The organism is Actinocrinis sp., assembly GCF_035605935.1.
GTDB lineage: Bacteria > Actinomycetota > Actinomycetes > Streptomycetales > Catenulisporaceae > Actinocrinis.
Window position 1 is genome coordinate 1 of record NZ_DATNGK010000024.1, and the last position, 48,318, is coordinate 48,318.

The following is a 48,318-nucleotide window of genomic DNA, read 5'->3' on the forward strand; positions in this document are numbered from 1 at the left end:
CCATCGAGATCGCGGTACCCACGATGGTGATGCCGAAGGTGACTTCCAGCGCTCGGGTCACTGTGCTGTTCTCGAACACTTGCCGGTACGCGTCGAAGGTCAGCCCATGCGGTACCAGCACCAGGCCGCCGGCCCTGTTGATCGCACCCTGCGTCGACAGACTCGTGAGTACGACGCAGTACAGCGGGACGATAACCACCGCCAGCACGACGGCGATCACGGTGCCCTTGCCGAACTGCCCGGCCTTTGTGGGCGGCTCCTCCCACACCGGACGGCCCTTGGCCCGCCTGCGCGGTGGCGCAGTGGCCAATCCCCTGGGGGCGAGTGCGCCTTCGAAACCCAACTCGGTCATTTGCGGTACAACCCATCCTCACCGAAGGCGTGCGCGAGCCGGTTCGCTCCATAGATGAGCACCAGCGAGATCACGCTCTTGAACAGGCCGGCCGCGGCGCCGTAACCGTAGTTGTTGGTGCCGATGCCGTAGTAGAAGGCGAAGGTGTCCAGCACGTCGGCGGACTCGTGGCCGACCGCGTCGCGTTGGATCAGCATCTGCTCGAAGCCGACGGTGAGCGCGTTGCCGAGACGCAGCACCAGCATCAGGATGATGACGCCCTTCATCCCGGGCAGGGTGATATGCCACATCCGCCGCCAGCGGCCGGCGCCGTCCGCCGCGGCCGCCTCGTACAGCGTCGGGTCGATCGCGGCCAACGCGGCCAGGAACACGATCAGGCCCCAGCCGGCTTCCTTCCACACCGCCTGCGAGGTCACCAGCAGCTTGAAGGTGCTCGGATCGGTCATCACGTTCCACGGCGTGATGTGGTGGTGGATCAGGAAGGTGTTGAGCAGGCCCGCGCCGCCGAGCATCTGCAGGAAGATCGAGACCACCAGCACCCAGGAGAAGAAGTGCGGCAGGTAGACCACGGCGGAGACGAAAGCCCGGACCTTGTTGCTGACGACCGTGTTCAGCAGCAGCGCGAGCACAATCGGGATGGGGAAGTAGAGGATCAGCTGTACGGCGCTGATCTCCAGGGTGTTGACGACGGCCTTCCAGAACAGCGGGTCGCCGAACAGCTGACGGAAGTTGTCCAGGCCGATGAACTGGCTATGCAGCACGCCGACCAGCGGATCGTAGAACTCGAACGAGGTGATCACGCCGAACATCGGCAGGTAGTTGAAGATGATGACCAGGACGATCGCCGGCAGCGTCATCAGCAGCAGCGTCTTGTCCCGGCGCAACCGGACGCGCCAGGTCATCCGGCGGCGTGGGGCTGGCCGGAACCCGCTTTCCTGCGCTGCGCCGGGACTGAGGTCGACGCCGGGCGGCGCGGACGGGTCGGCCGTCAGCCCGCCGGTGTGGCCGGAGCCGGAGGCGAGCGCGTTCGCCCGCTCCGGTCCGGCCCCGCCTGTCGTGATCGCCGCCACCGGCTGACTCCTCTACTTGTGCCGTCCGCTGATGCCCGTCCGGCGTTCCCGCTGGAGCCGGTTCCGTGCCGAGTGCGCCGTACACGGCACGGAACCGGAGCTTACAAAGGGTTTGCTACATAGCTGAATGCCGCGCAGGTAAAGACGGCACGCTTACTGCATCGAGCCGTACTTGTCGTACACGTTGGTCTGGTACCAGTTGATCACTTCGGTACCGCCGTTCTTCTTCCAGGTGGTGACGGCGTCCTGGAAGGCGGAGACCGGCTTGAGGCCGTGGTAGACCTCCTTGACCGTGTCTTCGACGGCCTGGGCGGTGTCGGCGGCAGCCAGCCGCGCCGGCACCTGGATGTTCGAGTTGGCGAAGACCGGCTTGTACGCGTGCTTGACCGCATCCGCTTGCCAGGCGCAGACATCCTTGGTCAGCTGGTCCATGCCCGGGTTCGAGACGCTGGCCGGCGGGGCGGCGAGGAACTGGTAGGTGTCCTGGTTAGCCTCGGTCTTGCCCTTGTCCGTGTACGTCGGGCCGGCGGGGGTCATGGTGTAGTCCACGCCCTCGACGCCGAAGTTGATCAGCGTGTACTCCTTGGAGCCGAACGGCGCCGCCATGTAGTTCGCCAGCGCCAAGCACTCCTTGATCTGCGCCGGAGTCAGGTTCTTGTTCAGGTAGCTCATGATGCTCGCGCCGGCGGTGGTGAAGATGGTCGGCGTCGTGGTGCCGTCCGCGGAGAAGACCTTGAAAGCCTGCCGGTTGTACTTCGGGTTGGCCGCCAGTCCGGACTGCGCGTCGGACAGGTTCCAGGCACCGGTACCGCCCGCGGCGAGGATGCACTTGCCGGCGTAGAAGCGGTTGCCGGCGTTGCTGGTGTCGCCCGCGAGCGCGTCGGGGTGGATGTAGCCGGCCTTGGCGACCTTGTAGTTCCAGTTGAGCGCTTCGAGGTACTGCGGCGTGTCGTACAGGTGCACCAGCTTGCCGTTCTGCACCTCGAACTTCTCGGGCACGCCGAAGACCTGGTAGGTGTACGGCCACAGGTCGTCGGAGGCGCCGATGCCGCCGTTGGCCTGCTTGCACTCCTTCATCAGCGCCTCGAAGTCGGCGATCGACTTCACGTCCGCGCTCAGGCCCAGCTTGTCGACCAGGAGGTCCTTGCGGTAGAAGAACGTGCCTGCGAAGCCCGCGCCGGTGGCGAAGGACGGGATGCCGTAGAGCTTGTTGTTCCAGACGCCGCCGGTCCAGGCCGCGGTGGGGATGGCGGCCAGGTTCGGGTACTGCAGGATCTTGTCCCCGGCCAGGTATGGGGTCAGATCGGCCAACTGGGTCGCGGTCAGCTCTCCCACGGTGAAGGCCGAGTTCCACCAGGTCGGCATCTGGATCCAGTCCGGCAGCTTCTTCCCGGCGATCAGCGCGGTGACCGAGGTGTTGTACGTGTTGCCGTTGGCCGGGTGCATGTTGATCGTCGCGCCGAGCGCCTTGTTCACCGCGGCGTAGTACGGGTTGTTAGCAGCCGGGATCGAGCCCCACAGCGGCGTGATGGCGTTGTAGGTACCGCCGGAGCCGGGAGTGCCGCTAACCGTCGCAACCGGGTTGGACGGGTAGGTCAGGTATCCGGCGTCGGAGACCGCTCCGCCGGAGCCCTGAACGACGGGGATGTCCGGGCTGACCGCGGAGTTGGCCTTGTAAGTAGGCAGCGCCGCGGAGAGGCCAGTCTTGGTGTTGGTACTGCCCTTCGCGGTGGAAGCGCCATTGCCACAGGCGGTGAGCAACGGCGAGAGGGCTAACGCGCCTGCGGCGCCCGCGGTGGCGGTGACGAATCCGCGGCGGGTGAAGGCGTTCGAGCTCGGCATTGAACTCTCCATTGACGAAAGTGGCTCCGCCTCGTCCGGGGGATCCGATCTTAAGGAGCAGATCCGCGCCCGGTTTCGGCGGGTGGATATCAAGTTGTGCTGGTGCGGGACTTCGCGGCTCCCGTCACCGCACCGAGGGGGAGCACCGCCCTGTGGCGAGACTGTCGAAGCGCTTCAATATTGCGTTGAGGTTAGGTCAGCCCAACCGCCCACGCAAGGGTGTTTGGTCACGTTTCGATATCGGGAGGTCGACTCGAGCGGAGCGCAGGTGGGATCGCGGCCGCTGTGAACCACGGTTATCGATACCACTTGTGATCTGCGCGAAGTTGTCTGGACCAGCGGATTGTCAGGACGGGCGGGGTCGTGCCGGGGTTGACACCGCCGCTGACGAGATGGGACTTTCGAAGCGCTTCGATCGTGGAACCATGTGGAAGGTTGTTTTCGTGAGTGCTACGCCAGTTCCTTCCGTGCCTGTTGCGACTGTCGCCGATCCGGCCGCGAAGGTTGCCGGGCTGCTGGCCGAGCTGACCCTCGCGGAGAAGATCGCCTTCCTGCACCAGCATCAGCCCGCGGTCGAGCGGCTCGGCCTTGACCGGTTCCACACCGGCTGTGAGGCACTGCACGGCGTCGCGTGGATCGGGCGGGCCACCGTGTACCCGCAGGCGGTGGGGCTCGGCGCGACCTGGGACCGGGGGCTGCTGCGGCGGATCGGCCAGGCGGTGTCGACCGAGGTGCGCGCCTTCCGTCAGGACCCGCGCGCGGTCGAGGGCAGCGACATGTACGAAAAGCACATGATGGTCTCGCTCAACGTCTGGTCGCCGGTGGTCAATCTGCTGCGCGACCCGCGCTGGGGCCGCAACGAAGAGGGGTACAGCGAGGACCCTTACGCGACCGCGCAACTGGCGACGGCATACTGCAGCGGGCTGCGTGGTGACCATCCGACGATCTGGCGCACCGCCCCGGTCCTCAAGCACTTCCTTGCGTACAACGTGGAGACCGACCGGGCCGCGATCGACGTGCAGGTACCGGCGCGCGTGCTGCACGAGTACGAGCTGCCGGCCTTCCGCGGCCCGATCGAGGCGGGCGTGGTGGCCGGAGTGATGCCCGGTTACAACCTGACCAACGGGATCCCGAATCACGTACATCCGCTGCTCAACGAGGCATTGCGGGCCTGGAACCCGGAGCTGGTGATCTGCTCCGACGCGCAGGCGCCGTCGAACCTGGTGGAGATCGAGAAGTTCTTCCCCACACATGTCGAGTCGCATGCCGCGGCGCTCAAGGCCGGGCTGGACAGCTATACCGACAACGACGCGAACGCCCAGCCCACGATCGAACGGTTCACCGCGGCACTGCAGCAGGGGCTGGTCACCGAGGCGGACATCGACGCGGCGGTCGGCCGGGTGCTGGCGATGCGCGCGCGGACCGGTGAATTCGATCCCGAACTCGACCCGTACGCCGGCATCCGAGCCGACGTGGTCGTCTCCGAGCCGCACTCGGCGCTGGCCCTGGAGGCCGCGAAGGCTTCGATCGTGTTGCTGAAGAACCAGAATCGCGCGCTGCCGCTTGACGCGCGCGCCGGTTCGGTCGCGGTGATCGGGCATCTCGGCACGCGCGTATTGACCGACTGGTACAGCGGTACGCTGCCCTACTCGATCAGCATCGCGGACGGCCTGCGCACTCGCCTCGGCGCGGATGCGGTGACCGCTGTGGACGGCGCGGACGTGGTCAAGCTGCGCGCGGGCGAGCGCGAGTTCGGCCCGTTCGTGCACCAGGACTGGGGAACGAGCGTGCAATGCCCGGTGGCGGTGCACACGTTCCAGTCCGTGCACAGTGGCAAGTACTTGACACTGACCGGGGAGGAAGACCGGCAAGTCGAAGCTTCCGCGCAGACCCCGGACGGCTGGTTCGTCAAGGAGCTCTGGGAACTGCACCCGGCCGGCGCGGACTCAGCATCCGATCATTTCGTACTGCGCGCCAATGCCGACCACAGCCGGAAGTTCGTACGCGTGGACGAGGCGGGATCGCTCGTCGCTGACGTCGAAGCGCCGCAGAATGCGACGCGGTTCAGCCTCGAATTGCTTACCTCTGGCACGCACGAGGCGGTCGCGGCGGCTTCGGCGGCCGAGCGCGCGATCGTGGTCGTCGGGAACGATCCGCACATTAACGGCCGCGAGACGGTTGACCGCGACGGTCTGGCGCTGCCCGCAGCTCAGGAGTCGTTGCTGCGTGCGGTAGCCGAGGCGAATGCGAACACTGTCGTAGTCGTCGTTTCCAGCTACCCCTACGCGATCGATTGGGCGGCTGAGCACGTGCCCGCGATCCTGTGGACCTCGCATGGCGGCCAGGAGCTGGGCAACGCGCTGGCCGAGGTGCTGACCGGCGGCTACAGCCCGGCTGGCCGACTGCCGCAGACCTGGTACTCGGCCGAGGCAGAGCTTCCCGCGCCGGGTGATTATGACGTCATCGGCGCACAGTGGACGTATCAGTACTCGCAGCGCAAGCATTTGTTCCCGTTCGGATACGGCCTGTCGTACACGACGTTCGAGTACAGCGACCCGATCGCGACCATCGCGCTCGACTCCGTCGCGAGTGCGGATCAGGGCTCGTTCACGGTGACCGTCGAAGTGACGGTGACGAACGCGGGCGACGTCACCGGCGACGAGGTGGCGCAGCTGTACTCACACGCGCTCGACGCCGCCGTGCCCACACCGCTGCGCAAGCTCCAAGGCTTTGAGCGAATCCGGCTGGCGCCGGGCGAATCCCGGACGCTGGCCTTCGAGGTGCCGGGCATCAGCCTGGCGCACTGGTCCGAGCAGGACGGCTGCTTCGTCGGCGAGCCGGGCGACTACGAATTCTCCGTCGGCCGCTCGTCCGTCGATCTTCCGGCGACTGTCACCGTGCCTTGCGGCAAGGCGGTGCAGCTCTATCGCTGAGCTGCCCAACCGCCTCGCCGCACGGCATCAGTAGCGACTACAGATAGAACCGGGAGACGGTCTCGGCGACCGCGGCCGGCTTCTCCACGCCCTGAATCTCCACGACCGCTTTGGCCGTCACCTGCACATAGTCAGCCTGCTGATCCACCTCGGCGACGGTCATGACAGCGCGCACGGAGGAGCCAACCCGGACCGGGTTGATGAAGCGAACCCGGTTCAGGCCGTAGTTGATGCCCATCCGTACGCCCTCGACCCGGTAGACCTCGGCGAGCAGCGCGGGCAGCAGCGAGAGAGTCAGGAAGCCGTGTGCGATCGTCGAGCCGAAGGGCCCGTCCTTGGCTCGCACCTCGTCGACGTGTATCCATTGGTGGTCGCCGGTCGCCTCGGCGAACTGGTCGATCCGATCCTGCCCGATGACCAGCCAGTCGCTCGCGCCGATTTCCGCGCCGACCGACTCGGCCAGCTCGGCGGGGCTTGCGAACACCTTCATCGGTCGGCCCCGCCGTTGACCTGGATGGTCTGGCCGGAGATGAACGAGGCTTCGTCGGCGGCAAGGAAGGCGACCGTCGCGGCGATGTCCTCCGGCGTGCCGACCCGGCGCACCGGCGTCATCTGCGCGGAGGCCTCGCGGAACTTCTCCGGCTCGAAGCCGACCCGGCGCGCGGTGGCGTCGGTCATGTCGGTGGCGATGTAGCCGGGCGCGACCGCGTTCACGTTGACGCCGAACGGTCCGAGTTCGATCGCCAGCGTGGAAGTCAGGCCCATGATTCCGGCCTTGGACGCGGAGTAGTTCGCCTGGCCGCGGTTGCCCAGCGCGGAGCGGGAGGAAAGCGAGACGATCTTGCCGTACTTCTGCGCGACGAAGTGCTTCTGGCACTCGCGCGACATGAGGAAGGCGCTGCGCAGGTTGACCGCGATGACCGAGTCCCAGTCCTCGTCGGTCATCTTGAACAGCAGGTTGTCGCGGGTGATCCCGGCGTTGTTGACCAGGATGTCAATACGCCCGAACTCCTCGACCACCGCGGCGACCGCGGCCTGCACGTCAGCGGTCTTCGACACGTCGGCGCCGACCGCGAACGCCTCGCCGCCGTCCTTGACGATTTGGTCGACGGTGCCCTGCGCCCGATCGGCGGTCAGGTCCACGACCGCGACCCGCGCGCCCTCGTTAGCCAGCCGTCGCGCGATCGCCGCGCCGATGCCTTGCGCCGCACCGGTCACGATCGCGACCTTGCCCTCGAAGCGACTCATCTTCGTGCTCCTCATCCGCTCTGGTGTATTCCGACCCGTCGACATTCAGCAGAAGTCTTACGGCACCGCAGTCTTAAGACACCGCGGTCTAGGGCGCCTCAAGTAGCACCGCTGTTCCCTGCCCGACGCCGACGCATATCGTCGCCAGGCCGCGCCGGTGGCTATCCCGCCGCATCCGGTGGACCAGCGTGGTCACGATCCGCGCACCGGAGCAGCCGAGCGGATGGCCGAGCGCGATCGCGCCGCCGTCCGGGTTGACGATCTGCGGCTCGATGCCGATCCCGTCCATGACCGCGAGTGCCTGCGCCGCGAATGCCTCGTTGAGTTCGGCGGTGTCGAGGTCTGCGATGCTCCAGCCGCTGCGCGCGAGCACCTTCTGCGTGGCCGGGATCGGTCCGACGCCCATGACGTCGGGGTGCACGCCCGCCGACGCGCCCGCGACGTATCGGGCCAGCGGCTCGACGCCGAGTTGGGCCAGGCCTTGCTCGGAGACCAGGACGAGCCCGGCCGCGCCGTCGTTGAGCGGGGAGGAGTTGCCGGCCGTGACGCTGCCGCCCTTGCGGAACACCGGTTTCAGCGCGCCGAGCTTCTCCAGGCTGGTGTCCGACCTGATGCCCTCGTCGGTGTCGACCACGGCGCCCTGCGGCGTGTGCACCTCGACCAGTTCGTCCTTGAAACGCCCGGCGTCGCGGGCTGCGGCTGCTTTCTGGTGGCTGCGCAGCGCGAACTCGTCCTGCCGCTCGCGACCGATGCCGTGCCGGGCCGCGACTTCCTCGGCTGTCTCGCCCATCGCCAGCAGGCCATGCAGCTCGCTCATCAGAGGGTTGACGAGTCGCCAGCCGAGGCGGGTGTCCGCCAGCTCCATCTTGTGCGGTAGCGCGTCATCCGGCCGGGGCAGCACGAACGGGGCGCGGGTCATCGACTCCGAGCCACCCGCGAGTACGATGTCTGCTTCACCTGCGGCAATCGTGCGGGCCGCCACGGTGAACGCCTCAAGGCCCGAGGCGCACAGCCGGTTGATCGTCGCGCCAGGCACCGACTCCGGCAATCCGGCCAGCAGCACGGCCATCCGTGCGACGTTCCGGTTGTCCTCGCCCGCCTGGTTCGCCGCGCCCCAGTAGACGTCGTCGATACGCGCCGGATCGAGGCCGGGCAGCCCGGAGATCAGATCCTTGATGACGGTGGCGGCCAGGTCGTCAGGACGCACCGACGCGAGCGCGCCGCGCAGCCTGCCGATCGGCGTGCGCCGGGCCGCCGCCACGTACACGGTTCGCATAAGCCTTACTCAGCTCCTCGTCGTTGCCGTTCCGGTTCTGCCGCCACGCTGTCCTGATTTACCCCGTCACGCGATCGCGTTGACGCCGGTATGCGCCCGCGCGATCAGCAGCTTCTGCAACTCGCTGGTGCCCTCGTAAAGGGTCATCACGCGGGCGTCGCGCACGAGCTTGCCGACCGGGTATTCGTCGATGTAGCCGTAGCCGCCGAAGACCTGGAGCGCGTTGTTCGCGGCCCGCACCGCGGCCTCGCTCGCGAACAGCTTGGCCATCGAGGACTCGCGGGCGAACTCCTGACCGCGGTCGATGAGATCCGCGACCCGCCAGACCAGCAGCCGCGCCGCGTCCACGTCCACTGCGATGGCGGCGATCAACTCCTGCACCAACTGCCGGTGCGCGATCGGCTTTCCGAACTGCACCCGCTCGGTCGCGTGCCGCACCGCGTGCCGCAGCGCCGCCTCCGCGATGCCGACGCAGCCGGCCGCCACCGACATACGGCCCTTGGCCAGCGCGGACATGGCGACCGTGAAGCCCTTGCCCTCCGCGCCAAGCCGTGCGGTGTCCGGCACTCGCACGCCGTCGAAGGTCAGCTGCGCCGTGGCTTGGCCGCGCAGTCCGAGCTTGCCGTGGATCTCCCGGCGCTCGACGCCCGCCGACTCCAGCGGGACCAGGAACGCGGTGATGCCCCGGTGACCGGGCTCACCGGACCGGGCGAACGCGAGCGCGACGTCGGCCCACGTCCCATTGGTGATGAACATCTTCGAACCGGTCAGCAGCCAGTCCGAGCCGTCGCGTACCGCGCGCATGGTCAGGTTGGCCGCATCAGAGCCCGTATCCGGTTCCGTGAGCGCGAAGCAGGCGAGCGCGTCGCCCGAGCACAGCCGCGGCAGCCAGGTGCGCTTCTGCTCCTCGGTGCCGTACGCGTTGATCGACTTGGCCACCAGCCCGAGCGAGACCGAGACGATGCCGCGCACCGCCGAGTCGCCGCGACCCAATTCCTCAAGCGCCAGCACGTAGGCGAAGTGGTCGCCGCCGGAGCCGCCGTGCTCCTCCGGGATGGTCAGCCCGAGCAACCCGAGCGCGCCGAGCCGCTTGATGATGCCGCGGTCGACCGACTCGGCCCGATCCCATGCGGCGGCGTGCGGGACGATCTCGCGGTCGGTGAAATCCGCGGCCATCCGCCGCAGCGCCGCGTGCTCCTCGTCGAGCGAGAGATCCATGGACCGGACCGCCTTGCCTTCCCTCGCCGGACTTCCGGCGCGAAAACTTGCAGTGCTAGTTTTGGTTGACTGTAACCCACCGCACGCCCGTCCCGGAAGAGCGAGGTGCGTCACTATGGCCAGGCCGAGATCGCCGCTGCTCAGCCGCGAGCGGATCGTGGCCGCGGCGATCGCCTTGGTCGACGCCGAGGGCCTGGCCGCGCTGTCCACCCGGCGGCTGGCGACTCAGCTCGGGGTGAGCGGGCCGTCCCTGTACAACCATTTCGCGACGAAGGACGACCTGCTCGAAGCCGTGGCCGACGCGGTGACCGCGCAGGTGGACATCTCCGCACTGGGCGCGCGCCCGTGGCCGGATGCACTTCGGGCTTGGGCGACCTCGTACCGGCGCACCCTCGCCGAACACCCGAACCTGGTCCCGGTGGTCGCGCACGGTCCCGGACGCCGGCCGCATGCGCTCAGACTCGCCGACGCGGTGTACGGCGCGCTGGTCGACGCGGGCTGGCCGCCGCGCGAGGCGACCCGTATCGGCGCCCTGATGCGCTTCTTCGTGGTCGGCGCGGCGACCGGTTCGTTCGCGGCGGGGTTCGTCGACGATCCGGAACTGTACGGTGCGGATTACCCGCACCTGTCCGACGCGCACCGGCTACAAGCCCGCCGCCGGGAGATCGACGAGGCCGCGTTCGAGACCGGGCTCGACGCGCTCATCGCCGGGCTGGAACTGCGCTTCGCCGGTCTGCCGGCCGTACGCCCGGCCTGAGAGGGCGTCTGAGGGCGGATTCGCGGTCGCTGAGCCAAACCAGGACGCTGCCTTCGAACTGCTGCCTTACCAGGTCTAGACCACCAGCTCGCTGACCAGTGCTTACTGGTCTAGACCTTGACAGGTCCAGTTGGGCACGGTTTAGTCCCTGCGACACCAGTACATCGGCCGACCGAGCCGTACGGCGCCCGGTTGGTGGGCCGTGCACCAGTGCAGCGCACGCTGCACAAAGGAGAGAGCACGTGTCCAGAAAGCGATTTGTGATCTGGCTGAGCGCCGCAGCCGCCACCGCGACGGTCGCCGTCGGCGTCCCGGTCCTCACCAGCAGCGCGGCCTCCGCCGCCACCCCGTGCGCGGCCGCCTGGAGCAGCGGCGCGGTGTACACCGGCGGGATGCAGGCCTCTTATAACGGCGACAACTGGACCGCCAAGTGGTGGACCCAGGGCGACACCCCCGGCGGCGCCGCAGGCGTTTGGTCCGACCAAGGTCCGTGCAGTGGCAGCAGCGGAGGCGGGACCGGCGGCGGCGGAGGTGGCACCGGCGGCGGAAGTTGTACCTACACGACGTGGACCGCCGGCACCAACTACACGACCGGCGCGATCGTCCTCTACCCGCCGAACGGCCAGTACTACCAGGCCACACACGACAACCCAGGCTATGACCCGACCATCAGCACCTGGTTCTGGAGCCCGTACGCCTGCTCCGGATCGAGCGGCGGTGGCGGGACCGGCGGCGGCGGTTCGTCAGGGTTCGTAGTCAGCGAGGCCCAGTTCGATCAGATGTTCCCGAACCGCAATTCCTTCTACACCTACAGCGGTCTGGTCGCGGCGCTGAGCGCGTACCCGGCGTTCGCCACCACCGGCGGCACGACGGTGCAGAAGCAGGAGGCCGCGGCGTTCCTGGCCAACGTGGACCACGAGACCGGCGGCCTGGTCTACATCACCGAGATCGACAAGTCCGGCAACTACTGCGCCAGCGAGCCGTACGGCTGCCCGGCCGGTACGTATGCCTACTACGGCCGCGGCCCGATCCAGCTGAGCTGGAACTTCAACTACAAGGCCGCCGGGGACGCTCTCGGCATCGACCTGCTGGACAACCCCAGCCTGGTGGAGACCGACGCGTCCACCTCGTGGAAGACAGGGCTCTGGTACTGGAACACGCAAACCGGCCCCGGCTCGATGACCGCGCACAACGCGATGGTCACCGGCGCGGGATTCGGCCAGACGATCCGCGCGATCAACGGCAGCATCGAGTGCAACGGCGGCAACACCGCCGAGATGCAGGACCGGGTCAACGATTACCAGGCATTCGTTCAGATCCTCGGCGTGCCGGCCGGGTCGAACCTGACCTGCTAGCCGCTGAGGACTGAGCCCAAAGAGCTAACCAGAACGGCGATCGCGTGCGCCGGAGCCCAATTGCGGCGCACGCGATCGCACGGTTCTTCTATCCGGCGCCGCTCGGACTGCGATTCTCCTCGCCGCGCGACATAGGGTGATCCCGTGACGGCAGGAGGAAAGGGCGGCGGCGCGCGCGTGCGGGCCCTGGTGGTCGAGGACGACCCGGGGATCGCGCGGTCGATGGCCCGCGGGCTCGCTGGCGCTGGATATGACGTCCAGGTCGTCGCGACCGGCGCTCAAGCGCTGGCCGCCGCGCAGGCGGACGTCGTGCTGCTCGATCTCGGCTTGCCGGACATGGACGGGATCGAGGTCTGTCGCAGCCTGCGCCAGCGCGGCGAGGCGGCGATCATCGTGGTGACCGCGCGCGGGGAGGAAGGCGACCGGGTCGTCGCACTCGACGAGGGCGCGGACGACTACCTGGTCAAACCGTTCGGGCTGGCCGAGTTGCTGGCACGCATCCGGGCCGTGCTGCGCCGCATCCGGCCGAGCGGTCCGGCGGTGTACATCCATGGCCCGATGACTGTGGACCCGCGCACGCGGCGAGTGACCGTCGGCGGCGGCGAGATCGCGCTGACGCCGAAGGAATTCGACATTCTCGAGTGTCTGGCCGCCGATCCGGGCCGGGTCGTGACCCGGCAGGAGTTGCTGGAGCGGGTCTGGGACGCCAATTGGTACGGGCCGACCAAGGTGCTGGACGTGCACGTGGCGGCGTTACGGCGCAAGCTTGGGGTGCCCGGACTCGTCGAGACTGTGTACGGCCGCGGCTTCCGGCTCGGCGAGGTCGAGGCAGAGGCGAACTGACCAGCCGTGTCCCGACGTATCGCGCTGACTTTCGTCGCACTCATCGCCGCGCTGCTGGTGCTGGCCGTGGTCCCGGTCGGCCTTGCGATCAACGACAACCAGCACGAGTCGTTTCGCTTCGACGCCATCTCGGCCGCGCGTCTGGTCTCCTCCGCCGCCGAGGAATACCTGGCGGATCACCATCCGGCCGCCGCGATGAAGGAAGCGCTGGCCGAGGCGGCGGCGCACGGCGACTGCGCCGCGGTATACGGACCCGCTGACGTACTGCTTTCCTCAGCCGGCTGCTCGCAGGCCACTGACACGTCGGCGCGCGCGTTGGTGGCCGCTGCGCACAAGGCACGTGGCGACGAAAAGACCGCGAGCGACGGCGAGTGGTTCCAAGCCGCGGTGCCTATATCAGACGACGACAAATATTCGGGCACGGTCGTGTTAGCGCGCTCATCCGGACCGCTGGACGCTCACCTGACCGTCCTTTGGCTTTGGCTCACGCTTACAGGTCTCGGCGCGCTGGTGCTCGGCGTGGTGCTCGCGATCCGGTTGGCTCGCTGGGTTTCTCGGCCGCTGAGCGGGCTTGGCAGCGCGGCGGCCCGGCTCGGCGATGGCGATCTGGAGGTGCGCGCCGAGCCGGGGGACGGGCCGGCCGAGGTGCGAGCGCTCGCCGCGACGTTCAATCGGATGGCCGAGCGCACCCAGACGCTCGTGCACGGCCACCAGGCGTGGGTCGCAGACGTCTCACATCAGTTGCGCACACCGCTAGCGGCGCTGCGCCTGCGCTTGGACGTGCTCGCCGCAGAGTCCGAGGCGCAGACCGCCGCCGAGCTCGGCGGGGCGCTCGAAGAGATCGCGCGGCTCTCTCGCCTGGTGGATGGGCTCCTCGCGGTCGCCAGAGCCGAAGGGAGGGTGCCGCGCCGGGAGCCGGTGGACGTCGGCGCGGTGGCTGCTGAGCGCGTATCCGCATGGGAGCCGGTGGCTCGCGAACGGCGGATAGAACTGGAGCTGACAGGGGCCGGCGAGATGTACGGCCAGGCCGCGAAGGCGCGTCTCGGGCCCGGAGATCTTGAGCAGATGCTCGACAACGTACTGGCCAACGCCCTGGAGGCGGTGCCGGACGAGGGATTGGTACAAGTCCGGGTGACCCGTGACGGCGACCGAGTGCTGCTCAGCGTGATCGACCACGGTCCAGGCATGGGAGAGCGGGCGAAACGGGCCGCGTTCCATCGTTTCGCCAACTTGGAGGCACGCGGCAACGGTCTCGGCCTCGCGATCGTGCATCGCCTCGTCACCGCGGACGGCGGCGCAGTACGGCTGCTGGACACGCCCGGCGGCGGCTTGACCGTGGAACTCGACCTTCCATCAGAACCCTGACCCTGCGGCCGCACCTCAACGCACTTCCCTTCCCCTCCCATCAACGGTGGTGATCTTTACCGGTTCTGAGCGACTTCTGAACCGGATACATGAAGCCCGATCTCGATCCTGGGAGGGAGATCAGCAGAAGGGACGCACGGGACCGTGGCGCATGACAGCTCTGTGTCGAATTCTGTGTCGAATATGGCCGCAGCGAGCGATGCCACCCACTCCAGTGGCGCGGGATCCCATCGCAGGACCACGCCTGCCGAGTCGCAGGCCGGCCCGGAGGGAAACGAGCGGCTGACCGCGATCACCGGAGCCGTGCTGCTCGTACTGCTCGCGGCGGAGGGCGTGACGATCCTTTCCCTGCGCAGCTTGCTGTACTGGCACTACTTCATCGGCCTGCTGCTGATCGGCCCGGTCTGCGTGAAGATCGGCTCGACCTTCTACCGGTTCGTTCGTTACTACACCGGTCAACGCGACTACGTGCGCAAGGGGCCGCCAGCGCCGTTGTTGCGAGTGCTGGGACCGCTCGTCGTCCTCACCACGCTCGGCGTATTCGGCACCGGCGTCGCCCTCGGTTTCGCAAAGAGCGCCTCGTCTCACGGCATCCCGATCCTGTTTCTGCATAAGGCGAGCTTCGTGCTTTGGGCGGGCGCGATGACGATCCACGTGCTCGCCTACGTCTGGCGGCTGCCGAGCCTCATCGGCTCGGACTTGCGCGGCTCGCGGGCGTACGGTGCCACGGTCGTCGTCGGCGGCCGCGGCCTGCGCTGGGCGGTCACGGCGGTGGGTCTGGGCGGCGGAGTGACCCTGGCGATGGCGGCCGCGCATCTCGCCGGAGCATGGCAGCGGTGATGGCGCCGCCCCCACTCGGTGCGGCGCGCGCCGCCTTCCGCGCGTTCGGCGGGACCGTGGTCGTGCACACGGCCGTCGCGGACCGGCTCGACGCCGCTACGACGGCTGCGCGCGCGGAGATCGAAGCGATGGATGATGCGTGCGATCGCACTCGGCCGGATTCGGAGCTGTCCCGGGTCAATGCGCGCGCCGGCCGGCTCGTTCCAGTGAGCGCTCACTTCGGCGAGGCGATCGACGTCGCAATACGCGCCGCGCGGCTCACGGACGGCGCGCTGGATCCGGCCCGCGGTCTCGGCTGGCGATCGATCGAGTGGGATCCGCGCCAGCGCACGGTGCGGATCGGGCCGGGCGCCCACCTGGATCTCGACGCGACCGCGCGAGCGCTAACGGCCGACAGGGCGGCGTACGCGGCGTGCCGGGCTGCCGAATGCGGCGTGCTGGTGGCGCTTGACGACTACCTCGCCGCGCAGGGTCAGGCCCCTGACGGTGCTTGGCGAGTGAGCCTGACCGAGCACCAGGGCAACGGTGACGACGCGACCGGCAGGCTCCCCGAAGCGGCCGAGACCGTCACCTTGACCGAAGGTGGGCTCGCCACCTCGAGTGGCGCCCTTTCCTCCGGCTGCGCAGAGCCGCGACAGCACCCCGCTTGGCGCACCATCACCGTCGCCGCAATCACGTGTGTCGACGCGAGCATCGCGGCTACCACGGCGCTCATTCGCGGCGCGTCCGCGGCCCGGTGGCTCTCCGATCTCGGCCTGCCGGCCCGCCTCGTCCGGCAAGACGGCAGTGTTCTGACACTCTCCGGCTGGCCCGCTCGCCGCGCTGCGACTGACCCATGGAATTCGGCCGACGGCTAGGCCGCGGGTAAGAAGTTTCGCCGGCGATACTTCTTGCCCGCGGCCTAACCGCCGCGGATCAGGGTACAGACTGAAATGCGCTCGCGGTGCCGCCGCACCATCGCGGGTACGAGCAGGAACAGAAGCAGCGGAACCGCGAGGGGAGACGCGGTTGACTCAACCACTGCACGAGCCTCCGACAGCGCGCATGCTGGCGGCCGTTCGGATTTTTTTCGCGACCTTGGGCGTGGTGGGGCTGCTCTTCGGTTATCTCGGACTCGACCAGTACATGCACGCGCGACCGAAACTCGCCGGCGACGCAACAGTCAGTAACCTGATTTACTATGACGTCGAGCTGGCGCTCTTACAGTCCACGCCGCTGACCTCGGGCGGTCCGCTTAATCCGCAGCTGCAGGTAGGGCGCTTCTGCGCACCATGCGTGCTCGTATACCCGATCGCCGAATTCGTGATCGCCCTCTCCGCGACGCGGGTCAGACGGCGGCGCGCCCGCCGGGCTCGCGGTCACGCCGTCGTATGTGGCTCAAGTCGCGCCGCACAAACGCTGACCGCGCGATTGCGGGCGAACGGTATCCGCGTCGTGGTCATCGCGACAGCGAGCATCGACGCGCCCGCGCGGGACGTCGTCGTCGGCGATCCGCGTATGCCGCAGACCCTCCTCGCCGCAGGGGTTCCGCGGGCGGACCGGGTGTATGCCTGCCTCGAACGCAGCGAGGAGAACGCGGCGATCGCAGCCGCGGTCGAGCAATTGCGCACCTCAACCGGCCCGCACCGTATCCATGTCCTCATACCCGATGCGGACCTGTGCTCTGCCTTGCGCGCCAGGCGCTGGAGCCTGGCGGCGGCCGGCGCGCACCGGCTCAACTTCGTCAACCCGGACGAACTGGCCGCGCAGGCCGTGGTGAGGGCGGACGACGCGGCTTTCGCCGGCGGCACGCCGCGGATCGCGATCGTCGGAACCGGGGCGTTCGCCCGGGCGGTCCTGGTCGAGTTCGCGCGCCAATGGGTCACCCGCGGCGGCGCTCGTCGCGAGCCGGCGCACATCGCGCTGATCGGCGCTGACGCTGCCGTAGTCGCCGCCGCGTTGCCGGCCCGCTTCGCGTTCCTCGCCAGCGCGTGCCACATCGAGCCGCATCACACCTCGCTCGAGGCGGTGCTGGAACGCGGCGGCGGCAATGGATCCACGGCCGCACTGCGCAGGCTCTACCTCTGCCAGCAAGACGAGACCGAGACCCTCAAATCAGCCCTCGACACCGCTGCGCGCCTCCCGACGGCCGCGACGCGCATCGTGGCCCGAATCGACCGGATGACCGGCATAGCGGCCGGATTCCGCGCGGACCCCGGCGGCGGCTCAGCACTCTTCGACGCGCTCGGCGGCCGGTTGCGCCTGGTAGACGTCATCGAAGAAGGCTGCGACCCGATGCGCATGGAGGACGATCTGGCCGAATGGCTCGCCCGCACCTGTCATCAGCGCTACCTCACCGATCAGTTCGCCCAAGGCGCCGCACCGGCCGACTCGCCCGCGCTGGTGCCTTGGGAACAGCTCGCCGAGGAGTACCGGGCGGCGAACCGAGATCAGGCCGCGGATGTCGGCCAGAAGCTCGCGGCGATCGGTTGCGTGCTGTGCCTACGCCAAGGCGGCGGCCCGAGCTTCGCCTTTCAGCACGGTGAAGTGGATCGGCTCGCGCAGCTCGAACATGAGCGCTGGACGGCCGAGCGGCTGCGGCACGGCTGGACGCTCGGACAGGTCCGCGACGAGGCGCGGCGACGGCATCCCTCGCTCGTCCCGTGGGCCGATCTTCCCGAGCCGCAACGCGAAAAGGACCGCCAAGTAGTGCGCGGGCTGCCGTCGATGCTCGCCGACGCGGGCCTCGCCATCGTCCGCGCGGAGCCCGACGTCCGCGCGGAGCCCGAGGATCGCCACGTCCCTCAGCTGCGTGGCACCTGAATCAGCCGCCGGTCACCGTGAACCACTCCGAATAACGGTCCGGCAGTCGCGTGTAGGTCCTATCGACTGCAGTACCCAGTCCACCGCAAGGGGTGCGCCAAGATACGGGCTCGTATAGGGTCCATCCGTCGGTCTCACGGGAGGGCACCGGACATGTCGATCGAATTGCCGTCGGAAGTGGTGCAACTACTTCAGTTCATCGGCGTCCAGTGGCCGAACATCGACGAGGACAAAGTTCGCGAGGCGGGGCAGCACGTCAAGCAGTTCGCCGCGAACATCCAGTCCACGCACCAGGACGCGACCGCGCACCTGCAGCAGGCGGGGCAGCATTATCAGGGCGCTGGCTACGAGGCGATGATCGCCGCCTGGGGGCAGAAATCCCAGGACCACATGAGCGAACTGGTCACCACCTGTCAGGTGGTCGCGACGGCGATGGACGCGGCCGCGGAAGTCATCATCGGGATGAAGGTCGCGGCGATCGCCGAACTGGTCGCGCTGGCGGCGAGTTTCATCGCCGACCAGGCCGCGGCGGTCGCGACGTTCGGACTGGCGGAGGCGGCGTTGCCGGCGATCGAGTTCGCGGCCAAGAAGTGTGTGGAGTTCCTCGAACAGCAACTCGTCCAGTACATCATCGGCCAGGTGATCGAGGCGGCGATCCACCCGTTCATCGGCACCATCGACAAGGCGATCGACGGGCTGGTCTATTCGGCCATGTCGTCTGCGTTCGGGTCGTCGGGATCCGGCGGCGGGACTGTGGGGTCCGGCTTCCAGATGGCGGTAGACGAGTACAAGTCCCACGCCCAAGGCCTGCAGCAGCACGCGGACGCGATGGCTCAGCACGCACAGATCCTGCACTCCAACTTGTCGGGGATGAGCTTCGAATGAGCGGGATAGCCAAGGCGATCGAGGACGGGGTCAAGCAGGTCGCCGAACACGTCGGCACCCGGCTGGGGCCCAAGCTCAAGGAGTTCATCGAGGACACCAAGAACGGGATGGTCAAGTCCGCGGAGAACACCGCCAAGGCCGAGGCGGAGAACAAGCGGGCGATCGAGGGCATCCTGCAGGACGGCGAGCGCACCGCCGGCAACGACGTTGAGCGCGCCGCGACAGGGTTGCGGCCGGGCGAGGGCGAACGGGATCTGGGCGGGACCAAGGGCGGCGGGCAGGCGAGCGAGGGTAACGGCAGCGTCGAGACCGGCGGGACCGACCCGGTCGACGTGGTGTCCGGCCAGATGGTCACCAGCGCGGTCGACGTCGATCTCGCGGGCCTGCTACCACTGATCCTGCGCCGCGCGTACGCCTCCGGTTACCGGGGCGGACGCCTGCTTGGTCCCGGCTGGTCCAGCACGCTGGATCAGCGGCTTGAGATCGATGACGACGGAATCCACTACGCCGGGGACGACGCGCAGATCCTGCACTATCCGGTGCCCGCACAGCCGGGAATGCCGGTGCTGCCCGCGGATGGTGCACGGTGGCAGTTGTCTTACGACCGCGGCAGCGACGCATATCGCATTGAAGACCCTGAGAGCGGCTGGACCCGTCACTTCGCTGCCGGCCACGCGGACTCGAATGTCCGTCCGATCAGTGCCCTAACAGACCGAAACGGCAACCGGGTCACCTACGCCCGCGACCACGATGGACTGCCCGTCGCGATCGGGCACTCGGGCGGCTACCGCGTCGGAGTGGACACTACGTACACCAGCGGTGGTTACCGCATTGAGAAACTGCGTATGGCCGACGGCACGGACCTGGTGGAGTACCGCTATGACGCGCTCGGGCGGTTGTCCGGGATCGTCAACTCCTCAGGCCTGCCATACACCTATGAATACGACGGTTCGGACCGCATCACCACGTGGATCGACCGGAACGGCCACGGCTACACCTATACGTACGACGAGGCCGGCCGCGTCGTCGCTGGCGTCGGACCGGGCGGACGACTGGCCTCGACGCTCACCTACGACCTAGACAACCGCGTCACCACCGTCACCAACAGCCTCGGGCACAGTACGAGGTACCACTACGACGCGAACGGGCACATCACCAAGACCGTCGACCCACTCGGCAACGTCACGCTGACCGAGTACGACCGGTATGGCCGAGTGATCGGCCTGACCAACGCGCTGGGCGCCAGCACCCGCCGCGAGTTCGACCAGCAGGGTTGCCCGGCCCGCGTCGAACGGCCGGATGGCACATCGATACAGCTCGCGTACGGGGCGTTGTCGCGCCCTGTCCAAGTCGTGGGGCCTGACGGGGCGACCTGGCGGCACTCGTATGACGAGCGCGGGAATCTGGAGTCGACGAGCGACCCCGCCGGTGCCGAGACGCGCCACACCTACGACGAGTCGGGCATCCTGACCGCGACGACCGACGCGCTAGGCAACGTGACGCGGTATCAGAGCAATCCGGCAGGACTCACCCTCTCCGTCGCCAACGCGCTCGGCGCGCAGACCCGGATTACGCACGACGCCTTCGGCCGCGTCGCCTCCGTCACCGACCCGACCGGCGCGCAGACCCGGCTGGGTTGGACCCGCGAGGGCCGGCCAGCCTGGCGAGTCACCCCCGACGGGCAGCGCGCCGAGTGGACTTACGACGCCGAGGGCAACCTCCTCGAACACTGCGACGCCAACGGCGGCACGACCACCTTCGAGTACGGGCCCTTCGACAAGCCGGTCTCGCGAACCGACCCCAGCGGCAACCGCTACGCCTTCGCCTACGACACCGAGCTACGCCTCGTCGCCGTAACCAACCCGCAGGGCCAAGTCTGGCGCTACACCTACGACGAAGCCGACAACCTCCTCTCCGAAACTGACTTCGACGGCCGCACCGTGACATACCGGTACGACGCCGCCGGCCAGGTCGTCGAGCGCGTCAACGGCGCGGGCGAGACCACCGTCTTCGTCCGCAACCGCCTGGGCCTGGTGACTGAACGCCGGTCCGGCGACCGCGTCTACCGGTTCGCGTACGACGCCGCGGGGCTGCTGTCGCGCGCCGACGGCTCGGACGGCGCGCTCGAGTACACCCGCGACCGACTCGGCCGCGTGCTGACCGAGAGCTGGGACGGCCGGATCCTCGCGGCCGAATATGACGGCCTGGGCAGGCGCGTACGCCGCATCACCCCGTCCGGAGCGGTCTCCGACTGGAGCTACGACACGACCGGATCACCGGTCGCCCTAACCACTTCGGCGGGTGCGTTGTCGTTCCAGTACGACGCGGCCGGACGCGAGACAACGCGCTATCTCGGAGCGCAGGCCGCGCTGAGCCAGCGTTACGACGACGCGGGACGCCTGAGCGCACAGAGCGTCTGGGCGTACGACCAGGGCATCGCACCCGCACCCGAGCCCCGGTTGCAGCAGGAACGCACCTACGCTTACCGCCCTGACGGTTATCCCGTCGAGGTCACCGACCACCTGCGCGGCACTCGGCGTTACGACCTCGACCAGACGGGCCGCGTCACCGCCGTGCATGCCGCCACTTGGTCAGAGAACTACGCCTATAACGCGCTGGGCAATCTCACGCATTCCGCGGCGCCCGGCGATGAGGACCGTCAAGGCGAGGCCCAGTATGTAGGCGCTCTGATTCGCAGCTCCGGCCGAACCAGCTACGAGCACGACGCCCAGGGGCGCATCGTCCGCTCCACACGCCGCACCCTCTCGGGCCAGACGAAGCAGTGGACGTATACCTGGGACGCCGACGACCACCTTGTTCAAGCGACGACTCCCGACGGCTCGGTCTGGCAGTACGGCTACGACCCGCTAGGGAGGCGTACCAGCAAGCGACGGCTCGCCGCGAACGGGGCGGTCACCGAGGAGGTGCAGTTCAGCTGGGACGGTGCCCGGCTCGCCGAGCAGCGCACCGTGCGCGACGGCCAGGCCGAGGTGCTGACCTGGGACTGGGACCCGGGAACTCATCGTGCGGCGGCGCAGACGCGCCGCCGGTTCGACGCACAGACCTCCCAGGCCGAGGTGGACGCGGAGTTCTACGCCATCGTCACCGATCTGATCGGCGCGCCCTCCGAACTGGTGGCCGGGGACGGCCGGATCGCTTGGCACCGCAGCACCAGCCTCTGGGGAACGCCGATCGCGGTGGCAGGCGACGGCGTGGACTGCCCGCTCGGCTTTCCCGGCCAGTATCAGGACATTGAAACAGGCCTGAGTTACAACTACTTCCGTTACTACGATCCGGCCACTGCCCGCTACGTCAGCCCCGACCCGCTCGGGCTCGACGCCGGGCCCAACAACCGCCTGTACACCGACAACCCGCTGGTGTGGGCCGACCCGCTCGGGCTCTGCCCCAGCCGCGGCGCGCCGAAGTTCATCACGGACGCCAACGGCAACACCACGGTGCGCGGGCCCGGGCGCCCAGACAGCGACCTGGTGCTCAGCGGCCACGGCGCGATCGCGTCCACAGACACGTCCATGGTCACGGTTCCGCAGGGCACTACGCTGCACATGTACAGCAACCACGGAACTACGATCTCGGACTCACTCGGAAACCGGATCGAGACCGGAAGCCCGACTCCCCTGCACACCTACAAGGCAGGCGACCAGGTTCCGGACTACTACCTCTTCCCGCCCGGAGGCGGCGGCCTGCCCAAGCTGAACATCAAGGGCAGCCCGATCACGGTCACCGGACCGACCCGCCTGTCCGACCTGCTCAAGCCCAACATGGATTCGGTGCACTGGGCGGCCTGCCGGGAAGCCGTACCGCAAGCCGTGGTGAACAAGTTCCTCAACGCGACCTATCCATGACCCGAACGTCGGAAAGCCGCCCGTGACCTACTTCGAAGACCTCTCGCCCTACACCTACCTGCCCGAGACGGTGCCGCCCGGAGTCACCGTCCGCAACGTTGGCTGGCTCGACGGCGAGCATCCCTTCACAGTCGGCAAGCCGCCCGCGCAATTCGCGGACAAGCTCGGTGTCCTGTGCGCGGACCACGCCACCGCCCAGACGCGCGGGATCCACTGGTGCGACCTGTGCCTCGAAAGCGGCGATGACCCGGAGGAAAGCCATCCGGTCACGGGCACCGCGCTCACCCTCGGTAGCGCGGAAGTCAGGGTGCTAACGCCCGAGGGTGAGTTGCTGGCGGCCCCGGACCTGGTCTACCACTATGTTGCGCGGCATTCCTACCTGCCCCCGGAGCCATTCATCGAAGCCGTTCTGGCCGACCGGATCGCGCCCGAGAACGACGGAGATCAGGCCTAGTCACTGCCGTATTCATCGCCGCGCGAAAAGCAAAAGGGCCGGTAACCATCAACGGGTTACCGGCTCTGTGCTGGGTGGACCTGAGGGGATTTGAACCCCTGACCCCCTCGATGCGAACGAGGTGCGCTACCGGGCTGCGCCACAGGCCCTTTGAACGTGTAGAGGCTACCACAGGGGACGTGCAGCCCCGGAACGCGTTATCGCGGTCCGGGGCTGGCGTCGTGGCGGGTCAAGGCTCGCCCGCCGCAAGCTGTTGCTCCCCGTCAGCCGTTCGAGGCGCGGGGGAGCTCGGGCGTCTCCTGAACGTACGACTGGGCACGGGCACGGCCGGCTGCCGATGAGCGGCGGCGGGCCGCTTGGGTGAGGCGCTGCGGCTCAGCCTGCGTCGCTGCCTGTGCCTGCATGTGTGCGTCAGCCTCTGCGTGGGCCTCAGCTAGGGCGTGTGCATCGCGCGCCCTTGCTGCCTCGCGGGCCTGTTGGGCGGCGGCGCGGCGGCGGGCTCGGGCAGCGGCGCGGATCCGCTCATCACGGCGCAGGCGGACGATGTAGACCGACAGCGGGACCGCTGGGGTCGCCATCGCCCACACGTAGGCCGCGCCGAGGTCGGCCGAGATCAGCGCGCCCAGCGTAGTGAGCGTGAAGAGGACTCCGACGACCCGGCGGCGACGCGCCATCAGGCCGGTACGGGGGCCGGGATACTTAGGCGCAGCTGCCGGTGTGGTCCGTGCGGTCGCCTCGGCTCGAGCGGCGCGGGACGCGTCGTCGCCGACGTTCGCCGTGACCGTCGCCTTGCCTGCCGCCGCCGCAGCGCTGACGCTCGTGCGCTTCGTAGCCTTGGCCGCGCCGACGCTCTGCTTCTGCTGCTTCGCCGGGCCAGGGGTCCACGGCTCCGCCGCGCCGGCGGCCACCTTCGCACCCGGACTCGCCTCGGCGGTACGCTTCGAAGCGCGGCCGCTCGGGACGAAGCCCTGGCCGACCGCCAGCGGAAGCGCCTGGTCAGCCTCGCCGGACTGGGCCCAGCGACGCTCGAACGCCTCCTTGTTCGCCAGCACCTTGATGGCCGCGGCGTACCGCTGAGTCTCCCGAGCCCGGTTGAGCTCGTCCTCGCGGCGTAGCCACATGGGGACGAGGTATACCGCCCACGCCCCGACGATGATCGCGTAGATGACGCCGCTGCTGCCCATAACGCAACGGTAGGCGTATGGCCACTACTAGCGCGGCTGATTATCGGTGTGTCGACTAGAAAACATGCGATTGATCCGACTACTTAGATTTTCGGCTCCCTTGATTACCCACCCGTATCGGCCGTTATGCCGACCTTCGCCCGATCGTGTGCGGGCGTAGATGTCAGAAGGTGGGCTGTTAGTAACAGTTCACACGATTGGTCGACTGGTCGACAAAGCCAGACTGCACCAAGCGTCAGCGAGCGAGGCGGTCAGACGGAGTGGCTGGCTTGAACCTTACGCCATCTGACGACCATGCCCTCGGGCACCTCGGCAGCCGTCAGCGCGTAAGCGATGTGGTCTCTCCAGCCGCCATCAATGTGCAGATAAGCGAGGCGCAGACCCTCCTCGCGGAAGCCGAGCTTTTCCGCGACGCGGCGGCTCGGACCGTTCTCCGGACGGATGTTCACCTCGACCCGATGCAGCCCGACCGTCTGGAAGCAGTGGTCTACCGCAACCGCCAGGGCCGTGGGGATGATTCCTCGCCCGGCGACGCGCTCATCCACCCAGTAGCCGATGTGCGCCGAACACAACGAGCCCCACGAAATGCCTGCGACGTTAAGTTGCCCGACCATGCGTGGCTTGCCGTCAGCCTGCGGGTCTGTGTACCAGACGTTGAACGGCATCATGCGTCCCGCGGCGGCCTCACGTCGCCCACGACGTACAAGCTCCCGGTACGTAAGCCTACGAACGTACGGCGTCTCCGGCGGCACCGTGGCTTCCCATTGCGCCAGCCAGGCGCGGTTGCGCGTCTGGAGGTCATGCCAGGCGCGACCGTCACGAGCCGACGGCGGGCGCAGAGTCACCGGCCCCTCGCGCAACACCGTTGGATAACCCGGCACACCCATCTAGATCCCGCCCCCGGGCTTGTGGTCTCCACCGGCAAGCTGGTCGAGCGCGTGGCCGATGACGGGCAGCAGCACCGTCAGGCCGTCTTTCACGCCCCCGCTCGAGCCCGGCAGGTTCACAATCAGCGTTCTACCTGCGACCCCTGACACGCCGCGGGAGAGGATCGCGGTCGGGGTCTTCTCAAGGCCCTTGGCTCGAATCGCCTCCGCGATGCCCGGCACCTCGTAGTCGAGCACACGACGGGTGATTTCAGGGGTGCGATCGGTCGGTGAGATACCAGTGCCGCCCGTGGTCACGATCACCGCGGGCCCTTCCTGCAGGGCGCTGCGTAAGGCGTCCTCCAACGGCTCACCGTCCGGGACCACGCGCGGAGCGCTCACGTCGTGGCCGGCCTGCGTTAGGGCATCGACGATCAACGGACCTGTCGTGTCCTCATAGACACCGGCGGCGGCCCGATTCGACACCGTGACCACGACGGCGTGAGCCATAACTGCCCTTCCTCCCCCGCAGACGGCCGATTAACCGGCAAACCGTACCGCTCGCTTGTGGACGGGGCAGCCTAGCACCCGGCTAGCGCGTCCAATCGCCGCTCAGCCCGCCCGTTTTCGATTCGACGCGGACTTCTGACAGGACCGCCGCCGGATCGACCGCTTTGACCATGTCGATCAACGCGAGACCGGCCACGCTCACCGCGGTCAGCGCCTCCATCTCGACGCCGGTGCGGTCCGCGGTCTTGACGCGGGCGCGGATCTGCACGGCCTCGTCGGTGACCTCGAGATCGACCGAAACGCCGGCAATCCCGATGGGATGACAGAGCGGGATCAGGTCCGCAGTCCGCTTGGCGCCTTGGATTCCCGCGATGCGGGCGACCGCGAGGGCGTCGCCCTTCGGCACTGCGCCGCTCCGGAGTAGCTCGACGACCTGCGGAGAGACCAACACCTTGCCGGAGGCCTCGGCGGTGCGCGCGGTGATCGGCTTCTCGGCCACATCCACCATCCGCGCTGCTCCGGAGGCATCCAGGTGGGTGAATTCGTCCGATTTACCGTCCGCCCTCTTGGCGTCCCTACTGGTCACGTGCTGCACTCCCCTTGCTCTGAGCATGCTGGCCCTGGTTCTGAACTCGCTGCCGCGGCTCCGAACTCACGGGAGCGGGTTCGCCGAGTGGGCGGCCGCGTCGTCGTCGAGCAGGATGACGGACACCAGTTCGCCGGCTTCGACCCGGGTCTGTTCCTCGGGCACCGAGATCAGGCAGTTGGCCTGGGCTAGACCCCCCATCAGATGCGATCCCGAACCGCCGGCCGGTCGCACCTCGATCCGGCCAGCCGATTCGGCCGGACTGATCACGCCGCGAGCGAACTGACGCTTGCCCGCCGGCGAAGTGAAACCCTCCGTGCAGACGGCCTCGACAACCGGGCGGTGAAGGTCCTCCTGATGGCCTAACAGCCTCCGGATCGCTGGCCTCACGAACAGCTCGAAGCCCACGTACGCGGAGACCGGGTTCCCGGGCAGCGTGAAGATCGGCGTCTCGTCCGGTCCGACGACGCCGAAGCCCTGGGGCATGCCGGGCTGCATGGCCACGCGCCCGAACTCGACGGTGCCTAAGCCGTGGAGGGCTTCCTTGACGACGTCGTACGCGCCGACACTCACGCCGCCAGTCGTTACCAGGAGATCGGCGCGGATCAGCTGGTCTTCGATCGTGTCCAGGAGCAGTTTGGCGTCATCAGCCACTACGCCGACGCGGTACACCACCGCTCCGGCCTCACGCGCCGCGGTGGCGAGCGTGTAGCCGTTGGTATCCGGGATCTTGCCTGGTCCCGGCTCAGTCCCGGGCTCAACCAGCTCCGAGCCGGTTGAAATGATCACCACGCGAGGGCTCGGGCGGACCGCGACCAGATCGCGGCTGACCGCCGCGAGCAGTCCGATCTGGCGTGCGCCCAGCAGGGTTCCCGCAGCCAGAAGCGGTTGGCCGGCGCGCACGTCCTCGCCGGATCGCCGAATGTGGCCGCCCTCGTCCGGCGCGCGGTAGATCCGCACCGTGCCGTCGGCGGCGCCATCCGTCCACTCGACCGGCACTACGGCGTCCGCGCCCGGCGGCACCGGAGCGCCCGTCATGATCCGCGCGCACGCTCCGGGCCCGATCTCGGCAGTGGCGGCGGCACCCGCCGGGATCTCCTGAGTCACCGTCAGCACCGCGGGATTGTCTTGATCCGCACCGAGGACGTCGATCCGCCGGACGGCGTAACCATCCATCGCCGAGTTATCGAACAGCGGAACGTCCCTCGGCGCGATCACGTCCTCAGCCAACCGGTGCCCGTGCGCATCGAGCAGATGCTGCTCGAATGGCGGGAGAGGCCGGATTCTCGCGAGCACATCCGCAAGGTGTTGCTCGACGCTACGCATCCCGGCCGTGTTCCCGTGGCCGCCCAGAGCTCCCTGTCCGGTCGGTCCCGTCCCGCCGCTCATCGCCACTCCGTCAGTCGGAGAATCCCTTCGCGACGAATTCCTCCAGCCAGGCGCGGAAGCCGGGCCCGAGGTCGTCGCGTTCGCAGGCTAACTTGACGATCGTACGCAGATAGTCGGCCCGGTCCCCGGTGTCGTAGCGGCGGCCGTTGAACAACACGCCGTGCACGGGTCCGCCGATCGAGGGATCCGTGGCCAGGGTGCGCAGGGCGTCGGTGAGCTGGATTTCGCCGCCGCGGCCCGGCTCCGTCTCACGCAGCACGTCGAACACAGCCGGCGCGAGTACGTAGCGGCCGATGATGGCCAGGTTGGACGGCGCGGACTCGGTGGCCGGCTTCTCCACCAGGTCGGTGACCCTCACCAGGTCTGATTCCTCTTCGACCGGCAGCGTCGCGGCGCAGCCGTACAGGTGGATCTGTTCCGGGTCGACTGCGATCAGCGCGATCACCGAGCCGCCGTACTGCCGCTGCACGTCGATCATGCGGGCTAGCAGCGGGTCGCGGGGATCGATCAGATCATCGCCCAGAAGTACCGCGAATGGCTCATTGCCGACGTGCGGTTCCGCGCAGAGGACGGCGTGTCCGAGCCCCTTCGGGTCGCCCTGTCGCACGTAGTGCACCGCCGCCAGTTCGCTGGACTGACGGACGGCCGCGAGGCGGCCCCGGTCACCCTTCGCCTCTAGGGCGCCTTCGAGCTCATATGCCCGGTCGAAATGGTCCTCTACGGGACGCTTGTTGCGTCCGGTGACCATCAGGACGTCGTCTAGACCTGCGGCGACCGCCTCCTCGACCACGTACTGGATGGCCGGTTTGTCGATGACCGGCAGCATTTCCTTCGGCGTGGCCTTGGTGGCGGGGAGGAAGCGGGTACCGAGCCCGGCGGCCGGTATTACCGCTTTGCGCAGGCGTGAGGGCTTGCCGGAACGGCCCGCCGAGGACGCCCATGAATCGATAGACATGAATCGACTTTAGCGGCGCGTTCGTCAGAGCGAGGTGGCTTCCGTGTGAAGGTCAGATGAGCCCGCGATACCGGGGACGACCCAGGTGTTCCCGCCGGCCCGTTTCGCCTCGGCCAGTGCCTCATCGGCCGCCCGGATGAGTGTGGCCGCGTGCGTACCAGCATCAGGGAAGACTGCCGCGCCGACCGAGATGGTCAGGCGAATTTCGGCGGGCTGGGGACGTTCACCCATGGTCGCGCCGCTCGCTGCCATCCCACCCATCGCGCCGGTAGACGCACCGGAGGTGGCAAGGGCAGGGCTATTCATCGAGAGGGTCGCATCGACCAGCAGTTTCCGGGCGACGTAGCAGAGTCGCTCCGCCACGACGGCGGCACCCTGCGGGCCCGTGTCAGGCAGCAATACGACAAATTCCTCGCCGCCGTACCGCGCGAAGGTGTCGAAGGAACGGATTTCCAGCGCGAGACGCTGCGCTAGCTCACGCAGCACGGCCGAGCCCGCTTGGTGCCCGTATGCCGCGTTCACCGCGCGGAACCGGTCGACGTCACACATCAACAGCGCGAGCGGCCGGTCCACCCGGCGCGCCCGCTCCACCTCGAGCGCGAGCGTTTCCTGCAGGTAGCGGTGGTTCCACACACCGGTGACCGGGTCGGTCGCCGACAGCCGTTCCAAGCTTGATCGGCCCTGTTCAAGCCCGCTCAGCTCGCGGCGCACGGCATCGAGTTCAGTTGCGGCGCGAGCCGCCGCCTCCCGCAGCCGGGCGGCAAGCCGGGCCACCGCCACGGCGAGCACTAGGCACACCGCGCCGAGGATGAGCAGGCCCCACTGTGTCGCCGTCATGGCGTTCCGGCACCGGTCCCTTCCCGCAGCACAACGGTTAACGATGGTTGCGGCAGGCTGGGCCGGTGAGTACTCCCTTGTCCCCCGACACACACCGACTGGTCGCCCTCAGTGCCGCAGAGCGCCAGCCTTAACCCGCGATGAGATCAAGAATGCCCGAGAGCTCCAACGACAAAGCCACAGTGAGATCACGTTTCGTCAACGATCGGCTCACTTTGGGTAACCATGCGCTGAGCAAAGCGTCGTCAGCGCTCGCGCAGCGACTGTTGCAGACCCCTGAACTGGGCGTATCCGAACCGGATCACGACCTGACGGTATGTGCGTACGCATCGTTCGGTACCGAACCAGACACGACGCACCTGATCGAGGCCTTAGCCGGGCGGGGTGTTCGGGTGCTGCTCCCGGTTCTGCTGCCGGACGCCGACCTCGATTGGGCAGTCTACGACGCACGATTCAAATCCGGCCGATTCGGGCTGCGCGAGCCGGTGGGCGAACGGCTTGGTACAGAAGCGATTCTGGGTGCGGATGTGGTGCTGGTTCCTGCGCTGGCGGTCTCAGACACTGGACAACGACTCGGACGGGGCGGGGGCTCATACGATCGTGCGTTAGCGCGCCTGATGGTGCGTCAGGGTGACGTGCGGCGGTCGCAGCCGTGGATCTGCGCGCTCGTCTATGACCACGAACTCGGGGCGACCTTCCCCGTAGAGCCGCACGATCAACCGGTCGACGCAGCGTGCGCGCCGAGCCGGTTGGTGCGCTTCGCTCGGTCGAACGACCGATAAACGCCCTTAGTCACACGAATCGAGATTTATGATCCGCTCGGCTGAAGCGTCAAGGTCGCACTGGTCGCGGCCTTAACCGCAGAGTCGCCGAATGCCCAGGGCAGCGTCTGGCCAGCTGCCCACAGCGGCGCCTGATCGAGGTAGTTCGGGTTGTCCACGTGCCCAGATTCACCCGTTTGGTTGATCCATCGGGAGCGGTCGAAGTCGGCTAGATCCACGATCATGCGCATCGAGGGCGCGACCGTGACGCGGAAGTTGCCGGAGGACAGGTCCCAGCTCGTGGCATCCACCACGGACGAACCGCCGGCCAGCTCCTCGGCCTGGCCGTTGAGCAGCCATTTGACGACCCCGGGGCCGTCCGTGCCGAGGGTCTGCTCGGTCGGGGTCAGCGTGTGCAGCCGACCCCAGGCCCAGGTTGAGACGTTCTTGCCCAGCCGCGCGGTCAGATCGAGCCTGGCCTTCTTCAGCGCGGCGGTGAGGATGCTGTCGCGGGTTTCCCGTTGCGTGGTCTTCGGGTTGTCCCACCACTCGCTGTCAGGCTGGTTGATGATCGACTCGACCACCGCGAACCAGCGGTCCCCGCCGTCGAAGCCCAGGGTGGAAAGGTCGACACCGCTCGGTAGCTTGGCTTGGAACGTGAGCTTGAGGATCTCGGCCCACACCGCGTTGTAGTACGCGGCTGCGCCTGACGTGGCCGGTTGGGTGTAGTCCCAGTTCTTCAGCAGTGCCTGCGCGGGCTTTGTAAAGGCATCGGTCTTGAGCTTGAGCAGATAAGGCGTCAAAAGCGCGGCCTCGGGGTTGTAGCTGTCGTTCTGGATCGAGGCCATGTCGGACACGCTGATCTTGTGCCCGTTCGAGGTGAGCCGTTTGATGTCGTCTGTAATACGTTGCGACCGGTAGCCGTAGTCCCAGTCGGTCGTCAACGTGTACGGATACGTCGGTCCGACGACTGCGTTGTTGGCGGTGACGATAAAGCCCTGGGCCGGGTCGTACTCATTTGGCAGCGCGGAGAAGGGGATGTAGCCGGTCCAGTCGTACGCGCTGGTCCAGCCCGGTACCGGCCAGCGCCCGTCGCCGCTCTTGCGGATCGGGATGCGACCCGGCGCCTGGTATCCGATATTGCCCTTGGTGTCGGCATAGACGAGGTTCTGCGCCGGGACGGTGAAGTCGGCGGCCGCAGCGCGGAACTCGGTCCAGTCAGTAGCGCGATCAAGCTCGAACAGCGCATCCATCGTCGGATTGGGCTGCAAAGCCGTCCATTGCAGAGCGACGCCGTACTGAATGCCCGGTGCGGCGCCCTGAGCCGGATCTCCGCTGCGCGCGGCCGGAGCGTCCTTGCCGACGAGCTTGTCCGTGTCCGAGGCATCGGAGATTAACGGCCCGTGCCGGGTCGAGCGAACGGTAATAGTCTCCGATTGCTGCCCTGCGACATCGATGGTCTCCGTGTGCTCGGTGAGTGGGTACTCCTTGCCGTCGTAGAGGTAGTCGGCGCCGTCGATCTTCTCCAGGTATAGGTCGCTTACGTCGGCGCCCTCGTTCGTAAAGCCCCAGGCGACATTGGCGTTGTGGCCGATGACGACACCAGGCATGCCGGGGAAGGAGTAACCCGCCACGTCATACGGGCACTGTGTGCCGAGGTTCACGCAGTGCAGGCCGACTTGGTACCAGACAGAGGGCACTGACGGCGCAAGGTGCGGATCGTTTGCCAGCAGCGGCATTCCGGTCGAAGTCAGCGAGCCTGAGACGACCCACGAGTTCGAGCCAACACCGCTGCCTGCCGGATCGGCCGGACCGAGTACCGACGGAATCTGCGCAAGCAACTGCGAGAGCTGGGCGAGTTTCAACTGCGCGGCGGACGGCAGCGCGGCCGCGGCAGTCGCATTCTGTTCGTACGCTGATCCGACGAGCGCGCCTTGAGTGACAATCGTCGAGTGAGTTGAGTACGGGTACGACGGATACAGCTGCTCGATCTGGTCCGCCGACAACGTCTGGGTCAGCAGCGAGCGCGCGATTTCGTTGTCGACGTTCTCGCGCAGATCCCAGGCCATGGCCTCGATCCAGGCCACCGAGTCGACCGGCGTCCACGCCGCGGGCTTGTAGTCGCTGACTGTGCCGACCAGTGGGGCACCGATGATCGTGTACTCGATCGAGAGCGACGAGCCACCGGAGTGGGTCGCGAGATAGTCGTTGACGCCCTGCGAGTACGCCTGCAGGAACTGCTTCGTTTCCGGTTTGAGCTGTGCGTATGACTGTTCGGCTACGGTACGCCATCCGAGCGTACGTACGAATTCGTCGTACTTCAGCGCGCCCGAGCCCAGCATCGACGCGAGCGTGCCTGACGTGATGTGCCGGTCAACGTCCATCTGCCAGAAGCGGTCTTGCGCCTGCACGTAGCCCTCAGCGAGGAAGAGGTCTGCCGAGGACTGGGCGTAAATCTGCGGGATGCCACTCGCGTCGCGCTGAACGGAGACCGGGGCGGAGAGCCCGGTGATCCGCAGAGTGCCGGAGGTTTGCGGGTAAGAGGCGTGCAGGGTGTTCGTGAACGCCCACGCCCCGATTCCAGATCCGGCAAGCAGAACAAGAACCAGTCCGACAGCGATCGCGAGCAGCGTCCGCAGCCGTGTCAATGCCATCGGCTTGCCGGTCTTGGTTGTCGCCGCCTTGGTTGCCGCCGCTGCCGCCCCAGGCTTCGCCGCCCCGCTCGGGTCTGCCGGCGGCGCTGACTCGCTGTCAGCAGGCAAGTCGCCGTCAGCAATGGCCCGTGGCGAGTTCACGCCATTCTGGTTCGCCGTCGTTTCCGTAGCTGTGACCGGCGGCGTCGCCCCGGACGCACGCTGCGTTACGTCGTCCGCTGATGCCTGATCCGCGAGCGCCGCCGCACCTGAGTTTTCCGCCGCCGCGCCCGGGACCGGCTGCTTCGCCCGCTCCTGGCCCGGGACCTGCACATCCGCCTGCCGCGACGGCTCGGGCTCGGTCGCCGCCGCCGGCTGCGCGTCCGAGGGCTGGGCTGCCGAGGGGTGGGTCGCTGACATCGGCCATTCCTTGCGGGTGGGGCGGCAACTGCCGGTCCGGGAGCCGGTCGATCCGGCTCGATTCTGCCTCGGGCCCACACCCTACGGCTTCGGCCCAGTCTTCGAAACGACCGGTCGCCATCGCGGGACCGCCCCTTACCCGGCGTGCGGCAAACGACCTCGCCCGCAAGTATCAGAACCCTGTCAACGCGTCGTCCATAGCCTTCCAGCGTCGATCACGCAACCCTGGCGCCACCATTGCGTGCGACCGCCGAGCCCGACGCGCCGTGCGCCGTGCACCGTTCGGCCTCGTGAGTGGCACACTGAGTAGATCGGTCGACCCGGTTGAGCGGGCGCGAACGGAAAGGTGGGCTGATGGCGGGTCAGCTGGTGGGCCGGCACGACGCCGCCACGCTCGCGGGCGCGGAGGGCGAACGGCAACCGGAGGCCGAGCGCGGGCCGGAGAGTGTGCGCTCATCGCTGCTGTCGCGCGCCGGAATGCTGCTCGGCACCTCGCTGGACACCGGCCGGACCCTTGCCGCGATCGCCGAGCTGCTGGTGCCCTCCTTCGCCGATCAGTGCGTGGTCGATTTGCTTGATGACACCGGGAAGCTGCGTCGAGTGGTGACCGTCCGCATGGACCATGCGCGGTCGCGGCGCACGAGCTCCCCGAGCGTTGCGGATCGTCGGATCGCCTACCCCGACGAACACCCGTGCGCCATCGCGCTGCGTTCAGGCAGACCCGCGCTGTCCAAGACACCGCGTCCTGCAACACCGACCGCGCCCGTGCCTCGTCCTGCGACCGGCGGCCATCCGCTGCTTACGGACGCGGCGGCGGTGATAGCGGTCCCCTTGCTCGGCCCGAGGGGCATCAAGGGCGTTCTCGCGGTCGCGGCGGATGCGCCTGAGCGCGCGTTCGCGCAGAACGACGTGGAACTGGTCGAGGAAGTCGCCGCTCGCGCCGGATTCGCCCTGGAGAACGCGGCGCTTTACGAGAGCATGCGCTCGCTGGCCTTGGCGCTTCAGCACTCACTGCTGCCCGCGCACCTGCCGAACGTCGACGGGATCGCGGTCCAGGTCGGTTATAACCCTGGCGACGAGTCAGATGTCGGCGGCGACCTGTACGACGTGATGGAGCTTTCGTCCGGGCGGGTCGGCATCGCGATCGGCGACGTGCAGGGTCGTGGCGCGCACGCGGCAGCCGTGATGGGCCAGTTGCGTGCCGCGTTGCGCGCGTACGCGGTACTCGACCTCGAACCGGCGCAGGTGCTCACGCATCTCGACGACCTGGTGCAGGGGCTCAACGAGGCGCTGCTGGTCACGTGCGTTTACGCGGTGTACGACCCGTTCACGCGGGAGTGCGTCCTCGCGAACGCCGGCCATCCGCCGCCCTTGCTCGCTGGCGCGCACGGCTGCCACCCGATGGAGGTGCCGCCGGACGTGCCGCTCGGTGTCGGCGGCGTGGGCTTTAACGATCACGCGTTCATCGTCGCGCCCGGCGACACGATCGTGCTGTACACCGATGGTGTGGTCGAGCGGCGCGATCAGTCGGTCGACCAAGGCGTGAGGGCATTGTGCGATGCCCTAGAAGCGATCGGTCCCGGCGCATCGCCGGCTGCCCTATGCCGGGCGACGCTGCGCGCATCGTCAGGGCCGTCCGACGACGACCGCGCGGTGCTGGCAATGCGCACCGACCTAGACCCGCTGCCACTGTGGCGCATTGACGTACCCGCTGATCCGTCTTCGCCTTCGGTTGCCCGCTCGCACGCCCGGTCGGTGCTAAGCGAGTGGTCGAGCGAGGAGCTGTCCGAGACGGTGGAGCTGTTGGTTTCCGAGCTGGTCACCAACGCGGTCCGGCACGCATCCGGTCCAGGCCCGACGCCGCGCGGACCGGTATTCGACGAGGACGCGCCCTTCGAGATCGCGGCGGATGCGGCAGCGGGTGGGCACGAGGCGGAACTCGACCTCGCTGCGCTGGAGCGGGCGCTACTCGGCGACGCGGCGGCGGACGGCCTGCTCGACAACGCGGTGCTCGACGGCGCATTCGTGACCTTGCGAGCCGACCGCAGGATAGAGGTCGTGATGCGGCGCGGCGGGTCGTCGCTGTGGGTAGAGGTGCACGATCAGGACGTGCGGACTCCGCGCGTGCGCACCGCGTCGGCGAACGACGAGGGCGGCCGCGGCCTGTTCCTGGTCGATCAGCTTTCGCGACGTTGGGGCGTGCGCCCGACGCCGACCGGCAAGGCGGTGTGGTTCCAGCTGCCGCTCAAGAGCTGAACGACCGGCGGAGCGGGGGCCGCTGACCTGGCTATGCGGCAGCTGAGGACGAGTTGCCGCTGCTGCTCTTGCTGCTCGAGCCGGAGCTTGACGAGGTTGAGGGCGTCGCCGTGGAGGAGGACGAGCTCGACGCGGAGCCGGACGAGCTGCTCTCCGAGGAACTGGTTGAGCTGCCGTTGCCATTGCTCTTGCTCGTCGCCCCGGCGCTCGACGGTGACGAGGACGACCTGCTGTCGGTGCGGTAGAAGCCCGAGCCCTTGAACACGATTCCGACCGCGGAGTAGACCTTCCGCAGGGCGCCCTGGCAGTTCGGGCAGATCGTGAGGGATTCGTCGGTGAACTTCTGGACGACTTCGAGACCTTCACCGCACTCGGTGCACTGGTACTGGTACGTCGGCACGGTCCGCTCCTGGGCTAGCACTCAACCACTACGAGTGCCAAGTTTGCGCCATCCGAGCCTTTCCTGTCCACCGAAGCGCTCGCGGACTCAACCAAGCTGCTGTTGAGCGTCAGGTCTGGGTCTTGTGGCGCGCGCCGCCGCATCCACAATCTGCAGAGAATCTCTTCCTGTGGATAACTCCGGAATCAGCCACATTTGTCAGTGCCGCCACCGATCATGGAATAGAGGCGGCATCCCGCCGGCCTCGCGAAAGCAAGGAGGAAGCACCATGTGCCCGATGCACTCGAACTATCCCGGCACATCCCCGCGCGCTGTGTCCTCGCACTCTATGTTCCCGGGCTACGGCAGCGAGATGTTCGGTGCGCGCGACGTGCCCGCCGTTCCGCAAGACATTCGCCCGTTGATCACCCGTCACCGATTACGCAGGCAACGTAGACGCAAGGCCGCGACGCTGCTGACCGGTGCCTCCATAGCGCTCGGCGTGGCCGCGCTGCGCCCGCCGAACGCCTCGGCGCAAAGCGGCAAACCGCCAGCGCCGATCACTCACACCGAGCGGCAGACGGCTCAAAATCCCGTCATGGTGCACCACTCCGCGCCGGACTAACCGCGTCACGCCGCCCGGCCGTCATCAGCCGGCCACCGCGTTAGCGCGCTCGCGCCTACGTCGACGGGATCCGTCAACGTCACGTGGTTCCCCTGCCGCCTTAGTCGCCGCCGTAGTGGGGCGGGCGATCCCGAAGGAAGCGGTCCAGGTCTTCCGCATCGGAGGCGCCAGGACTGTCGCTCCAGGTGCGTTCGCCCCAGCCGATATCGAGGTCGTCGCGCGTCTGCTCCAGACCGGAGGCAGAGGTGAGGACCGGCAGGTCGTCGCGTCCCCAGGACTCGTCCAAGTCGTCTTCCCAGTCACCCATAGCGGCTCCCATGTTAGTCGGAGCGGTTAAACGGCAGGTGGCGCTGGGGCGGCGTCACCGTGCCACGACTGCCACAACCGGGCGTACGCACCATCGGCAGCCATCAGCTCCCGATGCGAACCAAGTTCGGCGATCAGGCCGCCTTCGACGACCGCAACCCGGTCCGCGTCGTGGGCGGTGTGCAACCGGTGGGCGATCGCGATCACGGTGCGGCCAGCAAGCACGGCGGAGAGCGAGCGCTCGAGGTGCCGGGCGGCGCGTGGGTCGAGTAGCGAGGTCGCCTCGTCGAGCACGAGTACCTTGGGGTCGACGAGCAGCAGCCGAGCGAGGGCTAGCTGCTGAGCCTGCGGCGCGGTGAGCGCGATGCCGCCCGAGCCGACGCGCGTGTCGAGTCCGTCAGGAAGGGCTGCAGCCCAGCCGTCCGCGTCCACCGCCCGGAGAGCACGCCACAGCTCATCGTCGCCATCCGACGCAGTGCGCGAGACGGACTCGCCAACGCCCGGCTTCCCCTCGCCGCCGCCGGACACCTTGTCGTCGCCAATCACCACGCCGAGTTGGAGATTGTCACGCACCGTTCCGGCGAAGACGTGGTGGTCCTGCGTCACCAGGACCACCTCGCCACGTAACTCGTCCAAAGGCAGCTCGATCAGCGGAGCTCCGCCGAGGGCGATGGTGCCGGCGCGCGGACCGTGGATGCCGGCGAGCAGGCGACCGAGCGTCGACTTGCCTGCGCCGGAGGGGCCGACCATCGCGAAACGTTCGCCGGGCCGCACGACGAGGTCCACTCCATGCAGCACGTCGCGGCCCTCGACGTACGCGAATCGCACCCCGCAGCCGACCAGGTCCCGTGGCGCTCGGACCACGTGGTCGCCCTCCGCACGGTCCGGCGGAACCTGGGCCACCCCGAGTAGGCGGGCCAACGAAGCTCCGCCAACCTGCAACGTGTCCAACCAGTCGAGGAGGGTGTTGAGCGGAACCATCAGCTGCTGGATATACAGCGTGACCGCGGTGACTTGAGCCAGCGTCACCCAGTGACGCGAATAGGCGTACCCCCCGAGCAGAAGGGAGCCGGCCACCGGCACGACATAACTGAATTCCTGTACCGGCCAGAGCACCGTGCGCAGACTCAGCGTGTACAGCTCCGCCGCATACGAGCCGCGGATATCCTCGTCCGCACTCGCGATTCGGCGCTGCTGTAACCCGAATGCCTCGACCGTGGCCGCTCCTTCCACGGTCGCGGTCAGGCCATCCGTGATCCGCGCGTATGCGGCGTTCTCCCGCAGGTAACCTGCGGTGGCACGACGCAGATACCAGCGGGTGACCAGCGCCAGCGGCGTGACCACGATGAGAATCACCGCGGAGAGCAGCGGCGAGACCAGCGCGGTCGCGCCTAGGGTCAGCAGCATGGTCACCACCGCGACCAGGATTTCCGGCGCGGCCATCTGCGCCGAGCGTCGCAACGCGTCTACGTCACGCGAGGCCCGGGTCACCAGGTCGCCGCTGCCAGCGCTCTCTACGGTCGAGAGTGGGAGGGCAAGCACCTTCTGCACGAAGTCCTCGCGCAATTCGGCGAGGACAGTGGTGCCGAAGCGCCCTGCGGCCATGTAGGCGTATCGGGTCAGCGCGGTCTGCAGCACCACGAAGCCCGCGAGCGAGGCAGCCACGATGTCGATATGGCTGATCGTGGTCCCGTCTTGGACGCCTTGCACTAGCTGTCCGAGCAAGCGCGGGCCGACGAGCCCTGCGACTGCCGCCAGCGAGTACAGGGTCATGGTCACCACGAGCGCGCGAGGGTGGCGTGCCGCGATCTCCCGTGCATAGCGGCGCACTTCGCGTGGGTTCGCGACCGGGAGAATACGAGCGCTCATTCATCCTCCCCGCGGGTCACGACGGCGGCGTAGCGAGGCTCTGACAGCAGCAGGTCGCGATGGGTGCCGACTGCCGCAACGCGCCCGTCCTCGACGTACGCGACAATGTGCGCGCGGTCGAGCAGGAGTGGACTGGTCGTGAACATGACGGTCGTTCTGCGCGACGTGGCAGGCGGGCCTGCCGGCGGTGCGGACGTAGCCAGCGGCGTCGCGGAAGCGGCGACAGGCGATTTCGCCGTGCCGTTCGCAGGGAGCGATGCTGCGGACGTAGCCAGCGGTGTTGCATGTGTGGCGACGGTCAACGGCACTGCACCATCTACCGCTGTTGCCACCGAACCCAAAGCCAAAGTCACAGCCGGAACCAGACTTGGAGCCGAGGTCGAAGGCGAAGACAAAGTCGACGTCTGAGTCATCGTAGCCTGAATCGAAATCTCCGTGCCGACGCAGCCGCGCGCCGCCTGGTTCATCAATTCCGCGTCCGCTTCCACTGCCGTGCCTGCGTCCGCTTCCGTCTCCGTTCCCGTTTCCTGTCCTTCTTCGCGCAACGCCGGGCGCCCGGCTCGTCGTCCAAGCTGCGCTTCCGGAACCCCTGACGCCTTATGCACGTCCGACACCTTCAGCGCCGCTGCCGCCGCCATCAGCCTCGACTCGACAAGCCCTTCACCTACTCCCGCCAGCACACTTGCCAGGGCACCGCCGCGACCCTCCGCGTGCAACGCAGCCAGGTTCTCCGCGATCCGCGCTTCCGTGTGCGCGTCCACCGCGCTCGTGGGTTCGACAAGCAGCGTGATCTCCCGTTGGGCAAGGAGCGCCCTCGCCAGTCGCAAGCGCTGGAGCTGTCCACCGGAGAACGTTCGGCCGCCGTCTACCACCTCGGTCGCCAAGCCGTCCGGCAGCGCCTCGACTACGTCTCGGGCCGATGCAGCGTCGATAGCGGCGCCGATCTCAGACTCCGTGGCACGCCCACCCGTGTCGAGCTCATCGCGCAACGTGCCGGTGAAAAACCGGTCGCTGTTGCGCGAAAGCAGAATTCGTTTCCGCACCTCGGTGACCGGCACCGCAGCCAGCGGCACGCCACCAAGCGTCGGTGCCCCCGCGTCCTCGAAGCGCGCCAGACGAGCCGCCAGTGAGTCCGCGTCGCGCGGGTCCGCGCAGACCACGGCGAAAAGTGAGCCGGGCGCAATCCGCAGCCCTGACTCCTCGTCGGCAAGCGTGGCACCTGTCGGCAGCTCATGCCCAGCTGTGCTATCCGGATCGTTGATTTCCGGGCTTAGATTCAGGATCCGCACCACTCTCCGCGCCGCCACGTGTGCGCGGGTCATATTGTCGGCGGCTTCCATCAACGTCCGTAGCGGCGTCGCAAGGAACGCCGCGTATCCGTAAAAGGCCACCAGTTCGCCCACGGTCAGCTTGCCGTCAAGCGCGAATCTCGCCGCGAGGAAGGTGACAGCGGCGACCATCACGCCCGGCATCAGCACCTCGACCGCCGCCAGGCCCGACTCGACCCGGGTGACCGCGACCGCCGCCGCGCGCAATCCCTGCGACTCGCTCCGGTAGCGCTCCGCGAACGCCGCCTCCCCGCCGATTCCACGCAACACCCGCAGCCCGGCCGCGATGTCGATCGCCCGCGCCGTCAGCTCCCCCTGCCGGACCCGGAAGTGCTGTTGCCGTTCGTGCAGTGGTCGCAGCAGAAATCCGGTGAGCGCCGTGACGATTGGCACTCCGACCAGCACGATCAAACCGAGCGGCACTGATGTGGCCAGCATGATGACCGCGACGGCGATGATGGCGACAATCGCTCCGGCCAGCCGCGCCGTGACATCGAGTCCGCCGCCGATCTCAGCGACGTCCGAAGTCCCCACCGCGACCACATCGCCGGCCGCGACCAACTTCGGCAGCGTCGCGCCTAGCCTGACCGCCTGCCGCGTGACCACCTGCACCGTGCTGTATCCAGCCCCGAGGAAGTTCACCAGTGCATTGCGATGGCGCAGGATGCCCGACGTCGCGGTCGTCGCGCCCAGCGCGAGCACCGCCGCTGACCACCGCAGCAGCTCCCCCGAGTTTCGGTGGGTGATCCCGGCGTCGATGGTGCGCCCGATCACCGCCGGCATCAGTGCCTGCGAGACCATCCACAGCACGCCGAAGACCATGCCGCCGAAGATGGTCGCGCGCTGGTTCCGGACCAACCACAGCAGGTACCGCGTCGCGGATCGAGCGTCGGGTTGGCCGGGATCCGGCACGGGAAGGCGTCGCATGGCACCTTCACCGTAAGGTGCGTAAAAGAGGGTCGCACCTGATTTAACCGCCGAGCGAGGGGACGGGATCAGCCAGTGGACGGCATCGAACTGACCGGCCGGACGCTGACTCCGGAGCAGGTCGTGCTGCTCGCGAACGGCGCCGCACGAGCGCGGATCGCTCCAACGGCCCTAGCACGCGCCAGCGCGTCTGCCACTGCGGCCGAGCGCATCGCGGCACGTCAACCTGTGTACGGGCGCACCACCGGCGTCGGCGCCAACCGTACGCAGCGCGTGGCGGACGGCGACCTCGGCCACGGTCTACGGCTTCTGCGCAGCCACGCCGGCGGCATCGGCCGACAGGTCAGCACCGAGGCGACTCGCGCTATGCTCACGGTCCGCGCGAATCAACTCCTCGCAGGCGGGGCCGGTCTGCACCCCGCGATCATCGAGGCGATAGTCCAAGCGCTCAACGCCAACGCGCTTCCGGTGATCCACGAATACGGCGGACTAGGCACCGCTGACCTGACCGCCCTCGCCGAACTGGGTCTCACCCTCGTCGGCGAGGCTCCTTGGTCAACTACCGCGCCGACGGACGGCGTCAACGGTGCTCCGCCCTCACCGGTCCACATCACATCCGGCGACGCACTGGCTCTGATGAGCAGCAGTGCCCTAACAATCGGCCGGGCGTGCCTCGCCTGGCAACAAGCTTCTCGCTTGATCTGCGCAGCGCACGCCGTCGCCGTGCTGAGTGTCTTCGCCCTCGATGGTTCGACCGAACCGTTCAGCCAAGCCGTTCACGATCGCAGGCCGCATCCAAGCCTGATGCGTTCGGCAGCTATCCTCCGTGCCCTGCTCGAGGATCAGCCAATCAAGGCCGCTCGCATTCAAGACCCGTATGCAGTGCGCTGTATTCCGCAGGTACACGGCGCGGTGCTTGAGGCGCTCGGCTCGGTCGAACGGATCCTGCAGGTCGAGGTCAACGTCGCGGCAGAGAACCCACTGGTTGTCGCGAGCGGCGTTAACGACGGCGAAGACGCACCCACGAACTCACCAGCGACCTCGACCACAAACGGAATCGGAATCGGAATCGGGGACGAAAACGAGGCCGTCTATCACCATGGCGGCTTCCATCAGGCGCTGCTCACGCAGGCGCTCGATGCGTTGAACCTGGCGCTCCTTTCCGTGGGGCAGCTTTCCCTGGCGAGGCTGGACTTGATGTTCCATCCCGAGTTCACCGGTCTACGCCCTTTCCTCGCCGACGGTGAACCAGCCAGCTCCGGCGTGATGATCCTCGAAAACGCGGCCCACGATGCCCTGTCGGAGCTCCGCAACGCCGCCATGCCTGCGGGGCTAGGTCACGCGACACTTTCCCGAGGCGTCGAAGACCACACGCCTTTCACCAGCCAATCGGCGCGTCAAACGATTCGCGCAGCCGAGGCGCTCCAACTTGTTCTCTCCACAGAATTGGTCGGCGCGATGCGCACCCTTCGCCTGCGCGGCCGAAAGCCCTCAGCCGCAACGCCGCTGGCGGACCTGTACGCGATCGCGGAAGTACTCGACCCTCACACCGGCGACCGCCCGTCAACCGCTGACGTCCACCAAGCGGCGAGCCTGCTTGCTCGCCTCGCCTGCGCTGTAACCGAGATGGAGCGATAGGCACGAGCCCGCGGTACCCGCCCCACCGAGACGGCGGGCGCGCGGCGCGCGATAGTGAGCGAGAGCGCGACGACACACTGACCGGCTAGGAGGGCGGACGGCGGGATGGACACGACCTTGCTGGTGCCGTGGGACGAGGCGCTGACGTCGTACGACTTTGGGCACGATCACCCGCTAGCGCCGGTGCGCGTCGCGCTGACCATGCGGCTGGCGCGCGAGCTAGGCGTGCTCGATGCCGCGGGCGTTGTCATGGCGCCGGTGACGGCGGCGACGGATCGCGTTCTCGAGCTCGTCCACGGTCCGGAGTACATCGCCGCGGTGAAGAACGTCGCACACACCACGCGCTCCGAGCGCAGCCGCTACGGATTAGGCACGGACGACAATCCAGTGTTTCCCGGCATGCACGAGGCCTCGGCGCTGGTCGTCGGAGCGAGTGTGGCGGCGGCGGACGCGGTCTGGTCCGGTGCCGCCGACCACGCGGCGAACATGGCCGGCGGGCTGCACCACGCCATGCGCACGCACGCGTCAGGGTTCTGTCTCTACAACGATGTCTCAATCGCCATCGCGCGGCTGCTTGAGCAAGGGGCGGCCCGAATCGCCTATGTAGACATCGATGCGCACCACGGTGACGGCGTACAGTCAGCGTTCTACGACGACCCCAGGGTGCTGACAATCAGCATGCACGAGCATCCCAGTACCCTGTTTCCCGGCACGGGACTGCCGGAGGAGTCGGGCGGCCGGGACGCCCAGGGCATGAGCGTGAACGTTGCCCTGCCTGCCGGCACCCGGGACGCACACTGGCTGCGCGCGTTCGACGCGATCGTGCCGCCGTTGCTGAAGGCTTTCCGGCCGCAGATCCTCGTCACCCAGCACGGCTGCGACAGCCACGCGCTCGATCCGCTCGCGCACCTGATGCTGACGATCGACGGGCAACGTATGGCCGCCGAGGCACTACACCGGCTCGCCCACGAGCACGCTGAAGGCCGCTGGCTGCTCTTCGGCGGAGGTGGCTATGCGGTGGTCGACGTGGTGCCGCGGATCTGGACCCACGTGCTGGCCGAGGCTGCGCACCGACCCATCCCGCCGGACACCGAGCTGCCGGAATCGTGGCGCTCGTTCGCCGCGCAGCGCGCCGGACGGCTCGCACCGCGATCGATGAGCGACGGACAGCAGCCGCAGCCGCGCCCCTGGGCCAACGGCTTTGACCCGGCTGACCCGATCGATCGCGCGGTCTTGGCCACCCGCCGCGCCGTCTTTCCGCAGCACGGGCTCGAAGTCATGCACTGACGACGAACTGACACGCGCTGATGCGCACGGAGCGGAGCCTTCGCGGTCAAAGGTTCTGGGCATGGTCGAGGCTGGGCACCCAGTCAGACACAGGCGAAATTGCCGGAACGGCGATCGCTCGCCTGAGATCTCGGAATGTAGTACCTGCGCTCAGCCCAAGGCCAACCGCCGACCGCCAGCCACAGTCCGGCGTCTCTGTTCCAGAACTGTCGCAAAGCCTTGTCCACCACGACATGGCCGAACCGCGATAATTCCGACGAGCCGGGGCCGTCCGGGGTGATGTCTGATTTTTCGAAGATCGTGGGGGCGTCGGTGATTCGTCATCGTAGGCTTACACGCTCCGTGGCCGCCGTCATGGCCATCGGAGCCGCCATTTGCCCGCTGAACCCGGCATCGGCCGGCGCCTCGGCCGTCAGAGCACCGAGCACTGGAAATTCTGCTCAGGTGATGAAGGAGCCAGCGAAGCCTCCTGCCTCCGTCCTCAACGGGACCGTCAGCAGCCCGCCAAGCAAGTCGCGCCGGGTCGACTCCGTCCCCGTCACCACGCGCAAGAGCGCCAAGACCATGTCGCGCGCTGGCACCGCGAACGGCGGCGCAACGATTTACGTGAAGCTGGCGAACGCGACCTGCGCCACCGGTACCGGAGCAGGCACCCAGGCGAGCCCGTACTGCTCACTGCAGGACGGCGTGAACGCTGCGGCGTCCGGTGACACGATCGACGTGAGCGGCTCGAGCAATGCCAGCTTCACCACACCCGTGACGGTGACGACATCGAATATCTCCATCGTCGGGGTCGGCACCGGCGTGCTCATGTCCATGAGCTCCAACTTGGGCGCGTCCACGCTGACCCTCCGCGGCGTGACCGGCGTGACCGTCTCCAACATGGGTTTCGTCTCCCCGCAGTTCGGTATCGCGGTCGTCGGGTCCTCCGGCGTCACCCTGAGCGGCGACTACCTCGATGCGTTGAGCATCGACGGCGCCTCGTCCGGTGTCTCGGTGACCCGCAGCTTCCTCGCTGCGTTTGACGGCGAGCCATATGCACAGCAGAGCACGATCGCTTCCGGCGCGAGCGGGATCACATTCGCGGGCGATGTGTTCGCCGGCACCGGGATCCAGGCCACCGGTGTGACCGGCCTCGACATCACCGGCAACACGATTCAGCGCGGCTGCAACCCCGGCGTGGATATCGAGGGGACGTCGACCTCTGTCTTCCTCGAAAACGACCTGATCGAGAACGGCAACGACGAGACGGCCACGGCCGGCGGCGGAGGCAGCGGGGCCAACGCATCCTGGTGCATAGCAGTCAAGACCTTCTCCCCGAGCGTCATCGTCGCGGCGGGATCGACGCCCGGCGTGACGACGGACTACAACGACTTCTACACCGTCGGGGGCTACCCCGCCGCGCCCCTCCCGACCGTGCTCTACGACTGGAGTGGTACGAGCTACCCGACGTTGGCCCAGTTCCAATCCGCCGTCCCGACCCAGGCCGCGCACGACACGTTCGACACCATCGGGGCCAGCCTCGCGTTCGTCATGCCGGGCGTACAGCAGTACGTCAACGGGCCGCCGATCTGGGGCTCGCCAGCGATCGGATCGGCGAACCCGAGCGCACCCGGCGCGCTCTCGTCGGACTTCAACGGTGTCAGCCCGTTCAATTCCCGCGGCGCGATCCAATACGTCTCACCAGATCCGGAACTGGCCTTGACCCTCACCGCGCGGGACACCAGTGGGTTCACCGTGTTCTTCGACGCACAGCAGAACATCAAGAACGTCACCCTTTCGGAGACGATCTGGTGGGGCGACGGTTCGACTACGGCGGTCCCCTCGTTTTCGGGACTCAGCACTACAGGTGGTGTCTGGCACACGTACTCGAAACTGGGGACGTACACGATCAAGGCCACGGTCACGGACAACGCCGGTGACACCGTCACCAATACCTTGACGATCCAGACCGCCGGCACCGAATACGTCCCCTACGGACCCACCCGCGTGCTCGACACCCGCAACGGGACCGGAACACAGGGCTCGACGAACCCCGTGGCCGCGGGTGCGACGCTGAAATTGCGGCTGGCCGCTGTGGGCGGAATTCCCGCGAACGTCAGCGCCGTGGCGCTGAACCTGACGGTGGCCCAGCCGACGGCCGGCGGCTACATCACCGCCTACCCCTCCGGCGGATCCCGGCCAACCACCTCGAGCGTGAACTTTACGGCGGGGCAGACCGTGGCGAACATGGCGGTCGTGCCGGTCGGCGCGGACGGCACGATCGAGCTGTACAACGGCAGCGGCGGGACGGCCGCGTTGGTCGCTGACGTCAGCGGGTACTTCATTACGGTCAACGCGCAGGGATATACGGCGGCGTCACCGGCCCGGCTCCTCGACACGCGCGACGGCACCGGCGGCTACCCGTACGCGACGGTCCGAGCGGGCACCCCGGCGCGGCTACAGATCGCCGGAGTCGACGGCATCCCGGCTGGCGTGACAGCGGTCGCGCTCAACCTCACCGTCGCGGGACCGTCGGCCGGCGGATACGTCGCGGCGTACCCCGACGGTCAAGACCAGCCGACCGTGTCGAACTTGAACTTCACCGGCGGCCAGACCGTCGCGAACGCGGCGATCGTCCCGGTCGGTGCAGACGGCTCCATCGACCTGGCGATCGCGGGCGGCCCGGCCCGGCTGATCGCTGACGTGTACGGCTACTTCAGTCCGTCGGGCGCCTCAGCCTATGTTCCGGCGTTCCCATACCGGGTCTTTGACAGCCGCCAGACACCCAACGGCGCGCTGCTCGCCGGGTACACCTACCTCGTCGCCGTGGCCCCGGAGGTGACAGACTTCAGATCCGGAGTCTCGGCCTTCACCGGCGCTGTGATCAACACGACCGTCACGCGGCCGACCGCCGGCGGCTACCTGACCGTGTTCCCAGACACCAGCGACTTGGGCAATCAACCGCTGACCGTACCACCCACCTCGACGCTCGACTTCACGCCGAACGCCACGGTGGCGGACCTCGCGCTGCCCGCCCTACCGCAGGACGGAACGGCGGACTTCTACAACGGCAGCGGCGGTTCGCTCCAGCTGATCGTGGACGTCAGCGGCTACTTCATCGCCGGGTAGCGCGCCGCTCGCGTGGGGAGATCGGCGGCTGATCACAGAGGGCTGTGATCAGCCGCCGATCGCTGTCCGGTCTGTTGGCATGATCGGGCCCCGCCGTTGCGCGATCCCGATGAGACGAGTAGAGGATCTGCGCCGCCGGGCGGAATGCGGCACGCACCGACCGCGACACCATCGCCTGCAAGGGCGGACTCGTGATCAACCGGCAAGACGACGGCACCACACCCACCCGCCCCTGGATACGTTCCGCGGACAACGCTGCCTGGCGCGAGCTGTGGACCGCGCGCGGGCGCGTCATCGAGCGCATCTACCTCTTTGACGGCACCATCCAACTGCTGCCGCTGCCGATCCGCGAGTTCCGACGCTGCGGAAAGGTCACCTTCCGCTGGTACCACGTCCTCGACGTTTCCTGCAGAAACGGCCTCCACGAACCCAGCATCCCGGTGCAATCACCACCATCTACTTCCGCATGGAGCGGTAGGAGAGTTCGCGATCAAGCTCCTCCAGCTGACCGCGGCCGGTAATCGCCGAGCCGTCCACCACGATCCGGTAACCTGTCCCCTGAGCGTTCCCACATGGCGCCAGGGGACAGGTAGCGTCCAATGGGGCTCGGGTGCGCTCACAACCTTGCTGAGAACTGGCGAAGTGCTATAGGCACGCATTTCCATCCACGTTCTCACCAAGCCCCGCCCACGTGGGATGTGATGAAAACTCCTCTGCAGCTGGTCAGCGCTTCTAGCGCGCTAGATCTGGAAACGCGATCAGTGCAATCTGGGAACGTCTCAGGTCAAAGGCCTTGTCGGGCGTGTCCATGCCGCCCGGCGGCAGATCCGCCTCAGCGTCCGTGCGACGAGCCATCCGCCACCACGCGTCCAGGATTCGACGCCGCACGCCGCTGTTATCGCATCGTGCGCGGGGACGGGCCCGAAGAAGTCCGGGTACTGACGCGGAAGTCATTGATCGGTGAGCCTAACAAGCCTTAATACGGCGTCTTCGGACCAAGTCCGACGTTGACCAGCCACAGATCGATCGGCGCCCCATAGACCTGCTCGTTAAGAACCTGGTGGGAGGCTGCCACGACCCGCTGGAGCCGGACCACCACGACCGGCGATGGGTCGCGCCCGGCTCCACGCGCAGGGCACACGCTCGGTATCAGCGATCACACTCGTCGAAGGTGCGGCGCATCTCATCCGGCAACCACGAGCTTTGCGGGACACGCTTGCCTTTAAGTTTGAAACTCAGTCAGGCGACCGTATCGTCCCCGTCGAAAGCCCCTATTTCGACATCACTACCTTCAGTCATCCGCAGCGGCAGCCATTGGCAGCACTCGAGGTCCCACACGACACCGGGG

35 protein-coding genes, 1 tRNA gene and 1 pseudogene are annotated in these 48,318 nt (G+C 67.8%); 17 read left to right on the forward strand and 20 right to left on the reverse strand.

The genetic code is table 11. The features are described from left to right. The 3 genes and pseudogenes from VN779_RS02045 to VN779_RS02055 all read right to left on the reverse strand — a co-directional run. Positions 1 to 352: pseudogene (locus VN779_RS02045) on the reverse strand (carbohydrate ABC transporter permease); the annotation flags it as partial. Beyond that, positions 349 to 1,422 (reverse strand): ABC transporter permease, encoded by a 1,074-nt coding sequence (locus VN779_RS02050; RefSeq protein ID WP_325719536.1) that lies wholly within the window; start codon positions 1,420 to 1,422, stop codon positions 349 to 351. The gene VN779_RS02050 and the pseudogene VN779_RS02045, both read right to left, overlap by 4 nt. Positions 1,423 to 1,575: 153 nt before the next feature. Beyond that, positions 1,576 to 3,264 (reverse strand): hypothetical protein, encoded by a 1,689-nt coding sequence (locus tag VN779_RS02055; RefSeq protein WP_325719537.1) that lies wholly within the window; start codon positions 3,262 to 3,264, stop codon positions 1,576 to 1,578. A gap of 467 nt (positions 3,265 to 3,731) precedes the next feature. On the opposite strand from VN779_RS02055, the gene VN779_RS02060 reads away from it, so the two are divergent. Continuing rightward, positions 3,732 to 6,197: a beta-glucosidase family protein gene (locus VN779_RS02060; RefSeq protein WP_325719539.1), complete on the forward strand. Its 2,466-nt coding sequence runs from the start codon at positions 3,732 to 3,734 to the stop codon at positions 6,195 to 6,197. A 37-nt stretch (positions 6,198 to 6,234) separates the two neighbouring features. On the opposite strand, the gene VN779_RS02065 is transcribed toward VN779_RS02060, so the two are convergent. The 4 genes from VN779_RS02065 to VN779_RS02080 form a co-directional block, all read right to left on the reverse strand. Next, positions 6,235 to 6,687 carry a MaoC family dehydratase gene (locus tag VN779_RS02065; RefSeq protein WP_325719542.1) on the reverse strand — a complete coding sequence of 151 codons (453 nt, stop codon included), beginning with the start codon at positions 6,685 to 6,687 and terminating at the stop codon, positions 6,235 to 6,237. Then, positions 6,684 to 7,445, reverse strand: coding sequence for a glucose 1-dehydrogenase (locus tag VN779_RS02070; RefSeq protein WP_325719544.1), 762 nt, complete (start codon positions 7,443 to 7,445; stop codon positions 6,684 to 6,686). The genes VN779_RS02065 and VN779_RS02070 overlap by 4 nt, the downstream gene beginning before the upstream one ends. An 88-nt stretch (positions 7,446 to 7,533) precedes the next feature. Beyond that, entirely contained in the window at positions 7,534 to 8,721 is a 1,188-nt protein-coding gene (locus VN779_RS02075) for an acetyl-CoA C-acyltransferase (RefSeq protein WP_325719546.1), read from the reverse strand. A gap of 66 nt (positions 8,722 to 8,787) precedes the next feature. After that, positions 8,788 to 9,939: an acyl-CoA dehydrogenase family protein gene (locus tag VN779_RS02080; RefSeq protein WP_325719547.1), complete on the reverse strand. Its 1,152-nt coding sequence runs from the start codon at positions 9,937 to 9,939 to the stop codon at positions 8,788 to 8,790. 115 nt (positions 9,940 to 10,054) lie between these two features. Between VN779_RS02080 and VN779_RS02085 the strand changes: the two genes are divergently transcribed. From VN779_RS02085 to VN779_RS02130, 10 genes are all read left to right on the forward strand, one after another. Then, positions 10,055 to 10,696 (forward strand): TetR/AcrR family transcriptional regulator, encoded by a 642-nt coding sequence (locus tag VN779_RS02085; RefSeq protein ID WP_325719549.1) that lies wholly within the window; start codon positions 10,055 to 10,057, stop codon positions 10,694 to 10,696. 242 nt (positions 10,697 to 10,938) lie between these two features. Continuing rightward, entirely contained in the window at positions 10,939 to 12,051 is a 1,113-nt protein-coding gene (locus tag VN779_RS02090) for a glycoside hydrolase family 19 protein (protein ID WP_325719552.1), read from the forward strand. Between the two features lie 144 nt (positions 12,052 to 12,195). Continuing rightward, positions 12,196 to 12,894 carry a response regulator transcription factor gene (locus VN779_RS02095; protein WP_325719554.1) on the forward strand — a complete coding sequence of 233 codons (699 nt, stop codon included), beginning with the start codon at positions 12,196 to 12,198 and terminating at the stop codon, positions 12,892 to 12,894. Between the two features lie 6 nt (positions 12,895 to 12,900). Continuing rightward, a complete protein-coding gene (locus VN779_RS02100) occupies positions 12,901 to 14,259 on the forward strand; it encodes a HAMP domain-containing sensor histidine kinase (RefSeq protein WP_325719556.1) in 1,359 nt (452 codons plus the stop codon). Positions 14,260 to 14,442: 183 nt separating this feature from the next. Then, the gene (locus tag VN779_RS02105; RefSeq protein ID WP_325719557.1) at positions 14,443 to 15,099 is read left to right on the forward strand and encodes a hypothetical protein; all 657 of its coding nucleotides are present in this window, start codon (positions 14,443 to 14,445) and stop codon (positions 15,097 to 15,099) included. Then, positions 15,087 to 15,956, forward strand: a complete 870-nt coding sequence (locus VN779_RS02110) for an FAD:protein FMN transferase (protein WP_325719559.1) — start codon at positions 15,087 to 15,089, stop codon at positions 15,954 to 15,956. Before VN779_RS02105 ends, VN779_RS02110 begins: the two co-directional genes overlap by 13 nt. Positions 15,957 to 16,185: 229 nt before the next feature. After that, positions 16,186 to 17,901 (forward strand): RyR domain-containing protein, encoded by a 1,716-nt coding sequence (locus VN779_RS02115; protein ID WP_325719562.1) that lies wholly within the window; start codon positions 16,186 to 16,188, stop codon positions 17,899 to 17,901. A 153-nt stretch (positions 17,902 to 18,054) separates the two neighbouring features. Next, positions 18,055 to 18,786, forward strand: coding sequence for a hypothetical protein (locus VN779_RS02120; RefSeq protein ID WP_325719563.1), 732 nt, complete (start codon positions 18,055 to 18,057; stop codon positions 18,784 to 18,786). Further along, complete coding sequence (locus VN779_RS02125) at positions 18,783 to 22,649, forward strand: putative adhesin (protein ID WP_325719565.1); 3,867 nt, start codon at positions 18,783 to 18,785, stop codon at positions 22,647 to 22,649. Before VN779_RS02120 ends, VN779_RS02125 begins: the two co-directional genes overlap by 4 nt. Before the next feature lie 22 nt (positions 22,650 to 22,671). Further along, positions 22,672 to 23,103 carry a hypothetical protein gene (locus VN779_RS02130; protein ID WP_325719567.1) on the forward strand — a complete coding sequence of 144 codons (432 nt, stop codon included), beginning with the start codon at positions 22,672 to 22,674 and terminating at the stop codon, positions 23,101 to 23,103. 75 nt (positions 23,104 to 23,178) lie between these two features. Here VN779_RS02130 and VN779_RS02135 read toward each other — a convergent pair. The 8 genes from VN779_RS02135 to VN779_RS02170 all read right to left on the reverse strand — a co-directional run bounded on the left by VN779_RS02135 (position 23,179) and on the right by VN779_RS02170 (position 29,430). Then, positions 23,179 to 23,252: transfer RNA gene (locus tag VN779_RS02135), tRNA-Ala, on the reverse strand. A 114-nt stretch (positions 23,253 to 23,366) separates the two neighbouring features. Next, positions 23,367 to 24,287: a hypothetical protein gene (locus tag VN779_RS02140; protein WP_325719568.1), complete on the reverse strand. Its 921-nt coding sequence runs from the start codon at positions 24,285 to 24,287 to the stop codon at positions 23,367 to 23,369. A 251-nt stretch (positions 24,288 to 24,538) separates the two neighbouring features. After that, positions 24,539 to 25,174 carry a GNAT family protein gene (locus tag VN779_RS02145; protein ID WP_325719570.1) on the reverse strand — a complete coding sequence of 212 codons (636 nt, stop codon included), beginning with the start codon at positions 25,172 to 25,174 and terminating at the stop codon, positions 24,539 to 24,541. Beyond that, complete coding sequence (locus tag VN779_RS02150) at positions 25,175 to 25,663, reverse strand: MogA/MoaB family molybdenum cofactor biosynthesis protein (RefSeq protein ID WP_325719572.1); 489 nt, start codon at positions 25,661 to 25,663, stop codon at positions 25,175 to 25,177. Between the two features lie 82 nt (positions 25,664 to 25,745). Further along, positions 25,746 to 26,171: a cyclic pyranopterin monophosphate synthase MoaC gene (gene moaC, locus VN779_RS02155; protein ID WP_349260603.1), complete on the reverse strand. Its 426-nt coding sequence runs from the start codon at positions 26,169 to 26,171 to the stop codon at positions 25,746 to 25,748. A gap of 144 nt (positions 26,172 to 26,315) precedes the next feature. After that, entirely contained in the window at positions 26,316 to 27,638 is a 1,323-nt protein-coding gene (glp, locus tag VN779_RS02160) for a gephyrin-like molybdotransferase Glp (RefSeq protein WP_325719575.1), read from the reverse strand. Between the two features lie 10 nt (positions 27,639 to 27,648). Continuing rightward, entirely contained in the window at positions 27,649 to 28,593 is a 945-nt protein-coding gene (gene galU / locus VN779_RS02165; RefSeq protein WP_325719576.1) for a UTP--glucose-1-phosphate uridylyltransferase GalU, read from the reverse strand. A 24-nt stretch (positions 28,594 to 28,617) separates the two neighbouring features. Continuing rightward, the gene (locus tag VN779_RS02170; protein WP_325719578.1) at positions 28,618 to 29,430 is read right to left on the reverse strand and encodes a GGDEF domain-containing protein; all 813 of its coding nucleotides are present in this window, start codon (positions 29,428 to 29,430) and stop codon (positions 28,618 to 28,620) included. Between the two features lie 182 nt (positions 29,431 to 29,612). On the opposite strand from VN779_RS02170, the gene VN779_RS02175 reads away from it, so the two are divergent. Beyond that, on the forward strand, positions 29,613 to 30,212 hold the full coding sequence (locus tag VN779_RS02175; RefSeq protein ID WP_325719580.1) for a 5-formyltetrahydrofolate cyclo-ligase: 600 nt from the start codon (positions 29,613 to 29,615) through the stop codon (positions 30,210 to 30,212). 26 nt (positions 30,213 to 30,238) lie between these two features. Here VN779_RS02175 and VN779_RS02180 read toward each other — a convergent pair whose 3' ends face one another. Then, positions 30,239 to 32,845 carry a penicillin acylase family protein gene (locus VN779_RS02180; RefSeq protein WP_414639555.1) on the reverse strand — a complete coding sequence of 869 codons (2,607 nt, stop codon included), beginning with the start codon at positions 32,843 to 32,845 and terminating at the stop codon, positions 30,239 to 30,241. Between the two features lie 753 nt (positions 32,846 to 33,598). Between VN779_RS02180 and VN779_RS02185 the strand changes: the two genes are divergently transcribed. Beyond that, positions 33,599 to 35,500, forward strand: coding sequence for a SpoIIE family protein phosphatase (locus VN779_RS02185; protein ID WP_325719584.1), 1,902 nt, complete (start codon positions 33,599 to 33,601; stop codon positions 35,498 to 35,500). Between the two features lie 31 nt (positions 35,501 to 35,531). Here the strand turns inward: VN779_RS02185 and VN779_RS26275 are convergent, their stop codons facing one another. Then, positions 35,532 to 35,900, reverse strand: coding sequence for an FmdB family zinc ribbon protein (locus tag VN779_RS26275; RefSeq protein ID WP_349260600.1), 369 nt, complete (start codon positions 35,898 to 35,900; stop codon positions 35,532 to 35,534). A 268-nt stretch (positions 35,901 to 36,168) separates the two neighbouring features. Between VN779_RS26275 and VN779_RS02200 the strand changes: the two genes are divergently transcribed. Then, positions 36,169 to 36,504: a hypothetical protein gene (locus VN779_RS02200; protein ID WP_325719586.1), complete on the forward strand. Its 336-nt coding sequence runs from the start codon at positions 36,169 to 36,171 to the stop codon at positions 36,502 to 36,504. Positions 36,505 to 36,604: 100 nt separating this feature from the next. Here VN779_RS02200 and VN779_RS02205 read toward each other — a convergent pair whose 3' ends face one another. The 3 genes from VN779_RS02205 to VN779_RS02215 are packed head-to-tail and all read right to left on the reverse strand — an operon-like array spanning position 36,605 to position 40,934. Then, entirely contained in the window at positions 36,605 to 36,811 is a 207-nt protein-coding gene (locus VN779_RS02205; RefSeq protein WP_325719588.1) for a hypothetical protein, read from the reverse strand. Between the two features lie 26 nt (positions 36,812 to 36,837). Continuing rightward, entirely contained in the window at positions 36,838 to 38,679 is a 1,842-nt protein-coding gene (locus VN779_RS02210; protein WP_325719590.1) for an ABC transporter ATP-binding protein, read from the reverse strand. Next, positions 38,676 to 40,934 carry an ABC transporter transmembrane domain-containing protein gene (locus VN779_RS02215; RefSeq protein WP_325719592.1) on the reverse strand — a complete coding sequence of 753 codons (2,259 nt, stop codon included), beginning with the start codon at positions 40,932 to 40,934 and terminating at the stop codon, positions 38,676 to 38,678. The genes VN779_RS02210 and VN779_RS02215 overlap by 4 nt, the downstream gene beginning before the upstream one ends. 123 nt (positions 40,935 to 41,057) lie before the next feature. On the opposite strand from VN779_RS02215, the gene VN779_RS02220 reads away from it, so the two are divergent. The 3 genes from VN779_RS02220 to VN779_RS02230 all read left to right on the forward strand — a co-directional run bounded on the left by VN779_RS02220 (position 41,058) and on the right by VN779_RS02230 (position 46,970). Continuing rightward, positions 41,058 to 42,572 carry an aromatic amino acid ammonia-lyase gene (locus VN779_RS02220; protein WP_349260604.1) on the forward strand — a complete coding sequence of 505 codons (1,515 nt, stop codon included), beginning with the start codon at positions 41,058 to 41,060 and terminating at the stop codon, positions 42,570 to 42,572. A gap of 105 nt (positions 42,573 to 42,677) precedes the next feature. Next, a complete protein-coding gene (locus VN779_RS02225; RefSeq protein WP_325719596.1) occupies positions 42,678 to 43,859 on the forward strand; it encodes an acetoin utilization protein AcuC in 1,182 nt (393 codons plus the stop codon). 447 nt (positions 43,860 to 44,306) lie between these two features. Beyond that, complete coding sequence (locus VN779_RS02230; protein WP_325719597.1) at positions 44,307 to 46,970, forward strand: hypothetical protein; 2,664 nt, start codon at positions 44,307 to 44,309, stop codon at positions 46,968 to 46,970. Positions 46,971 to 48,318 lie beyond the last annotated feature (1,348 nt).

Excerpts from the sequence above, each read along its gene's own strand:
- VN779_RS02055 (WP_325719537.1), bottom strand. The coding sequence starts at position 3,264 with ATGCCGAGCTCGAACGCCTTCACCCGCCGCGGATTCGTCACCGCCACC.
- VN779_RS02065 (WP_325719542.1), bottom strand. The coding sequence starts at position 6,687 with ATGAAGGTGTTCGCAAGCCCCGCCGAGCTGGCCGAGTCGGTCGGCGCG.
- VN779_RS02070 (WP_325719544.1), bottom strand. The coding sequence starts at position 7,445 with ATGAGTCGCTTCGAGGGCAAGGTCGCGATCGTGACCGGTGCGGCGCAA.
- VN779_RS02075 (WP_325719546.1), bottom strand. The coding sequence starts at position 8,721 with ATGCGAACCGTGTACGTGGCGGCGGCCCGGCGCACGCCGATCGGCAGG.
- VN779_RS02080 (WP_325719547.1), bottom strand. The coding sequence starts at position 9,939 with ATGGATCTCTCGCTCGACGAGGAGCACGCGGCGCTGCGGCGGATGGCC.
- VN779_RS02085 (WP_325719549.1), top strand. The coding sequence starts at position 10,055 with ATGGCCAGGCCGAGATCGCCGCTGCTCAGCCGCGAGCGGATCGTGGCC.
- VN779_RS02105 (WP_325719557.1), top strand. The coding sequence starts at position 14,443 with ATGGCCGCAGCGAGCGATGCCACCCACTCCAGTGGCGCGGGATCCCAT.
- VN779_RS02110 (WP_325719559.1), top strand. The coding sequence starts at position 15,087 with ATGGCAGCGGTGATGGCGCCGCCCCCACTCGGTGCGGCGCGCGCCGCC.
- VN779_RS02120 (WP_325719563.1), top strand. The coding sequence starts at position 18,055 with ATGTCGATCGAATTGCCGTCGGAAGTGGTGCAACTACTTCAGTTCATC.
- VN779_RS02125 (WP_325719565.1), top strand. The coding sequence starts at position 18,783 with ATGAGCGGGATAGCCAAGGCGATCGAGGACGGGGTCAAGCAGGTCGCC.
- VN779_RS02140 (WP_325719568.1), bottom strand. The coding sequence starts at position 24,287 with ATGGGCAGCAGCGGCGTCATCTACGCGATCATCGTCGGGGCGTGGGCG.
- VN779_RS02145 (WP_325719570.1), bottom strand. The coding sequence starts at position 25,174 with ATGGGTGTGCCGGGTTATCCAACGGTGTTGCGCGAGGGGCCGGTGACT.
- VN779_RS02150 (WP_325719572.1), bottom strand. The coding sequence starts at position 25,663 with ATGGCTCACGCCGTCGTGGTCACGGTGTCGAATCGGGCCGCCGCCGGT.
- moaC (WP_349260603.1), bottom strand. The coding sequence starts at position 26,171 with ATGGTGGATGTGGCCGAGAAGCCGATCACCGCGCGCACCGCCGAGGCC.
- glp (WP_325719575.1), bottom strand. The coding sequence starts at position 27,638 with ATGAGCGGCGGGACGGGACCGACCGGACAGGGAGCTCTGGGCGGCCAC.
- galU (WP_325719576.1), bottom strand. The coding sequence starts at position 28,593 with ATGTCTATCGATTCATGGGCGTCCTCGGCGGGCCGTTCCGGCAAGCCC.
- VN779_RS02170 (WP_325719578.1), bottom strand. The coding sequence starts at position 29,430 with ATGACGGCGACACAGTGGGGCCTGCTCATCCTCGGCGCGGTGTGCCTA.
- VN779_RS02180 (WP_414639555.1), bottom strand. The coding sequence starts at position 32,845 with ATGGCATTGACACGGCTGCGGACGCTGCTCGCGATCGCTGTCGGACTG.
- VN779_RS02185 (WP_325719584.1), top strand. The coding sequence starts at position 33,599 with ATGGCGGGTCAGCTGGTGGGCCGGCACGACGCCGCCACGCTCGCGGGC.
- VN779_RS02200 (WP_325719586.1), top strand. The coding sequence starts at position 36,169 with ATGTGCCCGATGCACTCGAACTATCCCGGCACATCCCCGCGCGCTGTG.
- VN779_RS02205 (WP_325719588.1), bottom strand. The coding sequence starts at position 36,811 with ATGGGTGACTGGGAAGACGACTTGGACGAGTCCTGGGGACGCGACGAC.
- VN779_RS02210 (WP_325719590.1), bottom strand. The coding sequence starts at position 38,679 with ATGAGCGCTCGTATTCTCCCGGTCGCGAACCCACGCGAAGTGCGCCGC.
- VN779_RS02215 (WP_325719592.1), bottom strand. The coding sequence starts at position 40,934 with ATGCGACGCCTTCCCGTGCCGGATCCCGGCCAACCCGACGCTCGATCC.
- VN779_RS02225 (WP_325719596.1), top strand. The coding sequence starts at position 42,678 with ATGGACACGACCTTGCTGGTGCCGTGGGACGAGGCGCTGACGTCGTAC.
- VN779_RS02230 (WP_325719597.1), top strand. The coding sequence starts at position 44,307 with ATGAAGGAGCCAGCGAAGCCTCCTGCCTCCGTCCTCAACGGGACCGTC.